The organism is Proteiniphilum sp. X52, from assembly GCF_003712195.1.
Lineage (GTDB): Bacteria > Bacteroidota > Bacteroidia > Bacteroidales > Dysgonomonadaceae > Proteiniphilum.
Window position 1 is genome coordinate 288,358 of the sequence record NZ_RDSD01000001.1, and the last position, 57,671, is coordinate 346,028.

The window sequence follows — 57,671 nt, forward strand, 5'->3', positions numbered from 1 at the left end:
TAAACGTGGTGAGAAATAAAATGATCATATGATGAAGAAGTTAAGTTTAATAGTATTATTTGCCGTGTTGGTCAGCGGCATTGGTTTTGCACAGCAGAAACCGGATATGGATTTTAAGAGAACAGAACATAATTTCGGGACTATCAAAGAAGAGATGGGCTCGGTTTCCACGCAGTTTGAGTTTACCAACACAGGCAAAAGTCCTCTTATTATACAGCGGGTGTCGACATCGTGCGGGTGTACCACTCCCAGTTATACAAAAGAGCCGGTGTTGCCGGGTAAAAAGGGAACCATTTCCGCCACTTATTCCACTGTACGTCGTCCTGGGACATTTAACAAAACGATCAGGGTGTATACGAATGTTCCCGATACGGTATACTTACTCACTATCAAAGGGAACGTAACGCCCAAACAATAAATATCGTTTCGATTGATAATACAAACCGAATGACCTATCTTTGCAGGAGTTCATTCGGTTTTTAATTTGCTTGCACTATGATGGAACATCCCGAGAATGATCCGAGATATAAAGGACTGATTGTCAATAAAGGTGTGGCTCGCCCACCCAGTGTGAATCCTTATTTACAGAAAAGGACAAAAGAGCATGAGCGTTCTGTGGCGGAATATGCGGAGGGTATCTTGTCGGGCAACAGGGTGGTGCTTAGTCAGGCTGTGACACTGGTGGAGAGTTCGCGACCCGAACATCAGGAGAAAGCGCAGGCTATTATTGAACAGTGTCTCCCCTATGCCGGTAATTCAATCCGTGTGGGTATTACGGGCGTTCCCGGAGCCGGGAAAAGCACCTCTATCGATGCGTTCGGGATGCATCTTTTGCGGGAAGGCCACAAATTAGCGGTATTGGCGATCGACCCTTCGAGTGAGCGGTCGAAAGGGAGTATCCTTGGAGATAAGACGCGGATGGAGAAACTCTCTGTAGAGCAGGATGCTTTTATCCGTCCTTCTCCTTCCGCGGGATCCCTGGGAGGTGTGGCGCGCAAGACACGCGAGACCATTGTCCTCTGTGAAGCGGCCGGATTCGATTACGTCTTTGTGGAAACCGTAGGGGTAGGGCAGTCGGAGACGGCAGTCCATTCCATGGTCGATTTTTTTTTACTGATCCAGCTTGCCGGTACAGGTGACGAGTTGCAGGGGATCAAACGCGGGATCATGGAGATGGCCGACGGCATTGTGATTAATAAAGCTGACGGGGATAACATCGAAAAGGCGAAGATGGCCCAGCGTCATTTCAGCAATGCGCTGCACCTTTTCCCGCTTCCGGACTCGGGCTGGCTGCCTAAAGTGTTGACCTATTCCGGATATTATAAGCTCGGCATCACTGAGGTATGGGAGATGGTGCACAACTATATCGATTTTGTGAAGGAAAACGGTTATTTCGACCGTAAACGGCAACAACAGGCCAAATACTGGATGTACGAGACCATTAACGAGCAGTTACGCAACAGCTTCTACCGTGACCCTGAAATTACCGCCTTATTGCGAAGACTGGAGGGCGATGTCCTCAGTAATCGTAAAAGTTCTTTTATTGCCGCCCGGGAAGCACTCGACAAATATTTTTCGCGAAAATAAAATCCAGCCCAATGAATAACGTATAAATTTTTTTCTTATTTTTGTGTCATTGTCTACACGGCGCACTCTTCTAACGGTTAGGAAAATTGTTTCTCAGGCAATGAATAGCGGTTCGATTCCGCTGTGCGCTACTTCACTAACCTCAATTTCCATTCCTAGGTCAATCACCGGAGAACACAACGAAAAATAATCCCTCCTGAAAGAATGATGAGTCATTCCAATTTTTTTACGCTTGCCCTATCATGAAATATCCCTATAAAAGGGGATGCTCTGTGTGAATAATGATTACTTATGGGGATTGTGTGTGTGGATTGACGTTATTAATTTTGCAGACCTGATAAAATAATTACTCGTAAAATTCAAAACAGTTTCTTAGCTTAACGGAAACAATCATTCCCTTCGGGCGTTTAATGATTATTTTAAACATTTCGGTTTCATATTGTTAGTAAGAGCTTGATGAAAATGGAAAATTTAATTAAATTTGCGAAGTTTCTGTCATTTTGTTGTTTGGGTGAATGGTTGGAAAAGAGATAGTGTCTTTTTTGGGGATACATCTTCTTGAACCGAGTATAATTATATTGTCGCGTCGATATTCCTTTACGCTTTTTGTTAAAACAGCAAGCAAGGGGTTGGGTTATCATTTTTGTCTATTTTTATCTGGTTTGTTCAGTATTTTCTATTGAAAAGGGATTGCTCTTTTAGGTTAAATTATATCAAATGAAAATTCGTTTTACTTTAATTGTTTTATTGCTTTTCACTTTCTCCGGAATATGCGTATTTGCGGGAAAAAAAGCAGGAAGTTTTGCTATTGTCGTGGATAAAGAGGTGATGGAAAATTGTGAGCCTTCCATCCACAAATATGCCGCTTCTGTGGAGGCTGATGGTCTCAGGACACATGTTATTGTGGACTGCTGGAATATCCCCGATTCCATCAGGGAAGAGTTGTATAGGTTGTATCGGTCCGATAATCTTGAAGGTGCGGTATTTATAGGAAACATACCGGTACCCATGATTAGGAATGGTCAACATCTTACCACAGCATTCAAAATGGATCAACGCAGGCCATGGGATCAATCTTCGGTTCCGTCCGACAGATTTTATGATGATTTTGATTTGAAGTTCGATTATCTTAAGAAGGATAGTGTCAACGAGCTGTATCATTACTATAATCTGTCTGCCGAGGGGGCACAGTCGGTATACAGCGAGATCTACAGCGCGAGGATTAAACCCCCCGTGTACGATGGTCAAACCCGATTTGAGTTGATTGACAACTATCTGGAAAAGGTTGTGCGGGAGAAGCAAGCTGCCAGGAAAATATCCAATATCACCTATTTTACCGGTCACGGCTATAATTCCAATTGCATGGTTTCCAGAGCGGATGAGAGGATAGCGCTCACATCTCAGTTTGTCGACCTGGCAAATGGGAAGGGGGCACTGAACTATATTGACCATAGTTATGACGATTATGTGAAACACCGACTGATGGCCGAGATGGGGAGGGAGGATCTTGATTTGGCTATGCTGCATCATCATGGCGCGGACGATGCGCAACTCCTGAATGGCAGTCCTGTTAGCAGCACGGCCAGCGCGTGGTTGGAAATGTCCAGGAAGTTTTTCAGGGGGAAAATTCGAAGTGCCAAAGACTCCCTGGCCGCGAAGCAGTATTATATAGATAATTATAATATCCCGGAATCATGGATAGACGATGTGTTTCACCCCGAGGTTGTAACGCGCGATAGTCTGATGGACGCTTCACTGGACATACATATTGAAGACTTGAAAGATTATAAGTCAGGCGCCCGTTTTGTGATGCTGGACGCATGCTTTAACGGTTCATTCCATCTGGATGACTATATCAGCGGGCATTATATCTTTAACCCCGGACACACCGTCGTGGTGAAAGCCAATTCCGTCAATTCTCTTCAGGATATATGGCCCTATCAGCTTATAGGACTTCTGGATCTTGGTGTGAGTGTGGGCAACTGGGCAAAGGAACTCTTTACCCTGGAGTCACATCTTATCGGTGACCCTACCTACCGGTATGTGAGCCATAGGAGTGACCTGAATGGATTGAATGAAGCCATGGCACATAGAAGGAATGATGTCAAATTCTGGAAGGGGCTTTTGAAAGATAATAATCCTGAGGTGGAAGCATTGGCCATAAAGATGCTCTTTCATAATGGGAGAATTTCATATGAGGAGCTCTACCGGATTCAGACGGACAATCTCAAACCTACCGTGCGGTTAATGGCTTATTTCCTGATCCATAAAAAATACAACGAGATGATTGTTCCATCCATCAAAGCCGGATTGTATGACAGCTATGAGTTGATACGCCGGTTTGCTGCCAGGGACGCGGCGGACAACCAGTCACCCCTTCTCTTAGAGGACATTATTAAACTGCGCTTGTCGCCGGGGATAAGCAAAAGGGTTGACTTTCAGATCAAGGGCGCGACGGATGTCTATCCCCGGGAGGCAGTCCTTGCCGCGTATGATGCCGAATTGAAAGGAAAAGAAGGGATATGGTACGAACGGAAAGCCCAAGAGAGAGAAAAGCTGGAGAGTTCACTCTCCGGCACTCAAGCTGATTTTGAAAAACTGCTTGATCCGGCGGTTGAATCCCGTAACAAACGTTTTACGATCACCGCGCTCAGAAACTCCAATAATGTAACCTGCCTCGATCATTTGTTCCGTTTTATGAAAGAATCCGAGGATAATGATCTGAAATTTCTTCTGGCGGAGGCATTGGGGTGGTTTACCCATTCTTGGAAAAGGGATGATATTGTGGCTTTTTGTAAAGCGCAGGCTGCCACCGAGAGCGATGAAGCGGTGAAGAATGAGTTGTTGCGGACCATAAGGAGATTGACAGATTGAATGTTTTAGCTAATTTTATTTTAGAAGTTGTTTTGAATTTTTTCATCCATTGTTTTTTAGCTGTTTTTTGATGGATTTGGATTTTCATTGATTGAAATGTGGCGGGCCACTTAAATGAAATGAAAGTTCAAAGTCGCGAAAAAGGGCAAAAAACAATAGGAAAGAGTGGAAAAACAAGCGTGAAATAATTACTCGTAAAATTCAAAACAGTTTCTTAATATAGTTATAAATTATGGATAGACACGGAATAGTGAATCCGGGACTCCCACCCGGGAAATTATTGTCGCGGGTATTAATTTTGATAATAGCGCTGACGTTGGGATCGGTTAAGGGATATGGCCAATCCGCTTCCACCACGTTGAGAGGTAAAGTGGTGGAGACCGGGAATGGATATGCGCCGATTGAATTTGCGACCGTGCAACTCTTGCCAACGGGACTGGCGACAGTCACTGATAGCAGGGGTGAGTTTCAGTTCGACCAATTGTCCCCGGGGCGTATCAATGTGAAGGTCGATTTCCTGGGTATGGAAACAATCGACACTACCTTCACGATCGCATCGGGAGTTACTGAAATGACTTTCAAGATGAAAGAAAGGACCTTCAGGCTTGCCGAGGTCACGATAGTAGCCCGGGAGAGCAAAGCGGGAAAAGCCACTTCTTCCTCCATCTCAAGGCAGGCGATGGATCACCTTCAGGTCACTTCCCTGAGAGATATTATGCAACTCCTGCCGGGAGGGGTCGTCTCTCCTGAAAGCGGACTTGCCACAGCCAAGACATTTACCATCAGAAGTCTGGGTGCGGATCGTTTGAACGCGAATATCCCCATACCTACTGACGCGGCCAATATGAATAGCATGGGAACTGCGATCGTGATTGATGGAGCTCCTTTGTCGAACAACGCGAACCTGCAAACCCTGTCTCCCTCTATTAGCGGTGGTGGAGGTTCGGTCGGCGGAGGATCTTCACCCAACTCAGGGTTGGATGTGCGTTCACTCTCCACGGATAATATCGAATCGATCGAAGTGATCCGGGGTATTCCCTCGGTAGAGCATGGCGACCTCACCTCGGGAGCGGTTATCATAAGATCCAAGGCGGGGCGTGAACCGCTGACGATACGGCTCAAAACAGATCCCAAGATTTACCAGGCTTCGGTAAGCAAAGGGATAAGTCTGGGTGAAGGAAAAGGAAATTTGAATCTGAGCGGTGATTATGCGTATGGCATTTCGGATGCTACCCAGGCCTACGCCTATTATCAACGCGCCACCGCGCGGGCAATGTATTCCAACCGGTTCGGGAGACAACTTTTCAGCAACACTTCTTTTGATTTTTCCTTAGGCAAGGATACCCGGGAGATGAATCCCGACGACCAGCGGAACCAATTGGAAACCGGGGCCAGGGATGTGGGGGTAAGGTTCAATACCAATGGAACATGGAACCTCAATAAAGCTTGGCTGAGAAACGTGAAATATGCCCTTTCGGGTAGTTACCGGGATAAACATTCTTTTAGCAAAGAACTTCTCGGCAATGCCTTTTCCGCCTATTCAATGTCCAATACCGATGGGGCCGTGCTGAGCAACAGGCCCGGTCAGAAGGTGTACGATGCCGATGGAAAAGAATTGACCCATATCCCATCGAACGAGAGCGGGCTGATTGCCACCTATCTTCCCAACGAATATATGAGCAGGTATGATATCTACGGCAAGGAGGTCAATTTGTTTGCCAATATCAATGCTTCTTTCTCAAAGAGAGTAGGGAAGGTCACCAATAGGATATTGACAGGGGTGAACTTTAAAACCGATGGAAACCTCGGTGATGGAAAGGTATATGACTTGAACAATCCCCCTTATAGAAATCTGAGTTCGAAAACAAACTCTTCTCCCAGACCCCGGAAGTATTCCTCCATACCTTTCGTGAATCAGTTCTCGCTATATGCTGAAGACAACCTCTTGTGGAGAGTGGCCACGCGGGAGTTGAGCGTGCAGGCGGGGCTGAGGTATGATAATATAAACGCCAAAAGTGTTTTTTCACCCCGTACCAACTTTGCCTTTGAGGTGCTGCCCGATAAATTGTGGCTGAGAGGAGGAATCGGGGTAACAGCCAAAGCGCCGACTGTGTTATATCTCTATCCTGAGGAGACTTATTTTGACTTTGTCCATTTTAACACATTGAATTCTTCTTCTGTGCCCGAAAATGAACAACTTCTTTTGGCATCCACAAGGGTGTTTAATACGCGGAACAAAGATCTCAAGATAGCAACCAATCATAAGAAGGAGGTGGGATTTGATGTAAGGATCAATAAAATGCGTTTTTCCGTAACGGCATACGATGAGCAGTTAAAGAACGGGTACAGGTTGGGAAGGACTATCGACTCCTACCGATGGCTGGAGTATACCGAATACGAAGAGGCGGTCCACAACCCGGGAGCAATCCCGACGTTACGTGAGAAGGAGAATGGAAAACATAATATCTTCGTTTCCTTTGCAACCCCTTTAAATGATGCCAGATCGCATAACAGGGGGGTGGAGTTCGATTTCGATTTCGGCCGCATCAACGCCATACGCACCTCTTTTGTGCTGAACGGAGCCTATATGCGTTCTACCGACTGGAATGACGGGCATAGCTTCAGTAACCAGAAGAATCGTAATGAACTGGAGAGGAATATAGGTATCTATGAAAAAGGAGTGGAGAGGCTGGAAAGGGAACGTCTGACCACTACGCTGAGAGCCACTCATAATATTCCTTCTATCGGATTTGTGCTGACCACCACTGCCCAGGTCAGTTGGTTAAACAAGTACTGGAATGAGTATGGCAATGACACCACTTTCGTTGCTTATATCTCAAGGTTGGACGGTAAGGTGAAACCTTTCAATGACGACGTCCTGCAAGCAAATCCGGATGAGTTTTCCTATTTGTTTGAAACCCGGAGTTCCACCCGGCATGTGATGGAGTCCTATTTTCCTGTAGTCCTGCTTAACTTCCATCTGACAAAAGAGATAGGGGAGAACCTGAAGGCTTCGTTTTATGTGAATAATATGTTTAACCGCAGGCCGTTATATGAAACCAAGCGTTCGCCCGGTTCATTTATCAGGCTCAATATTCCCATGTATTTCGGCTTTGAGCTTGCCATGAAATTAAAATAAGTATCCCTGCTGTTTGGGACAGGGTGGTTTAAAAAAATAATCATATGAAGAACTTAAGATATATATATGCGATGCTTCTCCTGTGCATCTTTGTGGCTGTCTCCTGTGAGCAGTTTCGAGATGTTTCGGGGGTGAAGCGGGTGGAGTTGTTGAGCGCGACGATTGATATTTCGTATGACCTTCAGGGAGCGCCTATGCCGGACATTGTGAGGGTAAGGCTGACGAATTTTGCGGAAAGATATGAACTTGTCACTGCTGTATCCCCCGAAGGGGATATTAGGATAGACGAAATTATTCCCGGTATCTATACCGTTACTGTAAGTGCCGAGAAGAATGAGGATGGTTTTACCTATAATTATAACGGTAATGTTGTGAATGTGGATATTGTGACCGACAAGAAGCGGATAAATGTGAATGTGGGCGCATCCCGTTCAGGAGCGCTTGTCTTCAAAGAGGTCTATTACTGCGGATCACGCACGCCATCCGGTGGATCTTATTTCCGGGACCAGTTCTATGAGATCTACAATAACAGTGAGACCGGGCAAAATGTAAGAGGACTTGCCATAGCGCTCCTGAACCCTCTGACAGCCACGGCAAATCTGCCGGTATGGCCCGGCCCGGATGCGGATAAATATGTATATGCCCTGCAGATATGGCAGGTGCCAGACGATAAGGATTATCCGTTACAACCCGGGGAGTCGATCATTATCGCGCAGATGGCAGATAACCATAAAAAAGATAATTTGAATCCCGGCTCACCGGTGAATCTGTTGAGCGCCGAGTTTGAGACATTTGTCAAGACCACTTCGCTGATACAAGACAATCCGGCCATTAATATGACCATGGCTTTTTGGCCTTCGCCTACGGCTCAATGGTTGACTACCGTCTTCGGAGGGGCATTTGTTATTTTCTTTCCTCCTAACCCCATCGATCCTAACAGCCCTACCGAAACCGTGAGTCCTGAAGGCTCTACCGCCAAAAGTTACCGGATACCCATCGATGTGGTGGTGGATGCGTTAGAGAATGTAGGTAATCCCAACCAGATGCAACTCAAACGTGTGCCGGCTGTGCTTGATGCCGGAGCTGCGACGGTGGATGGAACTTATCTGGGTAAAAGTGTGGCCAGAAAAGTGAAGGAAACTTTGCCCGACGGAAGGGTTGTTCTGCAGGACACCAATAACAGCACCGACGATTTTGAAGTGATGGATCCGCCGGTTATCAGGAGATACGATGCGAAAGCACCATCCTGGAATACATGGAAATAGAGCTTAACAGGAGATAATTATGAATAGAGGAAATAATAGATATATGAAAGGAGGTTTGGCAATTGTCTTAGCCTTTCAACTCACACAGTATGCTCCGGCACAGGAGCAGGGAACGCTTGCTTCTCCGGCTTCCATCGAATTGCGGAAAGCCAGGGCGACATGGTTGAATACCGGCAACGGTGCCGGTGTGGCGCTGGACCATTTAGGCGACTTCGGCTCGCTTGGAGCGGCATATCAGATGGTGAACGGAGATTTTAAAAGAGTGCAGGAGGGAGCCAAAGAGAGTACGCTGATGGTGGATACCGAAGGTGGACGGCGACTAGGTAAAGCTTATGCCTGGGGCCGGTTCTCCTACCATAACACTACTACCCGCGACTCGAAATTCAACACGGCCATGCTTGATCCCTACAGGGGGATACCATTCTTTCCGGTTGATCCCAATAGCAGTGATTGGAAAAAACAGGATTACAATCTGGAGATGAAGGTGTCGTCGAAACCGTTTTTCGACAGGTATCTTCTCGGTATGCAAGCGGCATACAACACCCATACGGGCGCCAAACAGGTCGACCCCCGGTCGGAGATCTACTATTACACCATCAATGTGAAGCCTGGGATAGTGGCTCTTTTGCACAATCAGGAAGTGGGTTTGAACTTCGAGTATGAGAACATGATCCAGGAAACCAGGCATACCAATAGCAACAGCCAGATGCACCAGGACGTGTTCGTGATGAAGGGCCTGGGGAATCATTATACGGCAGTGATCGGAGGTTTGCAGTCATTGGGAGGGTTTATGTATCATGCCAACAAAGTGGGGGGTGAACTGCAGTACACCTACCATTTTCCGGCACTTCGTCTTTTCGCTTATGGTGGATACACCTACCGCGTGGAAGACGTGATAAGGGATATCACCAAACCGAGAAAAGAGGGTGCCATCAAAGAGAAGACCCTTTACGCTAACGTTGCTTTGGTACATGAAGGAATGAATCTGAACCGCATCGACCTGTCTGTCAGGAGTAACCGGATGGATGCCATAGAATTCGTGCAAGTCCTGGATAACAGTTTTGAGGTGCAGCAATGGGTGGATGTCTATAGCAGCATCCGCTCTACTTACAACCAGGATGATATCCGGCTCTCTTATGATTTCTATAAAGGAACCGGCCATGAATATAAATGGAAGACCGGTTTGTTTGCCAGCTATCGCGCCAACGATGACCTCTATATTATGCCTGAGTCACGGAGGATCATCAAGAATCTTTATATGGGTGTGAACGGCAAAGTAAATATGGAAGCCGGCCGTTCGGGTACCTGGACGCTGGGTGCCGATTTTGCCTATAAGAACCATCTCGAGGGGGATTACCGGTATGGGGGTGTGGATCCGCAATCAATGGTGATCACCCAATTGATGACACCCGATTTTGAATACCTGAAACAGAATTTTTATAAGTTCGGTGGATTTGTCAGTTATTTTACGGGCATTGACAATCAGAAATCAACGGGGGTTTTCGTGAAATTGGCTGCCAATTACTATAAACCGTCAGAAGGTGAGGGTGACAGGTTGATAGCTGATCTGGGAGTGGGTCTTACATTCTAAATGCTATTGAATGAGCGTAAGTAAAAAGATATTTTTAATTATAGCCGGTGCGTTTTTTCTTCCTCTCTCCCTGTTTGCCGCAGGGAAGGGATTTGCAATCGTGGTCGATCAGCAGACATATAATGCCTGTAAACCAGAGATAGACCAATACAAATCCATGCTGGAAAGGGAGGGATTCTCCTCGTATATCGTTTGTCGGGAATGGCGGAATCCTGAGGAGGTGAAAAATATCCTGTACGGGATGTACCGGAACCAGTCGCTTGAAGGCGCTCTTTTCATCGGTGATATCCCGATCCCGATGATACGGGATGCCCAACATCTTACTTCTGCCTTTAAGATGGACCAGGAACGGTTTCCTTTTAGAGAATCTTCGGTGCCGTCCGACAGGTTTTATGATGATTTCGACTTGCAATTCGATTATCTTGGGCAGAAAGAGGATGATCCGCTATTTCATTACTATTCTCTGAATGCCGGTTCACCGCAGTTTATCAAAAGCGATATCTATACCGGCAGGCTGAAACCAACCCTCCAGGGAGAGGAAGGTTACCGGCAGATCAGGGCTTATTTCACGAAGCTGCGGGTAGAGAGAAAGAAGGAGAATGTGTTAGATGTCATTACCTCCTACACCGGTGAGGGGTCTTTTTCAAACAGTATGACCGCTTGGAGAGACCAGGGATTTCTGATGAAAGAGCAGTTTCCCCAGGCATTCAGGGATAAGAATTCCGCGAAATTCCTCTTTTTCGCGATGTATCCCTTTATGAAAGAGTTGGTGGTGGAAGAGTTAAGGCGTGAGGAGATGGATCTCATGTTTTTCCATGAGCATGGCACCCCTGACAGGCAGTATCTCACAGCGACGCCTCACAGTAAAGGAACGGAAGAGTACCGGGATGCGGCTAGACGTGTTTTCCGTCAGTCGCTCAAAAGAATAAAAAGTCCTGAAGAGAGGACCAAGGCCATGGAAGAGTGGATGTACCACTATCGGATAGACTCGGTATGGTTTGCGGATGCTTTTTCCATCGAGAAAATAGAGGAGGATTCCCTGATGGATCTTCGTACCGGTATCGTTCTGGATGATATTCCCTTGATTGCACCCAATGCCAGGATGGTGATCTTCGATGCTTGTTATAACGGAGACTTCCGTGAGGATCGTTATATCGCGGGAGAGTATATTTTTGGCGGAGGAAAGACCCTGGTGACTTTCGGAAACAGTGTCAATGTATTGCAGGACAAAAGTTCATCCGATCTGATGGGGATGCTCGGGCTGGGTTTCCGTGTGGGAGAGTGGGCCAGGGAGATCAATATCCTGGAGTCACATATTATCGGGGATCCTACTTTCCGCTTTTCCGGAGAGAAAGCTTCACAAATCGATCTCCACTGTGCCGATACCGCATATTGGCTGTCGGTGTATGAAAGAGAGGATCATCCTGACCTGAAAGGGCTGGCGTTGCGTAAGTTGTTCCATTTGGAATATGGGGAAATGCCGGAGCTGCTGGTTTCCACCTATCGTCAATCTCCATGGCATGCTGTCAGATGGCAGGTATATGATTTGCTGCAACATTATAGCGGGAATGATTTTGCCGAACTGATAGAAAGTTCCATCCACGACCCTTACGAGTTCATTCGCCGCAAGTCTGTTTTCTCGATGGGTAGAATCGGTTCCGATCGTTTTATCCCCTCTCTGGCATCGGTTTATCTTAATGATTATCTGGATGAGAGGGTTCATTTCAATTCCATCTTCACGTTCGATCTGGTGGATATGGACAAACTGGAAGCGGAAGTGAAAAGACAACTGGAAGAGAATACCTCCTATTCCGACAAGGAACGTGTCTGGAAAGAGTTCAAGGGCAGGATCGATTCCCGGAAGAGGATTGCCGTGATGGCGGATGATGCGGTCAACAAGGAGAAGCCGTTGAAAACAAGACTCTCCGCTGTGAAAATGTTACGAAACTATACCTATCATAACCGGGTAGAGGATTATCTTAAGGTTATTGCCGACGACAACGAAGAGGTCTCTCTGAGGATGGCTCTTGCCGAGGCATTGGGATGGTTCTCTCTCTCTTATAAACGCGATTACATAGTTGAAGTTCTCAAGGCCGTGGCTGCCATGCCGCAGACTCCGGAAGCGCTGAAAGGCGAATTGCTCAAAAGCATAGCCAGGATTGAGGTCTATATGCGATAAAACCCGTGAGATGAAAAAAATTGCTATTTTTTTATGTTGTATACTGCAATGCAGTCTCTTTTTGCTCCCGGCGGCAGAGCGCGTCATCCCCGCGGGTGGAAAGTTCGATACCAGATTCCTCATAGTGATCGACTCCAAGAGTTTTGAGCAGGCTTCTGCTGAGGTAATGGCATATAAAAATGTGCTGGAAGAACAGGGGCTTGGAGTGGTAGTCATGGTGGGTGACTGGAAATCTCCTGATGATCTAAGGCGTGAAATTGAGAAGGTATACAGGAAAAAACCGGTGATGGAGGGAGCCGTCTTTATCGGCGATATTCCGGTGGTACGTGTCAGGAATTTCCAACACGCTACTACCGCCTTTAAGATGAATGAAGAAACCTTTCCTATTGAGGAGTCTTCTGTTACCAGCGACCGTTTTTATGATGACCTCGACCTGAGGTTCGAGTTTCTCAGTGTGGACGAAAAAAATCCCCGCCACTTCTATTATCGGCTTAGGGAAGACTCCCCCCAGGTGATAGAAAGTGATTTTTATTCGGCCAGGATGTTACCCCCTTCAGATATGGGAACGGATGTGTACGAGTTGCTCAGAAAATACCTTCGTAAAGTGGTAGAAGCCCATAAAGAGGTGAATTATGCCGATAATATCAAATTTTTTAACGGGCACGGATATAATTCGGACTGTTTGACCGTATGGCACAATCAGCAATTTGTTCTTAAAGAGCAGTTTCCCGAAGCGTTTCGCTCCTCCCGCGGAAATGCGTTCTATAACTTCCGGCAGGATCCCTTCATGAAATACAACCTTTTTGAAAGGTTGCAAATGCCCGGTACTGACCTGTTTGTTTTCCATGAACATGGTGCATTTGACATCCAGTATATAAACGGGGATTATCCGGCTCCCAATGCCATTGGCATGCGCAAGGAGGGAATTTACGGTCCCATGGAAGTTCTTTCCATATCCCTGCGAAACAGATACCGGAGATATACCGGTGAGCGCGGAGAGTCTTTTGCGGAAACCACTATCAGGGAATATAATCTCTCTCCCGATTTTTATAGTGGGAAGTTGATTGACAGCACCAGAGTGAATGATTCGATTTTCTCTGCCGATATCAATATTGCGCTTTCCGATTTACGGAATCTTAAACCCCAGCCGCGGATCACTATTTTCGATGCATGTTATAACGGTTCTTTCCATCAACCCGGTTATGTGGCAGGTTACCATATTTTTTCGGATGGTAACACAGTGGTTGCCCAGGGTAATACGGTCAACGTGTTGCAGGACAAATGGTCAATGGAACTGATAGGTATGATCGCGGAAGGAGCGAGGATCGGATTTTGGCAAAAAGAGTTCCAGTTCCTGGAATCTCATCTTATCGGTGATCCCACCTTCCGGCTTACCCCGGGATCAGCTGCCGGAGATCGTAGCCGGGAAGCGGCTGTCCTGAACAGAAACCTGGCACTGAATAAGGGGAATAACAAAATTTGGTTGGAATACCTGAAGAGCGGCAATCCCAACTGTCAGGCCATCGCATTGAAGCAGCTCTCCACAAACAAGCCTGGGAATTATGATGATATTTTATTGCGCTATTTGAAGGAGAGTCCTTTTTACAGTGTGAGGATGCAGGCTTTACAGCGGATCATTTACTCTTCCGGCAGGAACCTGACGCAAGCCCTTCTCCTTGCCCTGGATGATCCGTATGAGTTGATACGAAGGAATGGGGCGAGATTCGCCGGTTATTCGGGTGATGAGGAACTGATCGGGCCGTTGGTGCAAACACTCCTCTTTTCAAATGAAAGCCAACGGGTACAGTATGCAGCCCGGAATTCCCTTCCGATGTTCGATCTGGAGAAGATCAGCAGTGAGATAACCCGCCAGGCTGCCGCTTCCCATCTGCAAAACCCTTCGGACGCGGCTGCGCAGGCTATATCTTACTTTTCGGCACAAAAAGCCAGAAACGACAAGTTGTTGACAGTGATCCAGGACAAAACCGCGGAGCAATCGGACAGAATTTCCGCCATCCGTTTTCTGAGAAACCATAATAACCATTTGCAGGTCACCCAATTATTAGAGATTTTAAAAGACGACAGCGACGATACGGAGGTAAGGGTTGTCCTTGCGGAAGCATTGGGATGGTTCCGTTGGAGTGTGAAACGAGAGCAGATAGTGGAGGCGCTGAAAACTATCCGAAAAGACAAACAGACTCCCAAAAAACTGCGGGATAAGATAGGTCAGAGTATTCTCAGGTTGAAGTAGTACCCGGGTGGAATTTTAATGAAACTATTTTAACTGGAAATCTTCCCTCAGAAATCATCCTCTCGATCTCGATTATCTCCGTTCCCTTGTGAAGGATCATAACACTCATTCCCCTTCCGCCATATTATGGAAGACGTTTTGAACGTCTTCGTCCTCTTCAAATTTTTCCAGCAGTTTTTCGATCTGGGCGCGTTGCTCCTCGTTGAGTTTTTTGATGTCGCGCGGAATACGCTCAAACTCGGCTGAATGGATCTCAAAACCATTCTCTTCCAGATAGCTCTGGATATCGGAATAGGATTTGAAATCGCCATAGAGCAGGATATCATCTTCTTCCACTTCTACTTCATCCACTCCGTAATCGATCAGTTCCAGTTCCAGTTCTTCCAACGAAATACCCTCTTTGGGTGCAATTTTGAACACACACTTATGGTCGAATAAAAATTCCAAGCTGCCGGAAGTACCCAATGAACCCCCATGTTTGTTGAAATAGCTGCGGACGTTCGCTACGGTACGGGTGGGGTTGTCGGTCGCTGTTTCCACTACGATGGCGATGCCGTAGGGTCCGTACCCCTCATAGACCACTTCCTTATAATCGGAGTGATCTTTGTCGGTCGCCTTTTTGATGGCGCGCTCCACGTTGTCTTTCGGCATATTCTCTTTCTTCGCCTGCTGTATCAACACACGTAAGCGGGGGTTGGTATCGGCATCAGGCCCTCCTTCACGGGCGGCAATAGTAATCTGTTTCCCTAATTTCGTGAATACCCGGGCCATATTACCCCAGCGTTTCAGCTTGGTCGCTTTTCTATACTCAAATGCTCTTCCCATACTGTTTATATCCTTTATCTAATAGTATTAATCAGCCATCTATAATTCTAATTGCCAATTATCAATTGCCAATTTACCAGAAATTTTCACTTTTCATTCTTCCCTCTTCATTCTTCATTCTTCCCTCTTCATTCTTCCCTCTTCATTCTTCATTCTTCATTCTTCATTCTTCATTCTTCATTCTATTCCCCCGTCCTATCTCAACTGAGCCCCCAATTCCTCTTCCAGGCTCTTTTGGATGCTTTGCATTACGTGGTCGATCTGTTTATCGTTGAGCGTTTTTTCTTCGTCCTGTAAAAGGAAGTTGACCGCGTAGGATTTTTTGCCTTCAGGCAGGTTTTTTCCTTCATAGACATCAAAGAGAGATACCTGTTTCAGCAGTTTCTTTTCCGACTTGAGGGCGATCTTGCGGATCTGGGCAAAGGTGACCTCTTTGTCGATGAGCAATGCCAGGTCTCTGCTTACGGCGGGGAATCTGGCTATCTCGGAAAATCGTACCGATTGTTTTTCGGATTCTTTCATCAGCATGTCCCAATTGATCTCGGCGAAGAACACCTCCGTGTCGATATCGAACTTTTTGCATATTGCCGGAGAAACAATGCCAAAGAAACCAATGATACGTTTATGCGTTTTGACACTCATGGCGGCGGAAAGGAGCTCGTTTCGAGTTGTTTCAAAGAACACCTGATTTCCACCGATTCCCATTCTTTTCAGGATATTTTCCAGATGCGCTTTCAACTCGAAGACGGAACTTTGTTCAACGGCTGCCGCCCAGTTTTTATGGATGCGTTTGCCGCATATCCACAGTGCGATATGAAATTCTTCGGAATATGGGGCAAGAACATTTTCTTCGCTCTTTTTGGCGGCATCAAAGAAATAGCAGTTGCCGAATTCGTAGAACCGCAGGTCGCCATGTTTGCGGTTGCGGTTGTAAGCAATGCTTTCCAATCCCCCGAAAAGTAATGTCTGTCGCATCACGTTGAGGTCGTTGCTTAGCGGATTTAGCAGCGGTACGCAGTGTGAGGCGGGATAAGTTTCGAAGCTCTCATAATAATTTCTTTTAGTAAGCGAGTTATTCAATATCTCGTTAAATCCGTTTGCCGTAAGTTGTTCAGAGATCAATGTCTGCAATTTCTGCTTGCGGTCGGCAGGCATTTGAATGGAAAGATTCGCCTTTAATGAGTCGCTGGTCTCCACATTGTTGTATCCATAGATGCGGAGGATATCTTCAACCACATCCACATCGCGCGTCACATCCACGCGGTAACTGGGGATACGTAGGGTGAGTTGGTCATCTGTCTCATCTTCTATCTCAATTTCAAGACTGTTCAAAATGCGCTTGACCGTCTCTTTCGGTATTTCTTTGCCTATCAGCTTCTTTGTTTTGTCATAAGAGAGGTATGCCACTGCTCTTTCGACAGGTACTGGATAAATATCACGAATGTCGCCCTCTATTGTGCCGCCCGCCAGTTCCTTTACCAGCATGGCTGCCCTTTTCAGGACATATACCGTATTGTCGGGGTCGGCACCCCGTTCGAAGCGGAATGAAGAGTCGGTGTTCAGCCCATGCCGGCGCGCCGTTTTCCGTACCCATGTGGGATTGAAATAGGCCGATTCCAGGAATATGTCGGTCGTCTTTTCGGTTACGCCCGACTTCAGCCCTCCGAAGACGCCGGCAATACACATTCCCTCTTCCGAATTGCAGATCATCAGGTCGTTCCCGCTCAGTTCCCGTTCTTCTTCATCCAATGTGATGAATTTGGTCTTTTCGGGCAGGGTGCGTATCACCACTTCGTTTCCGGTGATATGTGCGGCATCGAATGCGTGCATCGGATGCCCGGTCTCGTGGAGTACGAAATTGGTGATATCCACGATATTGTTGATGGGACGAAGTCCGATCAACAATAATTTATTCTTCAGCCAGTCGGGGCTATCTTTCACTGTCACATCACGGATAGTCAGTCCCGAATAGCGTGGACAGGCTTCCCTGTTTTCCACGATCACCTCGATACCTCCCTGTTGGGTATCCACGGCAAATCCCTCTACCGACGGTTTGGTTAGCTTATAAGGTTTGCCTGCCTGCTCCAGCCATGCCGCCAGATCGCGCGCCACGCCGTAATGCGACGCGGCATCCACGCGGTTGGGGGTAATATCCACTTCCAGCACATACTCGCTCTTTATGTTGTAGTACTCTTTGGCCGGAGTCCCTACTTTCGCATCGTCGGGCAGTACAATGATGCCGTCGTGCGAAGTCCCGATCCCGATCTCATCCTCGGCGCAAATCATGCCGAACGACTCTTCGCCACGGATCTTGGAACGCTTTATCGTGAACACATCATCACCCGAATACAATTTCGTGCCGATGGTGGCCACCACCACTTTCTGGCCGGCAGCCACGTTGGGGGCTCCGCAGACGATTTTCAATGGCTCTTCACCGCGGCCGATATCTACGGTTGTCAGGCGCAGATGGTCCGAGTTGGGGTGCGATACGCATGTCAGCACTTCACCGATCACGAGGCCTTCCAAACCCCCTTTGACGGTTTGTATTTCTTCCACGCTGCCTGTTTCCAGTCCTATGGAGGTGAGCGCGTCGGCTGTCTCTTGTGGCGACAGATCGAATTGAAGGTACTCTTTGAGCCAGTTGTACGAAATGTTCATTCTATATAATATTGCATAAGATTGTCACAGATTCAATCAGATAGATACGGATTGATAATAGGTTGTTTTTCAGCCTATTCCAAGTCAATACCAACCTGTTAAAATCCGGAATCCTGATTCTTTTTGAAATAAAGCTCAAAATTACAAAAAAAAGCGATAACCATTGCCAAATATCTGTGATATTCAGGATTTGGGATGCCATACCACCATACATTGGAGTCCTTTCCCTGCGAAGCGGTCGGATGCACCCATTAATGAACAATTGGCAGATTTACTGATATCGACATATCGAGATATGAACGGTAACGGGCAATGGATCATTTTATTGTTTTATTGACAACGACAAAGATGTCAATGGGTGATTTGACGAAGAAATAGTGTTTTTGTAGGTATAAATTGAATAACATCTCATATTGACTGTCTTGAAATTTGGGAGAATCCTGTATTTAACCTATTTTTTGTTTGTTGTTACTTTATATCGCATTAAGATAGAGCGATTTAATCTTTAAAGAGAATGGACAACAATCAATTAGCATTTGACTTTGCGCTTCAGACCAATCGGAATTTGTTTATTACCGGAAAAGCGGGAACAGGAAAAACTACATTCCTGCATCGCCTGAAAGAGATTTCCGGTAAGCAGATGGCGGTGGTTGCACCTACCGGTGTGGCAGCCATCAATGCCGGTGGTGCTACGATCCATTCTTTTTTTCAATTACCGCTTACGCCTTTCCTTCCTACCCCCGAGGGAAGGAAACAACTGATCAGTCAGACAAGAATGCGGGGACATCGGCGGAGGGTATTACAAGAACTGGAGTTGCTGGTGATCGATGAGATAAGTATGGTGCGTGCCGATCTGCTGGACGCGATTGACACCTCTCTGCGTCATTTCCGATACAGGGGAGACCAGCTTTTCGGTGGTGTGCAGGTCGTTTTTATTGGTGATATGTTCCAGCTCTCTCCGGTAGCGAAAGAAGAGGAATGGCGCTTGCTATCGGGATATTATCAAAGTCCCTATTTCTTCCATAGCCGGGTGATTATGCAGGATTCGCCTGTCTATATCGAATTTGAGAAAATTTATCGTCAGACAAACAACGATTTTATACGGGTGTTGAACGAGATCCGGAACGATTGTCTTTCTCCCGAGAGTTTCCGGATGCTCGAAAACCGATATGATCCGCAGTTTACACCCAAGTATGAGGATGATTATATTGTCCTCACCACCCATAATTACAAAGCGGATCAGATCAACAGTCGGGAGTTGAATAAATTAGAGGGTAAGACTCGCAGGTTCACAGCCAAAATCGAGGGAGAGTATTCCGAGAGGAACTATCCTGCTGAGCCGGTACTGGAGTTGAAACCCGGCGCAAAGGTGATGTTCCTTAGAAATGATACCGAGGCGGCACGTTTCTATAATGGAAAAACGGGTATTGTCGATAAAATTGAGGGAGACAGTATTATTGTGTGTTGTGATGGAGATGAATACATCGAAGTGGAGCGCGCTATGTGGGAAAATATCGGTTACTCTGCCAATCCGGATACAAAACAGATAGAAGAAAACATACTGGGGCGTTTTATACAGTACCCCTTACGCCTGGCATGGGCTATCACTATTCATAAAAGCCAGGGGCTTACTTTTGACAAAGTGGTGATCGATGCCGGACAAGCTTTTGCATCGGGACAGGTATATGTGGCATTGAGCCGGTGCCGTTCGTTGGAAGGTATCGTACTTTTGAGCAAGATACACCCGGATAGTATTCGCAATGACCGTCAGATTATAGACTATGAAAGGAATAAGCTGAGCAGTGATGTGCTTGAAAACCAGTTGGAAGAGTCGCGCAAAGCATATCGTTGCCACCTTCTGTTGTCTGTTTACGATTTTGAGGGTATCTTGTCGCAAATCACACGATTGTTGTCGAAGATTAAGGAGTGGGGAGAGTCGTTCAATGAGGAGACATTACCTTATTTACAAAATATCCGGCAACAACTGGAGGAGATGGAGCGGGTGGCAGCGAAATTTCAGATGCAATTGAACTCGATCTTTGGTCAGTATCCTGTAAACGAAGACTATTTAAGAAGCCGGTTAAACGCTGCCGGTGATTTCTTTGTGGAAAAGATGGATCTGTTGATAGACGATCTGCGACAATCGCCTGCTACGACCGATAGCCGGGCACACGCTGCCGAGTATAACGAGGCGATCCAGGATATTTTCTCCGATCTGGCCTTGAAGCAGGATCTGGTAGGTGAACTAAAATCCGATGCAAGTATTGAGGCCTACTTTGAGGTGAAAAATAGTTTTATGCTTCCTTCCTTTAGTGTAAATGCTTATGCTACATCGGCCTCCGCAAAGTCCGACCTGTCACATCCCGCCCTATATCGTCTGCTGATAGAGGAACGGAATAAGATATGTGGTCCGCGGGACTTACCGATTTATTTGGTGGCCGGAAGTAAGACGCTCTATGAGATGGCGGAATATTTGCCACAAAATGAAAAAGAGTTGCTTCAAATCACCGGATTCGGACCGGCCAAAGTCGAAAAATACGGACCAATTTTCTTATCGGTCATCAGAGATTACTGTGAGAGGCGCGGGCTGGAGTCCTGTCTGCCGGAGAAGGAAGTATCCAAAAGAAAAAGGAAAGAAAGGAAAGAGAAGAAAGAGAAGAAACGAAAAGGGGATAGCCGGCGTTTGAGTTTGGAAATGTTCCGGTCGGGAAAAACGATCGAAGAGATAGCCGAAGAGCGGAATCTGGCAGTTTCGACTATCAGTACGCATCTGGCAAAATATGTGGAGACGGGCGAACTGATCGTTACCGATTTTATTCCACTGGAGCGGCTTCGTCTGGCGGAAGAGAAACTTAGGGCTGGTTCACCCGACGATCCCGTATATTACACCTTGCATCCTGATTTTTCGAATACTGAGATTATGATGATCCTTGCACATAAGCGGGGTCATGCCTCCGAAAGTTCTTCATTCCTGTAGAGGAATTATTAAACCCATAAAAGGGATTATGCTTCCCATAAAAGGAAATGCGAACAGTGTAAACGGAATTATAGAATCTCATAAAGGGATTTTAAACAACAAAGGGTGGAAACTCCTGTGTGTGAGAGTTCCGCCCTTATTATCTTTATGTGAACAGAGAAGATCAATATCCCCTTATCGCCTTGATTCCCGGAAGCACTTTGCCTTCGATCATTTCAAGCAACGCGCCGCCGCCGGTAGAAACATACGATACTTCATCTGCCTGTTCGAATTTATTGACACAAGCTACAGAGTCGCCCCCTCCCACCAGCGAGAACGCTCCCTTTTTGGTGGCATCCACAATGGCATCGGCAACAGCGCGTGAGCCTTTGTCGAAATTGTCGAATTCGAATACTCCCACCGGTCCGTTCCACAAGATCGTTTTGGAGTTTTTAATCACTTCGGCGAAAGCTTTTTCCGATTCGGGGCCGATGTCAAGGCCTTCCCACCCGTCGGGAATCTCTTTTACGGATGCAAAACCGGTCTTCGCGTCATTGCTGAAACTGTCCGCGATTTTTGCGTCGGTTGCCAACACCAGGTTGACGCCTTTTTCTTTTGCCAATTCCACGAGCTCCTTTGCCAAATCCAACTTATCGTTCTCCACGATGGAGCCGCCGATCTTACCGCCGAATGCTTTGGCAAAAGTATAGGTCATTCCGCCGGCAAGGATCAGGTTGTCTACCTTATCCAGCAGGTTTTTGATAATCTCTATTTTGGTAGATACTTTGGAACCGCCCATAATGGCTGTGAAAGGACGTTGGGTTTCATTCATCACTTTTTCGACGGCAGTGATTTCGTTTTGTAACAGGTATCCGAATAACTTATGATCCGCGTCGAAATGGTCGGCGATCAGCGCTGTGGAGGCATGGGCCCGGTGAGCGGTCCCGAAAGCGTCATTCACATACACATCGGCATAAGAAGCCAATTTTTTGGTGAATTCTTTTTGTGACTCTTTCACCTCTTTTTTTGCTTTGGCAGTTTCTTCTTCGGTGGCATCCGCAGCCAGACGCGGTTTGCCTTCTTCCTCCGCATAAAAACGAAGGTTTTCGAGCAGTAATGCTTCTCCGGGGCGTAAAGCGGCGGCTTTGGCTTCAGTTTCTTCACCTATGCAGTCGTTGGCGAATTGCACATCCACCCCTAACAGTTCCGACACACGGGGAAGGATATGTTTGAGGGAAAATTTATCGGTCGGGCCTTTCGGTCTGCCCAGGTGTGATCCTATGATTACGCTGCCACCATCTTTCAGGATTTTTTTCAACGTGGGGATAGCGGCGCGGATACGTGTGTCGTCGGTGATATTGAATTTCTCATCGAGAGGAACATTGAAGTCCACACGCACGAATGCCTTTTTACCGGCAAAATTAAAAGTGTCCATTGTTTGCATAGTTCAGTATATTTTATAAAAAGTTTTGCGAAATAACCCACTTACGGCAATGCCGAATAAAACACAAAGTTACAAAAAATGTGGAATTTTTTCCATAATAGCTGTAGGGAAAATTCAGGAGTGCCTCAACACCACTTCGCGGAGGGTTGCAGGTACCGCTTTTTCATGCACGGCCAACACGCCGCAATAGTTGTCGAACGAGAGTTTGCATGCCGTTCCGACATTATCCGGCCGTCCAAGTCAGACAAATTGTATTCCCTTTTGGTTGGGTAAACGAAAAAGTAAATTTTTGAAGGGTGTGTGATCCGTTATTACCGTTAAATTTCTGTCAAAACGACAATCATTCAATTACAAATTGCTATTTTTGTATAAAAATGATACCGATATGATCGATAGAAATGCGAATGTACTCCTTATTTATACAGGAGGCACTATTGGAATGGTGGAGAATGCGGAATCAGGCGCATTAGAACCATTTAATTTCAGTCATCTTCGCTCTAACATGCCGGAGATAAAACGATTGAATTTCAACGTGGAAACTTACCTGTTTGATCCTCCTATCGATTCGTCAGACATGTCTCCGTTTATTTGGCAACAGATAACTCATGTCATTGAAGATCATTATGATAGATATGACGGTTTCGTCATCCTTCATGGAACTGATACTATGGCCTATACTGCCTCAGCACTTGGATTAATGCTGGATAACCTTACCAAACCGGTGATCCTGACCGGTTCGCAGCTTCCTATCGGCAAACTCCGGACGGACGGGAAAGAAAATCTGATTACCGCGCTTGAAATCGCAGCTGATAAAGATGCCGCGGGTCGTCCTATCGTTCCTGAACTGTGTATTTATATGCAAAACCTCCTGATGCGGGGAAACCGTACTACGAAGGTCAATGCCGATCACTTCAGTGCTTTCAACAGTCCCAACTATCCTTATCTGGCCGAGGCGGGCCTGGATATCCGGTACAATGAACAATTCATCCTCAAGCCCGATTACGAAAAGCCGGTATACTTCAATTATGCCATGGATTCCCATGTGGTGATCCTGAAACTATTTCCCGGCATTTCCCGGGAGTCGGTGCGGGCACATCTCGGAATTCCCGGCCTGAAAGGGGTTGTATTGGAAACCTATGGTACAGGGAATTCTCCCATTTATCCATGGTTTACGGACTTGTTGCATGATGCGATAGGTCGGGGTATTGTGATTTTGAATGTCACCCAATGCCTTTACGGTGGAGTGGAAATGCACCGCTATGAGAATGGCCAACGTCTTGAGAAACTGGGTGCGGTGAGCGGATATGATATAACCACCGAGGCCGCTCTTGCCAAACTGATGATATTGTTCGGAGAAGGCAAAACCCCCGAAGAAGTGAACCGCCTCATGGCGGTCTCCCTCCGTGGTGAATTGACGGTGAGAAGATAGGAGGTCAACAGGCGAAGTTACACCTTATCCAGGGAATGAACCATATCCTGAAAGAGGCGGAAATTGACAGGCAGAAGAACCTCCAAACTTATTCAATGCCCGATTTACCATTGAAAGCGGGCTTAATAGATATAATCGCCGGATTTATTGATCAATGACCTTCCCTTTCTGAGTTGGAATACCTATCTTTGTCCGTATCTATATGAATGTGTACAGGAAAAGTGTAACATGCGATTTCGTCGGGCAAGCGGCATGCAGTGAATTTCCGGTTGTGCCGATGCGCGGAATCGACAAAAATGATTAGGATGAAGAATTTGGATTACGGAATAATCGGGAACTGCCGTACCGCGGCATTGGTGTCGAAAACAGGGAGTATCGACTGGTTCTGTCTCCCCGATTTCGACTCGCCTTCTGTCTTTGCTAAACTGCTGGATGAGGAAAAGGGAGGTAGTTTTCATTTTGAGGTGTCGGATGAATATACCATTACCCAGAGTTATCACGGCCATACCAATATGCTGTTGACAAGATTTGATTCGCCTGAAAACGGGTTTATCGTGTTCGATTATATGCCCCGTTACGAGACCGAGGCGAACCGCTATTACATGCCGCCGGAAATTCACCGCTACATACGCGTCACCAGAGGACGTCCCGTAGTGAGGATAATATATGATCCGAAGATCAATTATGCCCGTGAAGAGGTGCGTCATGAAATAGTGGGAGGTTATATCAAAACACACTCGGCAGAGGACTCGGAGGATAAAATCTATCTCTATAGCAGCTTCGATCCGGAAATAGTGATTGGTCGCCGGGAGATTGAGCTCACCGGCCATCATTTCTTTCTTTTGTCCTATAACCAGAAATTAATGACTGTGGATATCAACCGTATCCTGCTCGAATACGAACGGACAAAGGTATACTGGCTCAATTTTGTAAACCGATCCAGGGATTATCTGCAATATAACGACATGATCAAACGCAGCCTGCTTGTGCTTAGACTGTTGTCATACCAGGAATCGGGAGCCATGCTGGCAGCGGTGACTACCAGCTTGCCCGAAAGTATCGGGGAGAATAGGAACTGGGATTACCGCTTCTGTTGGCTGCGTGATGCCTCCATGTCGATAGATACCCTGCTGTTCATGAAGCAGCGGGCCACCGCAGAGCGTTTTATCGGTTTTGTGAAACGCATCCTGAAATCATCGCGCAACGAGACCATCCAGATCATGTATGGCATCCGCGGTGAACGTGAACTGACGGAAGAGGAGCTGGCCCATTTGAGCGGTTACGAAGGGTCACGCCCCGTAAGAATCGGGAATGCAGCCTATTACCAGGAGCAGAATGACTCTATCGGTTATCTCCTGGATGTCATCTATAAGTACTATCTCTATTTCCCGGGAACGCTGGATGAAGTGGAGGAGATATGGGAGATCATCAAGAATCTGGTGCGCGCGGTCTTGGCTTCCTGGAGCAAGCCGGACAGGAGTATCTGGGAATTCCGTACCAGGAAGATGCATTTTGTCTTTTCCAAGGTAATGAGTTGGGTGGCAGTGGACAGGGCGTCGTTGATTGCTGAACTCCTGCAAAAAGAGTATTACGCCGAGAAATGGCGCCGGGAAGCGGATATGATCAAGGCGGAAGTGCATGAGAAGGGATGGAGCGAAGAGTTGCAATGCTTCACGCAGGCCTACGGTAATACGGATTACGACTCCTCGTTGTTGCTTATGCAGTTCTATGACTTTATCGAACCCGACGATGAACGGTATGTGAAAACGGTAAAGGCCATCAAAGAGCACCTTTATCATGAAGGACTGATGTACCGTTATAAGGCAGAGGATGATTTCGGTGTGCCTGCCTCCTCATTCACTATCTGTACATTCTGGCTGATCGAGGCGCTTTATAAGATCGGCGAAACAGAGGAGGCGCGTGAAATATTTGAGAAGATGATTTCCTATTCCAATCACCTGGGGCTCTACAGCGAAGATCTCGATTTTAAGACCAAACGCCAGTTGGGCAACTTCCCGCAGGCTTATTCACACCTTGCATTTATCAACACAGCGGTGCTGTTCTCGGAGGAGAAGCAGCTCTCCAAATTTATTCGTCCATAACGGGCAGAGTCCCTTTTTCTCCCGTAACGGCCGAGTTGATTTTCGCGAACGATCCGGGATAGTGCCGATTGATGAAATCGATCAGTTTTTCGCGGACAGCTACCCGGAGATCCCAGTTGCTGGATGAGTTGTTACTGCTGACCAATACCCTGATCTCTTTGTACCACTGCTTGCTGTCGGTGACTTGGATGTTATGGACACGTCCGTCCCAATTGGGGTCATTTCCCACTATGCGAGCCAGTTCTTCACGCAATGGTTCCAGGGGCAGGTCGTAAGAGACATAGAGGAATACTGTCCCCAATATATCGGAAGTGGTTCTTGTCCAGTTTTGTATAGGGTTGTTCAAGAAATAATCGATGGGTACGATCAACCGTCGCTCATCCCAGATCTTTACCACCGCGTAGGTGATATTGATCTCTTCGATCCGTCCCCATTCTCCCTCGATGACTACCACATCATCCAGTCTGATCGGTTGGGTAAAAGCAATCTGGATGCCGGAGAATATCTGTCCGAAACTACGTTGGGCCGCGAATCCGATAATAATCCCCGCCACACCGGCCGAAGCCAGCAGGCTGACACCCAGTTGCCTGACCGAATCGACCGTCATCAGCGCTATCGAAAAGAAGACAAAGGCTGTGAGTATGATTGCGATCCTCTCGATCATGCTCATCTGTGTAAGCCTCTTCCTGGCTTCAAGGTTGTTGGGATTATGGATGTCGAGCTTGTTCTGCCAATAATGAAAGGCACCCCTGATAACCTGTACCATTATCCATCCGAGTGTGAGAATCAGCAATATCCGGCTTATTTTCTGCAAGATGGCAAATGTACGGGCATCCTCCTGTAACAGCGCGCTGAATATATTCAATAATATCGAGAAAATAATCCATATCCCGGGAACTCTGAAAAGGCGGACAATAAAATCATCAATGTGGCTTTTGCTTTTACGTGTCCGAATCCTCCATTTCCTGATGATAAAATTAAAAGCAAGAGCCAGTATGATGAATAATCCAACGAATAGCAATGCAATCAATGGGTATCGTAGTGAACTGCCGGGGATAAGATGGTCGATAAAATCCATAGTGAGATTGTCATTGAATTAAGTTGGATAAAAACGGAATTACGGATGATTGCAGCGGAATACGGTATTTCGCCGCAGCAGAGAAATTACCCACCTTGATGCTGATACCGTCCGGAGGAAGCACCCTGAACATATCCTCATCGGTGGTGTCATCGCCGATAGCCAGTACAAAATCGTACGATCCCTTTTCCAGCCTGCGCGACACTTCGCTGCCCTTGTTGAAATCGGGAGGTTTGACCTCCACGATCTTATTTCCCGGAACGATCTGCAAGTTCAACCGGGAGCAGGGCCCTATGAGGGCATTGATCAGTTGCTGTGCCCGCAGTTCGGCAAGCCAGACGTCCACTTTGCGATAGTGCCATACCAGTGATGCGTCCTTTTGTTCGAGATAAGAGCGGGGAGTTTTGTCGATTGTATGCTGGATGATTTGAATGATCTCCTCGTCCCATTCCACTTTCTCCTGCATATTTTTGTGCCATTGCCCGTTTTCTTTGTAAAACATACCATGTTCGGCGGCAAAATCAAGCTCCAATCCATGAAACCACCGGTCAAGGATTTGACGGTTCCTTCCACTATTGATCACCACCTTGTTTCTTTTATCTCCGGACATCTTTTGTAAAAGCTCCATTAATCTGGGAGATGGAACAGCATCTTCCGGTTTTTTGACAAAGGGTGCAAGGGTACCGTCATAGTCGAGCAGGATCAGGCGGGAGGTGGCATCGTCATAAGCCTTCTTGATCTGGTTGAGCTGTCTTTTCCCTACGATCTTCTGGAGTATCTCCTTGTTCTGGACTTTGATGGCCTGTAGTTCTTCCACGAAATCGTTTGCCCATTTCTTCACCGACTGTTTGGATATCCGTTTCTGCATATTTTCCAGCCTTTCTCTCTTTTCCGGTTCGGGCATACGCAGCGCCTCCAATATGGCTCTTTCAATCTCGTCGCTGTCGTTTGGGTTGATGATGATGGCATCCTGTAATTCGATAGCGGCACCGGCCATTTCGCTGAGGATAAGAACGCCGCTGTGGCTGTTTTGGGTTGCCAGATATTCTTTGGCCACCAGATTCATTCCGTCGCGCAGAGGGGTTACCAGGGCAATCCCGGCGATATCATACATCGCGATCAGTTCTTCGAATGAGAAACTACGGTAAAAATAATAGATGGGAGTCCATCCCAATCTGGAATATTGGCCGTTGATCTCCCCGATAGCCTGGTCGATTTTTGTTTTCAGGTCGGCATACATATCCACACTGTCGCGTGAAGGCACCACTATCATGGTCAGCGATACCTTCTCATGATACTCGGGATGATTATCCAGAAACTGTTTAAAACCTTGCAGGCGGTGAAGGATACCTTTGCTGTAATCGAGGCGGTCTACGGAAAGTATTACGGTAGTGTCGCCAAGCTCTTTGCGGAGCATCTCCGACTTTTCTCTCACCGCCGGCAACCCGGGTGCCTCATGGTATTGCTCATAATTGATGCCCATCGGGAAAGCATCGACATGAACGATCCGGTCCCGGAGATTGATCTCGTCGAGGCTGCAGTTCAGATCCAGTACGCGATAGATGGCACTGATGAAATGCCGCATGTAATCATGCGTGTGAAAGCCGATAAGATCCGCGCCGAGAAGGCCTTCCAATACTGCCTCCCTTTCCGGCAACACCCTGAAAAGTTCGTAAGAAGGAAAAGGAATATGATGGAAATAGCCGATATTCGTGTCCGGTTTTTCGGTGCGGAGCATTTTTGGCAATAACATCAATTGATAGTCCTGGACCCATATCATGTCATCCTTTTCTATAAAAGGAATTGACTCCTGACAAAACAGCCGATTCACTTCCTGGTATGCCTGCCAGTATTCCCTCTTGTATTCGATATAGGAAAAAAAGTAATGGCACAACGGCCAGATGGTACTGTTGCTGTAACCTTCGTAATAGTATTCAATCTGATTGGCGGAAAGAAAAACAGGATGAAAATTCATTTCATGTAATTTCTCCGTGATCTCCTTCTTTTCCTCTTCATCCTCAGTATGAATACCGGGCCAACCGACCCAGTAGATTTCGGATTCTGTCTCCAGGGACCCGAGGCCTGTGGCAAGCCCCCCTTCACTTCTGACGATACAAAACCCTTTCTCTTCCCGTTCAATTTTGACAGGTAATCTATTGGCAATTATTATTATCTTCATATTTTATTCAACACTTTTTAAAGCAAGGGCCATGACTGTTTAAATTAAAATGAAAAGCGAAAAACACTTCCCACATTGTCACATGATTAAATTGGCACATTGATTTATTGACCCATTAGTATATTAATTATAACGTTATACTTTGATGAAAGATTAAAATTTAACTTATTTTTTTCTGTTTGGATTCTTTTTTTATCAAATGGTCCGCGAACAAAAAAAACAGTATGGTTTGTCGCTTCCACTTTTTTATAGTAATTTCGTTGCTCAGATTACAACGTTTTCGATAAGCAATAGGGGCGAAAGTCAACCTCGCTTGAATGTTTTCGATAAGTGAGTAGAGCGGAAAAACTTGTTTATACTATGTCGAGCATAGAGCTATTTCGTTCAGCGAGAGCAGAGTGAATTTATTTACTTTGCCGTTGCGAGAATTGGAAATCGAGGAGCAAGGCGACTCAGAGTGCCTGATGTAATTGAACTGTTGTGAAGTATCTAAACGGAGGATTGCAATTTTATAGTAACATCATCATATAATTATGGCAAAACAAAAAACTTACTTAACCTGCGACGGTAATCAGGCCGCCGCTCACATCGCGTATATGTTTAGCGAGGTGGCCGCGATCTACCCGATAACCCCTTCTTCCACTATGGCCGAATATGTGGATGAATGGGCGGCTGCCGGAAGAAAAAATATTTTCGGACAGCCGGTGCTGGTGCAGGAGATGCAGTCGGAGGCCGGGGCTGCCGGAGCGGTGCACGGCTCTTTGCAGGCGGGAGCACTTACATCCACTTTTACCGCCTCCCAGGGACTGTTGTTGATGCTCCCCAACATGTACAAGATAGCGGGAGAGTTGCTTCCCGGCGTATTTCACGTTTCGGCACGCGCATTGGCTTCACACGCCCTTTCTATTTTCGGCGACCACCAGGATGTAATGGCTGCAAGGCCTACCGGTTTCGCGCTTTTTGCCACCGGATCGGTACAGGAAGTGATGGACCTGGCGGCCGTAGCCCACTTGGCAGCGATAGAAAGCCGTGTTCCTTTTCTCCATTTCTTCGACGGATTCCGCACATCACACGAAATCCAGAAGATAGAGGCTTTATCGAACGACGACCTGGCACCCCTTATTAACCGGGAGGCTTTACAAGCATTTCGTGACCGGGCATTGAATCCGGATAATCCTGTTACAAGAGGCACGGCTCAAAATGATGATATTTATTTTCAGGCGCGCGAAGCTTCCAACCCGTTTTACGATGCGGTACCTGGCGTGGTGGAAAAATACCTCGAAAAACTGGCAGCGGTGACCGGCCGTAAATACGGCCTGTTCGATTATTACGGTGATCCGCAAGCCGGGAGGGTAGTGATCGCCATGGGTTCGGTAACGGAAACTATTCGCGAGGCAGTGGATTACCTTAACGAGAGAGGGGAGAAAGTGGGAATGGTGGCCGTTCATCTTTATCGTCCCTTTAAGGCCGAAGCGCTTTTGTCGGCAATTCCGGAAACGGCGAAACGTGTCGCCGTCCTTGATCGGACCAAAGAACCGGGTGCTGCCGGACAGCCGCTCTATCTTGATGTGAAGGATTCCTTCTATGGAAAAGAAGGTGCGCCTGAAATTGTGGGAGGAATTTACGGGCTTTCCTCCAAAGACACCACTCCGGCACAGATCGTATCGGTCTTTGAAAACCTCTCCATGAATATACCGAAAAACGATTTCACTATCGGTATTGTAGATGATGTGACATTCAAATCGCTTCCTTTGAAAGAAGAGATCACTATAGATGAGACCGCCTACGAAGCCAAATTCTACGGTTTGGGATCGGACGGTACCGTAGGAGCTAATAAAAACTCTATCAAGATCATCGGTGATAATACCGATAAATACGTACAGGCTTACTTCGCTTACGACTCCAAGAAATCGGGCGGATTTACTTGTTCTCACCTTCGTTTTGGCGATAATCCCATTCGTTCGACTTATTTGGTGAACACGCCCAATTTTGTGGCATGCCATGTGCCGGCCTACCTCCATCTGTATGATGTGACCAAAGGATTAAAAAAGAACGGAACATTTCTTCTCAATTCGCTATGGACTAAAGAAGAAGTGGGCAATCATCTGCCTGACCCGATAAAGAAATATTTTGCTGAAAACAATATCAGGTTCTATATCATCAATGCTACCAAAATTGCCGAAGAGATCGGATTGGGTAATCGTACCAATACCATCCTGCAATCGGCATTTTTTAAAATATCCAACGTTATTCCTTATGAACTTGCCGTGGAGCAGATGAAGAAATTCATTGTGAAATCATATGGAAGAAAAGGGGAAGAGGTGGTGAGAATGAACTACGCGGCGGTCGACCGTGGAGGTGACGTCGAAGAAGTGGAAGTGCCTATGGAATGGGCTGCTATCGAGACGGTTGCCGACACCTCCGGCGATGCGCCTGAATTTATCCGGAAGGTGGTACGCCCGGTAAACGCGCAGCGAGGTTACGGCCTGCCTGTATCTGCTTTCAGCGGCCGTGAAGACGGTACCTGGGAAATGGGTACAACCGCTTACGAGAAACGCGGGGTGGCGGTGAGCGTGCCGGTATGGAAGCCCGAGACATGTATCCAGTGTAATCAGTGTGCTTATGTATGTCCCCACGCCACCATCCGCCCCTTTGTCCTCGATGAGGAAGAACAGAAAGGTGTGGGAGAAGATGTGGAAATCCTCAAAGCACAGGGCAAGCAGTTTGCCGATATGGGTTTCCGTGTTCAGGTGGATGTGCTCGATTGCCTCGGTTGTGGCAATTGTGTGGATGTGTGCCCGGGCAAGAAAGGAGAAAAGGCGCTCGAAATGGTGCCCATCGCCACACAGTACGACAACCAGAAAAACTGGGATTATATGGTGGATAATGTGACCAGTAAAGCGCATTTGGTGGATGTGAAACTGAATGTGAAGAATTCCCAGTTTGCCACGCCGTTGTTTGAATTCTCCGGTGCCTGCTCAGGTTGCGGAGAAACACCCTACGTGAAGCTGGTCACACAACTCTATGGCGAAAGGATGATGATCGCCAACGCCACCGGTTGCTCCTCTATCTACGGCGCTTCTGCCCCGGCCACACCTTATACCAAAAATGAAGAAGGTAAAGGGCCGGCGTGGGCCAACTCGCTCTTTGAAGACAATGCCGAATACGGATATGGTTTTGCCATTGCCCATATGAGTATGCGTAACCGTATCCGGGACTTAATGCAAAAAGGGCTCGCCTCGGGAGAATTCACCGAAGAACAGAAAGAACTGTTCCGCCAATGGATCGATAACGGAGAGGATGCCGAAGTCTCGAAAGAGTTGGCTCCCAAGATCATCGCGTCTCTCACCGGGGTGAGGAACCAGATCGCGGCGGAGATCCTGTCGCTTGAGAAATATTTGTCCAAGAAATCAATCTGGGTATTCGGAGGTGATGGCTGGGCTTATGACATAGGCTTTGGCGGTCTCGACCATGTGTTGGCAAGTGGACAGAATATCAACATATTGGTCCTTGACACGGAGGTCTATTCCAATACGGGAGGACAATCATCCAAGTCGACGCCGATCGCCGCGGTTGCCAAGTTTGCCGCCGCGGGAAAGCGGATACGTAAAAAAGATCTTGGCATGATTGCCGCTACCTACGGATATGTATATGTGGCACAGGTAGCCATGGGTGCCAACCAGGCACAGACACTGAAGGCGATTAAGGAGGCCGAGTCTTACAACGGCCCTTCCATTGTGATTGCCTATTCTCCCTGTATCAGTCACGGCTTAAGAAAAGGAATGGGACACGCCCAGTCTGAACAGAAAGCCGCGGTGGAATGCGGATACTGGCACCTGTGGCGCTATGACCCGCGTCTGGAGGAAGAAGGAAAGAATCCGTTCCAGCTCGACAGTAAAGAGCCGGACTGGAGTAAATTTAAAGACTTCCTTCTCGGAGAAGTCCGTTACACCCAGTTGATGAAGTCATTCCCGCGGGAAGCCGACGAGCTTTTTGCCGCCGCGAAAGAGAATGCGCAATGGCGTTACCGCTCTTACCGGCGGATGGCTGAAGCGTCGTTTGCCGTGCCGGTAACAGACACAGCGGATGAGGCGAAGTAAATGACCATATAGTAGCTGCCATACTCCCGGGGGTGTCACTTATGGTGATACCCCCGTTGTTTGAAAATAATGATGTATCTTTGCGGTCTAAGAAGATGAACAGTTATGAAAATTCAAATCATCAACGGCCCGAATCTCAACTTGCTGGGTGTCAGGGAGCCGGAAGTATATGGTGGTCAGCCATTCGGCGACTATCTGGAACGGTTGCGGGCCGATAATCCCGGTATTGGGATCGACTATTTCCAATCGAATGTGGAGGGCGAAATCATTAACAAGATACAGGAAGCCGGATTTGAAACGGATGGCATTATCCTCAACGCTGGAGGTTATACCCATACCTCCGTAGCCATCCGTGATGCTATCAAGGCGGTCCCTGCTCCGGTGGTAGAGGTGCATGTCTCCAATGTGTACGCGCGGGAAGAGTTCCGCCACCACTCAATGCTGTCGGCTGTCTGCCTCGGAGTCATTGCCGGTTTCGGCACCGATTCCTATCGTTTGGCGTTGAGTGCTTTGGTTCTCAACCCATCATCACATCAATGAATTTACAAATCAACATATATGTATAAACATACGAAAATTATTGCCACTATTTCCGATAAACGTTGCGATGTGCCCTTTTTAGAACAATTATTCGATGCCGGAATGAATGTGGTAAGGCTTAATTCCGCCCATCTTGATGAAGAAGGGTTTCTCAATATCATTCACAATGTACGGATAGTTTCCGATCAGATCGCGATATTGGTGGATACCAAAGGACCGGAGATTCGCACCACGGTGTTGGAAAGTCCTATTGAATTGAAAAGTGGAGACAAGATAAGAATTGTGGGAAATCCGCAGGGCATCTCCTCAAGAGATACGGTATATATCACCTACCGGAATATCACCCAAGAGATGCATGTGGGGGATGATATCCTGATTGATGACGGAGAAGTGGATTTGGAAGTGATCGAGGTTGCGAGCGATTATCTGCTTTGCTGCGCCAAAAATGACGGGGTGATCGGTAGCCGCAAGAGCGTGAATATTCCCGGTGTGCGTATCAACCTTCCTGCAATTACTGATCGAGACAAGAAATTTCTCGAATTATCCGCAAAACACGATGTGGATTTTGTGGCGCATTCGTTCGTGAGAAACAGGGAGGATGTGGAAGCTGTGCAGGAAATACTGGACGCGCTGCGCAGTCCGATCAAAATTATTGCCAAGATAGAGAACCAGGAGGGAGTGGATAATGCCGACGAGATACTGGAAGCGGCTTATGGCATTATGATCGCCCGTGGAGACCTGGGAATAGAAGTAGCTCAAGAAAAAATACCCGGTATACAGCGTGTGCTGATAAGAAAAGCCATTCATCATAAGAAACCGGTTATTGTGGCTACTCAAATGCTGCACTCCATGATCAATAATCCACGTCCCACGCGGGCGGAGATTACCGATATCGCCAATGCGATCTATTATCGTACCGATGCGGTAATGCTTAGCGGTGAGACAGCCTATGGCAAGTATCCGGTAGAGGCGGTGCGTACCATGGCAAAGACAGCCTATGAGGCGGAACTGACCAAACTGTCGGAGAACGATATCCGGGTACCCTATGATCCTGATGATAATCGTGGGGTTACCGAATTTCTCGCCAAGCAGGCGGTGAAATCGTGTGCCATCCTGAATGTAAAGGCGATTGTGACTGACAGTCACACCGGCAGGACTGCCCGGGTCTTGGCTGCATTCCGGGGAAAGAGTCCCGTTTACGCTATTACCACCACCAAACGGCTGGCACGTGAGCTGGCACTCTCATACGGTATCTGGGCGGAATTTCAGCAAGGAAAAGGGGATGGTAACACCAAGGAGAGCCGGCGCGCCTATTTCACGGAAGCGATCAATCAAATGCTCGAAAAGAAGACGATCCGGTCTCAGGATAGAGTAGCTTACCTGGGAGGAAGTTTCGGTGAAACCGGAGGAACGACCTATCTGGAAATCATAGATGTCTGGAGAATTCTCGAAGCCAAAGAGAAATACAATCTACCCGATTATACAATGTAGCCATTGAATGTGCCAATGTGACTAATGTGTCAATGTGACTAATGTGCTAATGTGCCAATATAATAAGATGATGAGGCTCGCATGATAAATTAGTAATTGGTAATTGGTAATTGGTAATTGGTAATTCTAAAAGTAGTATCAATGAGCAAAATAGAAGAATACATACTCTCCCATATAGATGCGGAGCCAGAGGTGCTGAAAAAGATCGATCGGGACGCGCATGTGAAACTGTTGCAGGGAAACATGACTTCCGGGCATCTGCAGGGACGCTTCCTGAAAATGATCACCCAAATGATCCGTCCCAAGAGGGTATTGGAAATCGGTACTTTTGTCGGATATTCTGCTCTCTGTTTCGCAGAGGGCCTCGCGGAAGGAGGCGAACTTCACACCATTGAGATTGATGATGAATTAGAAGACCGGATACGCGATAATTTTGCGCAATCTGAGCACGGACACAAGATTATCCTTCATCTGGGTGATGCGTTGGATATCCTCTCCCGTTTTCCGGATGAAAGTTTCGATCTCGCTTTCCTTGATGCCGATAAGGAAGATTATGCTCTTCATTACGAGGGTACCCTGCCGAAAATCAGGAAAGGGGGGTTCATCCTGGTCGACAACACCCTTTGGTACGGAAAAGTGATAGAAGAGGTGAGAAGTAACGACTGGGCAACCCAAGCGATATTGGATTTTAACAGGAAACTGGCCGATGACGACCGGGTGGAGAAGGTGATCCTGCCTCTCCGCGACGGATTGACATTGATAAGAAAAAAATAACAATAGCATGGATACGAACAGACAACAAAAAGTAAACCGGTTGATACAGAAAGAACTCAGCGAGATTTTTCTGCTGGATGCCAAAAAGATGCAGGGCGTGTTGATTTCGGTAACCCACGTGCGGGTATCGCCCGACCTGGGTGTCGCCCATGCCTACCTGAGTGTGTTCCCCTCGGAAAAAGCAGAAGAGTTGGTTAGGAACATCAATGAAAATGTGAAGACCGTCCGTTACGACCTGGGCAAACGGTTAAGAAACCAATTGCGGGTGATCCCTGAACTGACCTTTCATGTGGATGACTCGCTCGATTATATCGAAAATATCGACAGGTTATTGAAAGACCAGTAAAATCCCGAGCGGTGAACGTCTCCTTTTTCATAGCGCGCAGATATCTCTTCTCAAAGAAATCACACAATGTCGTCAATGTGATTTCCGCCATATCGGTGTGCGGTATCGCTGTCGCTACTGCGGCCATAATATGCGTGCTTTCTATCTTTAATGGTTTCGGAGGTATCATGGAGGGCACATTCAATGCTTTCGATCCCGATCTGAAGATTACGGTGAAAGAGAGAAAAGTGTTTGATTATCATACGCCGGAATTTGAGAAGGCCTTGCAGGTGAATGGCATACAGATCATTTCCGAATCACTGGAAGAGAATGCCCTTTTTATGTTCGGCGAAAGTCAGGTTCCGGTGCTGATGAAAGGAGTATCGGAGGAGTTTAAGTGGATGACCGACATGGAGAAGTTATTACTGGAGGGATCATTCAACCTGCGCGAAGACGTGGTGGACTATACTACGCTGGGTTCCGGATTGGCAATGACCCTGGGCGCGCGTCCCGGGTTTATCAATCCCATTGAAATATATGCACCCAAACGTGATGTAAGGGTGAACCTGGCTAACCCGGCTGCAGCATTCACCAGGGCATACATCCAGGTGGGTGGGGTTTTCAGCCTCAATTCCCCGGAATATGACGAACAAATGGCTATCATTCCTATTCAACTGGCGCGGGATCTTTTTGGGTATGAAAACCAGGTGACGTCGCTGGATATCAAATTGGACCCCAACGTCTCGGTGAACAGAGTGAAGCGTGAAATAGAACGTGTCCTGGGAGATGATTTTCTTGTGGAAGACCGGTATCAACAACAAAAAGAATCTTACCGGATGATGCAAATTGAGAAATGGGTGACCTTCCTGATCATGGTATTCGTGTTGTTGATTGCTGTTTTTAATCTGGTGGGTTCGCTTTCCATGCTGATCGTGGAGAAACGGGACGATATCAAAAGCTTGCAGAATATGGGAGCATCCGAACAATTGATATCGCGTGTCTTTTTGTACGAAGGATGGCTGATTTCGTTTATCGGTATCCTCTCCGGCATAATTATCGGGTTGTCATTGTGTTTATTGCAGCAACATTTCGGATTGCTTCGGCTGAGCGATACCCCCGGTGCTTATATCATTGACGCCTATCCGGTGATCGTCAAAATGACGGATGTGGTGATCGCTTTTGCGGTGGTGAGCTTGATAAGCCTGTTGACAGTGCTTTATCCCGTCAATAACTTGAGAAAGAAACTCCAACAGTAAGGCGGGAAAGTGGAAAGGCGGAAAAGTAAAAGTGGAAAAGTGGTAATGTGGGAAGGTGGGAAAATGGGAAGGTGGGAAAATGGGAAGGTGGGAAAATGGGAAGGTGGGAAAGTGGTAAGGTGAGAAGGTGGAAAAGTGAGAAGGTGGTAAGGTGAGGGAATTGATTGAAAGTCTTTACTCTTTATTCTATTGAAAAATGAAAATAGCAATTGTAGGAACAGGTTATGTAGGTTTGGTCTCGGGAGCCTGCTTTTCTGAGATGGGTGTCGATGTGACCTGTGTGGATATCGACAGTGAAAAGATAGAGAGACTGAAGAAGGGAATTATTCCCATCTACGAACCGGGATTAAAGAATATTGTGGCGCGCAACTATGAAGCGGATCGGCTTCATTTCTCGACCGATTTGCCGGCTATACTCAATGATATGGAAATTGTGTTCATCGCAGTGGGCACTCCCTCCAACCAAGACGGGACAGCCGATCTTTCTTATGTGATGACAGTGGCAAATACTATTGCCGAGCACATGTCCAAACCCTTGATGGTTGTCACCAAGAGCACTGTTCCCGTGGGGACTTCATATCGTATCAGGGATCTGGTGAGAAAACGGCTCGATGAACGGGGATTGACCGATCTGCAATTTGATGTGGCCTCCAATCCCGAATTTCTGAAGGAAGGTGCCGCCGTGAACGACTTTATGAGTCCCGACCGGGTGATCGTGGGAGTGGAAACGGAAAGGGCAAAAGAACGGATGACTCGGCTCTACCGTCCGTTCCTGTTGAATAATTTCCGGGTGATTTTTATGGATATCCTTTCCTCGGAGATGACCAAATATGCTTCCAATGCCATGCTGGCGACCCGTATCAGTTTCATGAATGATATCGCCAACCTGTGTGAGCGGGTCGGAGCCGACGTGAATATGGTGCGCCGTGGAATGGGCAGCGATTCCCGGATCGGCAGGAGTTTCCTCTATCCCGGTTGCGGTTACGGGGGAAGTTGCTTTCCCAAGGATATCCGCGCGTTGATCAAGGTGGCGCAGGAGGCCGGATATGAGATGAGTGTCCTGAAGGCAGTGGAAGAGGTGAATAACCGTCAGAAAGATATCCTGTTTCAAAAATTCAAACATCATTTTAAGGGCGGGATGGAAGGGAAGACCGCAGCTGTATGGGGGTTGTCGTTTAAGCCCGAAACCGACGATATGCGTGAAGCACCGTCACTCACCCTGATCAAAAGCCTGCGGGAGGCAGGTGTGTCTGTGCGGGCTTATGATCCCGCGGCAATGCGGGAAGCCCGTCATTACCTGAACGATTCCATCTATTATGCTACCGATATTTATGATGCCGCCAGTGGCGCTGACGCGCTGATAGTGCCTACTGAATGGAAAGAATTCCGGCTGCCCAACTGGAGTATCCTGAAGAAGATCATGCGCGACCATGTCGTGATAGACGGAAGAAATATCTACAATATGGAGGAACTTGCCTCCTACGGATTTGCTTATAGCGGTATCGGGCAATAGTGGTATCTCTCACCTTTCACCCAAGGTACAGGAAAGACCGGCTTTTCTCCCGATGAATACTAATACCTCCTGTCCCGCATGGAGATGGATGCCGTGCCGGATGAAGTTGCCGGGGATCTTCTTTTGCCCCGAGGGTTTACTTTCTGGCGTTGAGGGACAACAGGGTGGCTTTCCTGCTTCCAGAGATTCTTTTCGAAATCGATCAGTTCCTGTTCTATTCTTGCCTGTTCAGCCTTCATTTCTTCGGGAGTGGAGGTGTACTGCGAGAGGGCAAGGTTCCGCGGATTCTGTGCTTTGTAGATCTCCCCGTCATACTTTCTCATACGGAAAAAATCATCAATGCTACCGTTCATACTGTTATTAAACGACGAGCCCATGAGCGGTACTCGTCGCGCGTAAGGGGCTATTTCATCGTAAGAGATCCAGAATAAAGGATAGCGTGTGGCGGCACCATAATCGTCCCGGCGCTGCAAGACAGGGCAAATGGCGAGCGGTCTCACCCTGAAAGCGGAATTGCCCGTGTCGAAATAATAGGCCTCTTTCACGAAATAACCTTCTACCTCATTGCCGGGAATATCGACGTCATTGACCATGATCTTCCCCTCGGCGGTTTCATAATAGATTCCGAACCGGTCCAGCAATTCCTGAAAATCTATCCGGTACTCATCGGTAAACTCTTCCCGTCCGTCCAGATATTCATAAGCCACAACGGCATCTTCCCGCAATAGATTGAATAGCATGGTAAACAGGCTCATCTTCCCATCTACAGGGGTGACCGGGTAATAGAGCGGGGCATTGGCCTCTGTGGTAAGGTCGAGATAACGGTAGATGATACGCGACCATTTGGCGTTTTTTATCTGTTCGTCGCTGTGACGATCCGGTTGCCCCATGCGGATACTCGTGCCGGTAGCCTTTTGTTGCACAGCGCTTTGCCGACGTCGTTCTATTCTTTCCCTCGCTGTCTCTTGGGCAGAAAGGGTAGCAACCCCTACCGTCAACAGAATGAATATGAGTAATCGTTTTGTTTGCATATTTCTTTATTTGGAATCAAGATTCAAGAACCAAGACTATAAGATTTGACAATGTCGATTTGCAATTCAATGCTGATTTCACAATTTCAACATTTCACAATTCCTGATTCAATACTTCATTTTCAACGTTCAATTTTTCATTGGACTCTTACCTCCATCACCGCGATCTCCCGCTCAATACCATCAGGGCCGACCGCGCGTACGCCCGAAATATAGAAATAACTGCCTCGCGCAAGACGTCTGATCTGCTCTTTCTGCCTATCAGAGAAACGGTTCCCATCGGAAACTTCGGGAATGGCATTTCCCATGGAGTCGAAGAAGACGGTACGGAAACTGATCACCCGGAACGGAATGGACAGGATGCCGTCGTCGATGGCTGCCTTGATCCCGCCGGCATTCATTAAAGCCGCTTTCTGGAATCCGCCTCCCCTGAACATCACCGGATTTCCGTTCGCGTCATTGTATTCAATGTATGGAGTGGGATCGGGGAGTGCGCGTACCCTGAACTCTTTGACAGCCACCCGCCGAACCTCTCCACCGGCGGTACGGGCCGATACCGATATGGTGACATCCTGTCCTATGGCCGAGGGACGGGCAATCCACATATTCCCCCGACGGCTGAGGGTGCCGTGGGTGATAGTCGCACTGACATCCTGCGGAGCGATACCGGGTACGGAAATGCCGATCTCGTTGTCGATGCCGGCATACAATACATTCATCAGGGTGGGGGCGACGGTGGCGATCGGTTCAATCACGGTGTAGCTGGCCGCAAACGGGCGACGGGTCACGCTACCCTCACTGCCGGCCATTTCCAAATACCCTTCTACAGGGAATGTTCCAGTACGGTCGGCCCGCACAGAAAAGGATCCGTTTTCTTTTCTATCGAGAATCTCGCCGTTGACCATGATAAGCGGTTGCCGGGTAGAGTCTTCTGCCGAGAGTACAATACGGGCATTATAGGAACCGCCTTGGATGACGATATCGGACTCGGGGATGATATAAGCATTCAGCCGGTTTACACGAAAATCGCCAATATCCACATTGTGCAGAATATTGGAGAGTGCTTCCCCTTCCGATGAGCGGATATCATTCTCTATCTTGGTAAGCATGGTGATAGCTGCGGACAGCGGCATTTGTTCAAAAAGAGAGGCTTCCCAGCTTTTGTTGGCCGATCGTGGTTGTGTGCTGAGATTTTTTTCGATGATTGCCCGGCGGGCGGGATCTGTCACGAGTCGCGTTACTGAGTCGCGGTAGGTATCGATTGCGTTCCTGAATTTTCTTCCTTCACCATTTACGGGGGAGAGCATGACCACCGAGGCGGCTTCCAGATCGTCTTTGTGTTTGATGTGATTGATATCTGCTTTTCTTCCGTCGGCTTCACGCGCCATACGCAGTTTCAGTTCTCCAATATATCTTGTCAGCGAATCGCTCATGGCGCGCACCTGCACCCCTTTCCGGAACCACTCACCGGCCTTTTCCGGGTTCTGCGCATGGTAGGCCGTTAATTCGTCCATGATCAGCCTGTTGCGTTCCAGCATCGTGCCGGATGAATCTCCCAGGCTATTATCCACCATTTCGAACCCGTCGAGCACTTCGACCGATACGTTCAACGCCAGCATTGCAATGAATACCAGGTACATCAGGTTGATCATTTTCTGACGGGGCGAATTGGGACTGTTGACTGCCATGGATGGGATTATATGTTGGGGTTACCGGAATTGTTCTGTTTGCTCACTGTCATAGCCTTCAGCATGCGCCCATAGACTTCGTTCAGTTCCCTGAGCTGATCCGCCATTTTCTCTGTTTCCGCTTTAATAACTGATCCGTCGGGAAGTGTGTCGCCATACATGGTTCTGAGGCGGGCCAGCCCCTGATTGATCTGCTCGATAGCGCCGATCTGGCTGCTGACACTTTTGAGCTGTATCTCGTAGATGGAGTTGAGTCCTGACAATGTGCGATTAAGGTTTTCCATCTGTTTGCCGTACTCTTCGGTGTGTGCCGAGAGGTTGTGAGGGATTTCATACCCCGGTTCGCCGGCAGAGGTCGATAAGTTTGTATGTGAGGCTGCGGTTGCTCCGGATGGGGTTGACATAGCATTTTGCGCGACGGGACCGGAAATGATTTCGCGTGACATTACAGTTGTCTGTTGAGGCATCCCGGTATTAAGTTGGGGGCTATCTCCGTTTTCGGAATTGCCGGAAAGAGCAGGGAATACCTGTTCCCAGTTATAATCCCGTATCGGCGTGTCGAATGCAGAAACGATAAAGACAATGCATTCGGTGACCATCCCGATAAAGAGCATCTCATTGCCGAAGGGAAAATGAAGCAGTTTGAACATCGCACCGAGGATCACTATGGCCGCCCCGAAACTATAAGCAAAGTTGATGAACCGTTTTCCCCGCTCGGTCTGCAGGAAGCGTTCGAGACTATTTTTATATTTTTTGTAAGCGTTCATTCTTTTTCTTTTAGAAGTTTGAAGTTTAGAAGTTTGAAGTTTGGAATTTGGAATTTGGAACTTAGAACTTAGAACTTGGAACTTGGAACTTAGAACTTAGAACTTAGAACTTGGAACTTAGAACTTGGAAAGTTCTTAATTTTTCACTCTTTGTTCATATAATTTATTTTCCCGCACTGACCTGCGTCCTTACGCAACGGAATCCGATATAGGAACGTCCGCGGTTCTGGTGTTCGCTGTCGCGCATATCCGACCGGATAAAGGTGGAGATATCTTTCCATGAGCCTCCTTTCACTACTTTTCGTTTCAATGCATAAGGGTCTTCGGTAGTGGCATTATAGCTGTATTCCGGGTTCAGGTCACCCATCAGTTCATTCCCCGACTCGGTGTAGGCGGTAGAAGTCCATTCCGCCACATTCCCGGCCATATCATACAAGCCTGAGTTGTTGGGTTTGAAACTCCTCACTTTGGCGGGGATAAGGTGGTTATCGGCTCCATAGGCTCCGTCGCCCGGCTTGAAATTGGCCTGGAAACAGCCGCTTTCACTTGTTGTGGCGTCGGAATCCCACGGGTATCGGTTGTCGGAATTGGCATTTCGTGCCGCCATTTCCCATTCCGCTTCGGTGGGGAGACGGTATTTTTCTATCGTCACCCCTTGTCTGTTAATACTCCTGCGCAGAAAGAGGGTGCGCCACTCGCAGAAGGCGGTCGCCTGTTCCCATGAGACACCTACTACCGGATGGTGCGCATAGGCGGGATGGGAAAAGTAATGGCGTAAATAGCGCTCGTTGTCGGCGTTCGGAAAATCGTTCACCCAGCAGGTGGTATCGGGGTATATATTGACGATCCGCGTGTGCACGAAATCGTATAGGCTGCTAAGCGGGCGGGTGACGGTCTCGTTGACAATCCGCCCGTCGGAAGCAATATATGCGGTATCTTTCGATATCATGATCACTTCGTTGGGATCGATGGCCATGTCGCTATTGAATGTCCTCTCTGCGGGGTTCAGCCGGTGCTGTCGTCTGGCCGCTTCCGCGGCATCAAACCACTCGTAACGAAAATTCATCTGGCGGGCATCCAGCATTTTTTCTCCTGTGATGGGATGTGTGGTATACACACTGTTGATAGCAGCCTCTTCCTCTTCGGTATTTCTTGTCCAGGGGATGGGAATCCTCCAGTTCAGGCGGGGGGTGACAGGATCACCGTATTCATCCTCGGTGATCTTGTAAAAGTCATCGCCGGCGTAGGCCGGGTCTGCCAGCCGTTCTCGGATGATGGAATCCCGTACCCAGTAAACAAACTGTTTGTATTGGGAGTTCGTGATCTCCGTCTCATCCATCCAGAAATTGTCTACCGACACGCCGCGGGTAGGTATCGAGAATCCCCAAAGCGAATCGATCTCTCCCGGCCCCATGATATAAGTTCCCCGTGACACCAGTACCATATTGTATGGTGTGGGTTCCACCCACACTTTGCCCACGGGGATGCCGGTCAGTTCACCGCCGATACTGCTCCCGATCCCCCGTCTGCCACAAGAGACGATCACTATCAGTAACAGCCCAAGTAAGATATATCTCCTCATAATTACCAATTAAAAATTGAGCCTGCTCCGAAAACCCCAAAACACCATTTTTTTAGTTTGCAAATTGCTGAAAATCAAGAGTTTTTTGGTATTTTCACCAAAAAAGACGTTTCGGGTGGGAACTCAAAATCAAAAGTGAAAAATTAAAAATTAGCGCCAATCGTCTCCCTCTTCCCTCTTACTTCTTCCCTTTTCATTCTTCATTTTTCCCTTTTCATTCTTCCCTCTTCCCTTTTCATTTTTCCCTCTTCATTCTTCATTCTTCATTTTTCACTCTTCATTCTTCATTTTTCACTTTTCATTCTTCCCTCTTCCCTCTTCCCTTTTCATTCTTCCCTTTTCATTCTTCATTCTTCATTCTTCATTCTTCCCTCTTCCCTCTTCCCTCTTCCCTCTTCCCTCTTCCCTCTTCATTCTTCACTATAAAAGCCGGATGCTCTTATGCGGTTGCCGCTTGGGTTTGAAATGATCGAGCGGGAAATTATATCGGAGGTAGAGCTCATGACTCCCCCTGCTATTTTGTCCGATTCCCTTGGTATGCGATCCGTAGGCATATCCCAACTCTACTTCACGGATGGTAGTTCCGGCAAAAAGCAGATATCCGTCGTTCATCCTCCATGATATACCGCCTGATAATTTTTTATTGTATTCGAGGCGAAGGGTAGCCTGCACTTGTAACCTGCTGAGGTCGGTCTGAACCCACAACATCGGTTGTATTTCTAACGTATGAAAGAGAGTAATATTGTATCCGGCCATCAAATTACAGGAAAGGGGAATAGCCGACAACGTAGAGTCGGTTTGAAGATCAGCTCCCAGAGAGTCATTATGGACATAAAACCGGGGTTGATTGAGATGTATTGCCGACAGACCTATGAAAACAGATTTCCCTGTCCAGGAGATGCCGGCGCTCAGGTCGATCACCTGTTTGTCGGCGGGGGCCACTTTCAGCGTCCCCCGCCCATGTTGTAATGAATCTTGAAAAATATATTTGCTTCCCGCGTCGAAATTCAAGTCATGCACCCCGGCTTGTAGCCCCATATTCAGACAGCCTTTACCGAACTCTTTTTTGAAACTGTATTGTACTGCCAGCAATGAGTTACTCAGTTGGCCTACGGTTTCATTATTCATCACCAGTCCGACGCCGTGGCGTCTGCCGAAAAATTCAAAGGGCATATCGGCGGTAAGGATAACTTGTTGAGGTGCATTTGCTATGCCTCTCCATCCATAACGGTAAAAGGCGGTGGTGCTGATCGCCTCTGTATCACCCGCAAACGAGGAATTGAGATAACTCTTCACGGCCCAGTATTGACCGGGCGGGTCATCCCACTGTGCCTGCAGATGTGACAGGCTGCACAGCGACAGGAGTATGGTTAATAATAAGCACCGTTTTTCCATTATGTGTATAACTGAAAAACGACGAAAAAATTGTGTCCGGGAGGAATTTCCTATTATATCTTGGAGGATTTTACCCGCATAAGCCGGAGCATCCCGAGCATCCACCTCGGAAGCGGTTTTTCGGGATCCCTGTTTTTCAGGTTTAGGCTTAGGCCCAATTTTTTTGCGATTGGTATTTTGTGTGTTTCCACAAATTCGATCAACGTGCCGTCCGGATCTTCAATATATGCAAATTGTCCTGCGGCGTCACCCATGTCGAAGGAGCTGCCTTCCTTGATATTTTGTGTGGTATCTACCGTAAAGGGATGCCCCGACTCAGCGCACTTTTTGCGTAATGCATCCATATTCCGGATATCGAAGCAAACCTGAATAAAGCCGGGGTCACCCCAGAAACGCCCTTGGTAAAGTTTTCTCGGGGTGTGTTCCAGTGCCTGTACCAGTTCTATATAGGATGGACCGAACAGTTCACTAAGGCTTCCTTTTCTGGGTTGTGAGTGTGTCAGCAAACGGCGACGGAATTTTTGTGTGCCTGCAGGCAATCCTTCGAAATCGGGAAAAACGCCTGTCTCGTCTGCGATAATCTTATCGTAACCCAGAATATCACAATATACTGTCATCGCTTTATCGATATCAGTCACGCCGATAGTTACGCCAACCGCACCGCCTGTCGACTTCCCTTCGTCTTTAAAAATGTAATTGTCCTCTACGATTTGAAACAGATTTTCATATGGGTCTTTCACATAAAAAGTCTGATTTCCGTCGATATTTTTGTTGAGTCCGCCGAGGAAATAAGCTTTCGGATTTTTGGAAAATTCTTCGAACGTGCGGCTCACGTCCCTGCTTTTGACTTTGCAGACCAAAACACCCAGATCGCCCATATTCAATGTGAAGTCAAGCGGTTTTGGTTTCCTTTGTGAGTATTGCCACACTTCAAAACCGCCGCCACCCTGCATATTAACAGCAATCAGCGCATGGCGCTGTTGTGGATTTCCACCCGTGTAGGGTAGCATCAGTTCGGCAACTTTATCGTCCTCAAGGATACGAATATCCATATTGAACAGGTCAATATAGTATTTCCATGCTTCATACAGTTTTTCTACTCCGATACCTACCTGTTGGATCCCTGCAATGATATAGTTCTCTTTCATATAGTTATGTGGCTTTGATCTTTCTGACCATTTTTCTTGCCAGTCCGGGAAAAAAACGCTTGACATATACCATCAGTAACTCTTTCCCTCCGACGAACACCTCAGGTTCCTGTTTATCAATGGCCTTCACGATTTTCTTTGCTGCTTTCTCCGCGGAGATGCCGTTGTTCTGCCCGTGATCCATTTGTCCGTGTTTGCTGCCATCGGCTTCTAACGCATTGAAGGAGATGCTTGTCTTTATCCTTCCGGGACAGACCATCACTACCCGGATATTCCGGTGGTAGTACTCCGCGTGAAGGGTTTCGAAAAAACCATAGAGGGCAAATTTGGATGAAGCATAGGCTGATCGCAGAGGAAAGCCGAATTTCCCTGAGATGCTGGTGGTGACAGCGATGGTTCCTCCGCCTTTTTTAATCATGTCAGGTAATAGCCGTTTACTGATCTTTACCGGTGCAAAGAAGTTCACAGCCATGATCTTTTCATCTACCTTGCCGTCTGTTTCTAGTATTTTGGAGCGTTGACTGATACCGGCATTCAGAAATGCGATGTCGATCCCCCCGAAAGTCATTATGGCTTTATCGGTCAACTCGTCGATATGTGCCAGATCGGACAGGTCATATGGTAATATTACGCATTGTGCACCAAGCCGGATGCACTCTGCCCGCACCTCCGCCAACCTGCCGGCCCGTGTAGCCGTAAGGATCAGGTTGACTCCCTGCCGCGCGTAGAGATAAGTACATGCTTCACCGATACCCGACGAAGCACCTGTAATCCATATGGTTTTGTTATTAATTACCAATTACTAATTATTAATTACCTGTTATTAATTGCGATTTTTGTTTTTTTCTTTCCTATAATCAGTGCATTAACTAATCAGCGCATCAGCAAATCATCGCCACATCAGCCTGATCACCATTCCACCTTTTCTTCAATCAGTCGCGCATCACCTCATTCCAGAGTTGTGATCGGTAATCGTCTATGGAGTGGGGGGCACATTCATCCACATTATATACATTATGGGAGGTATAGATCATCTGCTCCAGGAAATAGGGGGCGCGATTGGGGCCTTCTCCTATATTGAGCAGCACTGTCTCTCCGTTTTTGATGAGGTTTTTCCTGAGTGCGACGAAGAATCCGGCGATAGAAACGGCAGATGCCGGTCCAGGGATTACTTTCTGCTCATAGGCGGTCAGTTTACCTACGGACACCAGTTTTTTTTCACGCATCCGCAGGAAGCTGCCCCCTGACTCTTTTACCAATCTTGCTACGATAGGGTAGGTCGCAGGATTTCCTGTTGCCAGGGTAGGAACTTCTGTCTGAGGATTGTCAATAATAGGATATTTCTTCTCAAAACCTACGGGAAATCCGACGGCTTCAGCCTCTTCCCACGCCTGCACCATCGGGTCGCACCCGTCTGTCTGTACCAGAAGGAAGCGGGGATTTTTCAATTCAGGATAGACCTGTTTAATCTCGCGGATACCTTTGTCTATAGCGATGGGGCCTGTGCCGCCACTGACTGCCTGGATATACACATCAGGAAACTTGTCCATCTGGCGAAGCCATTCGAAGACCATTGTCTTCTTTGCTTCCACACGGATAGGATCGATGTTGCCGGTCGATATCGGAATATTGTGCAGTCTGGCATATCCCGCTGCAATTTCCTTTGCTTTGGCATAGTCGCCCATCACACGGAAAACCTGTTGCCCGTAAGAACTGATAGTGGCTTCTGATGTTTTGATAGCGTCTTCCGGCATGAATACGGAACAATTTACCTTTGCCAGGGAAAGATATTTGGCATAAGCCGTGGCCGAATTACCGGTGGAAGCAATACAATACTGATGGATGCCGATCTCGTTGAACAGGCTGGCTGCCAACGAAGCAGCAATATCCTTAAATGTCCCTGTACCTCCGTTCAGGTCATTCCTGTAGACATGAACATTGAGATCGAGCCCGTACTTCTCCTTCGCAAACTCTTCGAGGAATGTCCACTGTTCTACGGGAATGGCGCCTTCACCTTTCGAGATGATATGCCTTTTGCGTAATAGCGGGAGAAAAGGGAAATAATGCCAGAAACTGTTAGGGTTGCGGCGTCCGATAAGTCGCGGTAACCGCTGATAAGGTCGGTTGTACCACACTTCGGAATGTTTGCTTCCGCACTTCGGGCATTGTTGATCCTGTTCGAACCATGTCCAGAAGTTGGGAGTGACATGCCCACAGCCGGTACAGGCTAAATGGTACTTATGCTGAATTTTTATGCGAAGCATTTTCCTTTTTATGTGGTGGACATCGATTTCATCTCGTCAGCCATATATTTTCCCGCTTCGAGATTAACCTTTATCTTTTTGAATACCTCAATGGTCTCATCCACATCCTTCTGTGTATGAGAGGCCGTGGGGATCAGTCTGAGCATTAATACTCCTTTAGGTACCACCGGATATACCACGATGGAGCAGAAAACATTATGATTCTCACGCAGATCGATTACAATATTGGTGCCTTCGGGGACGGAGCCGCTGAAATAGACGGGGGTCACCGGTGATTGCGTATTGCCGATATTGAATCCTTCGGCCACCAGTCCTTCTTGCAACGACTTGGCGATTTTCCACAGCTTTTCTTTATATTGGGGCTGTGTCTGTAATATTTCGAGGCGTTTTAATGCGCCGATCACCATGGGCATAGGAAGTGATTTGGCAAAGATCTGGGAGCGCATATTGTATTTCAATGAATGGACGATCGCTTTTTCAGAAGCGACAAAAGCCCCTATACCGGCCATTGATTTGGCGAAGGTGCCAAAATAGATGTCCACTTCGTCCATCAATCCGAAATGTTCGCTTGTACCCGCTCCGGAGTCCCCCATGGTGCCAAATCCGTGTGCATCATCGATCATCAGGCGGAAATTATATTTTTCTCTGAATTTAACGATTTCGGGAAGATTGCCCAAATCGCCCGACATACCGAATACTCCTTCGGTAATCACCAGGATACCACCGCCTGTCTCTTCTGCTTTTCTGGTAGCGAAACCAAGCATCTTGTCACATCTCTCCATATCGTTGTGGGGAAATACAAAACTCTTTCCACCCTTGGCTTTATGCAGAAAAATACCATCCATGATACAAGCATGGGATTCGGAATCGTAAACGATAACATCATTCCTTGAGACCAGAGAATCAATGATAGAAACCATTCCCTGATAACCGTAATTCAGCAGATAGGCAGCCTCCTTTTTCTCGTAGGCAGCGAGTTTTTCCTCCAGCTCTTTGTGATATTTTGTTTGTCCCGACATCATACGCGCACCCATAGGATATGCCATACCCCAGTCGGCCGCGGCTTTCGCGTCCGATTCACGCACTTCAGGGTGGTTGGCCAATCCCAGATAATTGTTCAGACTCCAGGTGATCACCTCTTTACCGAGAAACCTCATTCTGGGACCTATCTCACCTTCCAGTTCGGGAAAGATAAAATATCCTTCCGCTTTCTTGCGATACTGTTCAAGCGGACCTTCGGCACTTTTCAGCCGGTCGAAAATATCTGTCACGATTGTATATGATTGGTTTGATTTTCCTTGATAAAAAGGAACCGATTCCCTTTTAGGTGCAAAAATAGTTATTCTCTCGTTAACAATGAAATATCCCCGCAGCTAAATCACATACCTTTGATTTGTCGGTATTATTGAAATAGGGAGGAACCCATCAACACTTCACGCTACTTCTGTCAGTGGGCCGGATTTGATGATGGAAATGAGCAAGTATCAGGTATTCTACTGCTGTTTATGTATCTCTACGAAATCTGCGTCCTCGATTTCGCTCGACTCGAATTTCTTTTTCTGATACTCAATGATCCGATCTTGTTGGTTCTCAGGTTGTCTGGCCTGTTGTGCCCGTGGCTGCCGGGAGTTTGAAGTCTGTGTGCCACGCTTTCCCAAGAGAAAGGCTGCGACTGTTTTCAGCAGAAAATAGACAACCATAAAACCCAGAAAAAATTTAATCAGGAATCCCATATATTGTGCGATAAATTGATTCAGGAATAAAGATACAATGATTCAGGCAATGCTGGTTGATCTGTTTGTATTATTTAACGATTCGGCGATTCCAAGACCCTTCCCATTCGCGGTTTTACAGGGTTGACTAGTGCCGTTGCCCGTTTGTCATGGGTCGGTTGTTTGTTCCGGATCAGCGACGTGGCACTGAAACGGAAAGAATGACATAGGCCACGATCCCCCAGGCCATGCCGCTGATGCCCAGCAGTACCACCAGCAGTACCATCAGGATGAGCAGGATAACCTGCCTCTCATTTCCTTTGAACGCCAATTTTTTGATTTTCAATGAGAACATCGGTATTTCGGAGACCATCAATAACGACATGAGGACGATCAATCCGGCGGTTAGATAGAAGGAGTTTTCATTTTGGGTTGCTATTTCAGTCATTCCGGAGCAGTAGCTAATCCAGAATAGTCCGTTGGCGGGAGTGGGCAGGCCTATAAATGAGGTGGTTTGTCGTTCGTCGACATTGAATTTGGCCAGCCGGTATGCGGAAAAAACAGGGATAAGGAATGCCAGATATGGGATCCAGATGTGCAGTGATTCCAGATAACCTGGCAGTAAGGCGTAATCCCGAAGTAGTATGAAAACTGCCGCTGCGGGAGCAGTGCCGAAACTGACCACATCTGCCAAGGAATCCAGCTCTTTGCCCAAAGGGGAATAAGCATTTAGGCGCCGTGCCGCCATGCCATCCAGGAAATCGAACAGGGCGGCGATTGCAACCCCTATCACTACCGCTTTAAAGTTGCCCTGAAACGCCATGACAATGGCTATGCATCCGGAGAAGAGATTCAACAAAGTCAGGATATTGGGTATCTGTTTGCGCATAGTCCGTTATCCTTCCTTTTGGGGGAGCCTTGCCAAAAAGGTGACATTGGCATGCACTTCTTCTCCCAGGTCGACCAATATTTCACTGTCCGGCGGCAGGAAAATATCCATTCGGGAACCCAGTTTGATGAAACCCAATGGCGCCCCAATATGTACTTCATCACCCTCTTTCACATAGGTGATCACTCTTCTTGCCATTGCCCCGGCGATTTGTTTGGTGAGTATTGTGCCATGGTCGGGCGTCTCTATCAAAATATTGGTATGTTCATTTTCATGGCTCGCTTTGGGCAGGTATGCGGCATGAAAATTTCCCTCTATATGGGAGAAATGGGTGATTTTGCCGGTGACCGGTATCCAATTGGAGTGAGCATTAAAGAATGACATGAAGATAGAAATCTGAATACGTTCGTCATGAAAGAACTCTTTTTCGAATACTTTTTCTATGGTTACAATTTTACCGTCTGTAGGTGCGTTTACCAATCCGTGCAGATCGCCTTTATAGGCGCGATCAGGGTGTCTGTAAAAGTTGATCGCCATGGCATATAACAAAAATGACAAAAGGGCCAGGAAGAAGGTGAATATTGTACCGGGAAGCAGGATCAGGAAAACTGCATTGAGAAGGATAAGTACAACTCCTATTTTTATCAAAGCCGATTTACCTTCTTTATGTATTCGTAATTGTTTCATATTTTAAAGAATAAAGACTTTTAGCGCTAAAAGCCAAGAGTTTATAAGTAAAAATTAAATTTCATTATCCCATTATCCCATTATCCCATTATCCCCATTATTCACATTGGCACATTGGCACATTCACTCAGGGATACCTTCCCCCTTTTCCACTTAAATATTGAAGTGGAGTTGTGGGTATGCCGAGTCAATGGGTTCGCTCTTTTTTTCTATTTCCTCACGATATTTTTCGGGAATAATTTCCTCCCATAGTTGAGGTTGAAGATAAGGAACGATAGCGGGAATTACCGCTTCCACCCGGTTGAAGAAAAATGATTCTTCTTTCGTTTTTTTATTGATGAGCTGTCCGTTATGGTCGAGCATCAACGCCAGATTGAGGATGATGCTCAGGAACACCATCATTGTGCCGGTTGCAATTACTGCTCCCAGCAGACGATTGATGAGACTGAGAAAGATTATACCGATAAAGCGCTGTAGTATTCGTCCGACCAGTGAGAGAGCGATAGCGATGGCCGCAAACGCGAGGATGAAAGACAATACCCTTGCCGCTTGCGGCGAGAGGTCTATCAGCCTGTTTATTTCGGGTAGGATGGTACCGGCCAGTCTTCCCCCAAAGATGGCTGCCAGGACGAGAGTTGCCAGTCCCACAACCTGCATGATTAATCCTTTACGGTATCCGTGGATAAAGGCGATAAGCAGCAGTATGCCCACGGTGAGATCAAACCAGTTCATAGCTTTTATTCAAGATTGGTTTGCAAGGCATCAACCTGTTCATTCAGGAAAATGGATGCCTGTTGTCCGAATTTTTCCGGTGAGTCGGTGGTAAAGTATTGTATGTTACCTTTTTTTGTGCAATTTCGATCCATTTCAGGATGCCTTTGCAGGTAGTTCCTGAGGCTTTCGGCCACATACTTTCCCTGGGAAATTACTTTCACATTCTGGGGAAGGTATCGGGTTATCTTGTTCATGAGGAGTGGATAATGGGTGCATCCCAGGATAATTGTGTCGATAAGAGGATCTTTCTCAAAGAGTCTCTCCAGATGTTGTCGCACAAAATAATCGGCTCCCGGTGTGTGGTACTCCCTGTTTTCCACAAGGGGAACCCACATGGGACATGCTTCGCCCGTTACGGTTATATCCGGGTAGAGTTTGCCGATCTCCAACTCATACGATCCCGATCGAATGGTTCCTTCTGTCCCCAAAATGCCTATATGGCCGTTTTCCGAGAGAGTTGCTATCGACTCTGCTGTGGGGCGGATCACACCCAATACCCTTTTCGAGGGATCAAGCTCCGGCAGGTTGATTTGCTGGATGGTGCGTAATGCTTTTGCGGAGGCGGTGTTACATGCCAGGATTACCAGATGGCACCCCTGCCTGAAAAACCACCTCACCGCTTCAAGCGTGAACTGGTATACCCGCTCATAGGAACGGCTTCCATACGGAGCACGGGCATTGTCGCCCAAATAGACATAGTCATACTCCGGCATCAGCGCTCTTATTTCGGAGAGTACCGTAAGTCCGCCATATCCGGAGTCGAAGATGCCGATTGGCCCTGTTTTCCGGCTATCCAGTCCTGTTTGTTCTTCCACGTCTGCCGCAGATCGCTTAGCGGATGCCCAGTTTTGATTTCACGTAAGGATTGGCATTGACCGCGTCGGGCGATACAAAGGCGATCCCCGGATTGGCCAGATCATAAATTACAGTATATCCCTGTTCAATGCCGACATGATGAATGGCATTGTTTATTTTTTGTTTCAGGGGTTCCAGTAATTCTTTCTCCCGATTTTCAATGTCTTTCTGGGCCAATTCCATGAATTGAGTGATCCTGCTTTCCAGTTCGGTAAGTTCCTGCATCCTGCGCAGCTTGATATTTTCTGAGAGAGAGGCTTGATAGGTGATGTAGTCGGAATACTTTTTGTTGTATTCATTCTGCATCAGCTCCAGCTCTTTTTCGTAATTCTCACTTAATGTAAGCAGTTGCTGTGTGGCCTGTGCTTTTTCAGGCATTTGGTCCAGTAGTTGGGTTGTATTTACATAAGCAACGGAAACTTGTGGCAACACCTGTGAAAAAGCAGTTCCACCGACCAATGAAATAAGTAGGCTAAGCGTGAAAAAAACTCTTTTTGTCATTGTCAACTATTTTAAAAAGTGAATATTCAATTGATAAAACCCGGTTTCAATTGCAATTTCTTTTCCCATCTCCTGTGTGTTGTGGCCGCACCCGCTTGTGAAGAGCAAATGCGGCCGCTCTCAGGGTAGGAATTAAAATTACAATGTCAACTGGTTACATACATAAAGCCCTTGGATCTCCGTGTTGAACGGGATGATCCATAATTAGGGTTTTTTATAATTTTTTCTTTACTTCAGTCTCTTCGTAGGCTTCCACCACATCACCCACCTTTATATCATTAAAATTACGTATGGTGACGCCGCACTCATAGCCTGAAGTAACCTCTTTCACATCCTCTTTGAACCGTTTCAGCGATTCCAACTCGCCGGTGAAGATTACGATACCGTCGCGGATGAGACGGATACGACTTGCGCGTTTTATTTTGCCGTCGCGTACCATACATCCGGCTACGGTTCCCACTTTTGATATTTTGAATACTTCCAGCACTTCAACGTTACCGGTAATCTCTTCCTTGATATCGGGAGAAAGCATACCTTCCATAGCCGCTTTGACCTCTTCTATGGCATCGTAGATGATAGAGTAGAGGCGGATATCCACCCCTTCTTTCTCTGCCTCTTTACGTGCCCCGAGCGAGGGACGTACCTGGAAGCCGATAATGATGGCATCCGACACTGCCGCCAGGCTAACGTCCGACTCCGAGATTTGGCCCGCGGCCTTATGAATCACATTGACCTGGATCTCTTCCGTGGAAAGACGTATCAATGAGTCGGAGAGTGCTTCTACCGATCCGTCCACGTCTCCTTTTACAATGATATTCAGCTGCTGGAAGCTGCCGATAGCGATACGGCGTCCGATATCGTCGAGTGTGAGCATTTTTTGTGTACGCAACGATTGTTCGCGCTGCAATTGTTCGCGACGGTTGGCAATTGAGCGTGCTTCCTGTTCGGTCTCCATTACATTGAAAGTGTCGCCAGCCTGAGGCGCTCCGTTTAAACCGAGTATCAGCGCCGGTTCAGATGGCCTGGCCTCTTCTATACGCTGATTACGCTCGTTGAACATGGCTTTCACTCGGCCGAAGTAGGAGCCTGCCAATACGATATCACCCTGCCTGAGCGTTCCATTTTCCACCAGCACGGTGGCCATATAACCTCTTCCCTTGTCGAGTGACGACTCAATGATGGATCCGGTTGCCCTCCGATTGGGGTTGGCTTTCAGTTCCAGCAGATCAGCTTCAAGCAACACCTTCTCCAGTAGTTCATTGATACCGATGCCACTCTTTGCCGATATATCCTGTGATTGGTATTTTCCTCCCCAATCCTCTACCAGGTAGTTCATTTCGGCCAGCCTTTCTTTTATTTTTTCGGGATTGGCGCCCGGTTTATCGATCTTGTTAATGGCAAACACAATGGGGACGCCTGCCGCGCCCGCGTGGTTGATGGCTTCTACCGTTTGGGGCATCACATTGTCGTCTGCCGCTACGATGATAATAGCCACGTCCGTCACCTTGGCGCCCCGCGCGCGCATGGCGGTAAATGCCTCATGGCCCGGCGTGTCGAGGAAGGTGATCTTACGCCCGTCGGATAACTGCACGTTGTAGGCTCCGATATGTTGCGTGATACCGCCGGCTTCACCCGCAATCACGTTAGTGCTGCGGATACTGTCGAGTAATGATGTTTTCCCGTGATCCACGTGTCCCATCACAGTGACAATGGGCGGACGCGGTATCAGGTCTTCGGGCGCGTCTTCCTGATCGGCGATTGCTTCAATGACATCGGCACTCACATATTGGGTTTTGAAGCCATATTCTTCGGCCACAATATTAATGGTCTCGGCGTCGAGACGCTGATTGATAGCCACCATTACCCCCAGGCTCATACAGGTGGAGATGACATTGGTCACAGGGACATTCATCATATTGGCCAGGTCGTTTGCCGTGACAAACTCGGTCAACTGTAATATGCGGCTTGCCTTTTCCTGCTGTTTGAGTTCCTCCTGTTGCCTCTGGGCGCTGGCTTCGCGCTTTTCACGACGATACTTCGCGCCCGCTTTCTTTCCTCTCTTTTCAGTGAGGCGCGCGAGGGTCTCTTTTATCTGTTTTTGTACATCTTCTTCACTGACCTCGGCTTTAAGTGGTTTCCTGAGCGACAATTTTTTGTTGTTGCTTTTGGAGCCCTGAGTGTAGGCGGTAGGTTTGTCGATGTTCACCTGTCCCGAACGTATGCGTTTTCTCTTTTTCTTTGCACTGTCATTATCTCTTTCAGAAGTGTCAGGTTGCTTTTTCTTTTCATCGATCGCCTCCTTTTTCAGTTGTTTCACCTTTTCTTCTTTCAGCTTTTTAGTGTCCAGCGCTTTCTGTTCGCGTTCAAGCCGTTCTTTCTTCCGTTGGGCTCTCGACTTTCTGGGGGGCCGGGTACGGTCATTGATCGAATCCAGATCGATAGATCCTTTAACCACAATATTGGATTCCAGTTTATTATTATGTAACCGGAATACTGAGTCGGGTTTTGTCTCATCGGTTTTTTCTTCCTCTTGAGAGTCATCTTTACGCGACGCTGTTTCGGCGGCTTCCGATACCGGTTCGGAGACCGGTTTTGTTACTGCTTCCTCCGGCTCTGGTTTTTTTATTTCTTCCGCTTCGGCTTTTTCCACTACCACCGGATGTGCGGTGTCTTCCTTTTTCTCTTCTCTTTGTTCCTCTGTTTTCTCTTTTACGCCCTCCTCCTTTTTCTCTTCTGCTTGTGCTCCCCCCTGAGGTGAAGTGATCTCTTCAGTGGGAGCTGTTTCAATAGAAATCTCTTCTGCCGGCGCCTGTTCAACAGGG

Annotated in this window: 39 protein-coding genes (1 of these 39 running past the window's edge); 18 read left to right on the top strand and 21 right to left on the bottom strand. The window is 47.3% G+C overall.

Annotated features, from left to right (window positions below; translation table 11 throughout):
• The first annotated feature begins 28 nt into the window (after positions 1–28).
• From D7D25_RS00935 to D7D25_RS00970, 8 genes are all read left to right on the top strand, one after another.
• Positions 29–418: a DUF1573 domain-containing protein gene (locus D7D25_RS00935; RefSeq protein ID WP_185140193.1), complete on the top strand. Its 390-nt coding sequence runs from the start codon at positions 29–31 to the stop codon at positions 416–418.
• 80 nt (positions 419–498) lie between these two features.
• Entirely contained in the window at positions 499–1,587 is a 1,089-nt protein-coding gene (meaB, locus tag D7D25_RS00940) for a methylmalonyl Co-A mutase-associated GTPase MeaB (protein WP_122967349.1), read from the top strand.
• A 717-nt stretch (positions 1,588–2,304) separates the two neighbouring features.
• Positions 2,305–4,461, top strand: coding sequence for a hypothetical protein (locus tag D7D25_RS00945; protein WP_122967094.1), 2,157 nt, complete (start codon positions 2,305–2,307; stop codon positions 4,459–4,461).
• A 232-nt stretch (positions 4,462–4,693) separates the two neighbouring features.
• The gene (locus D7D25_RS00950) at positions 4,694–7,600 is read left to right on the top strand and encodes a TonB-dependent receptor (protein ID WP_122967095.1); all 2,907 of its coding nucleotides are present in this window, start codon (positions 4,694–4,696) and stop codon (positions 7,598–7,600) included.
• 44 nt (positions 7,601–7,644) lie between these two features.
• Positions 7,645–8,865 carry a DUF4876 domain-containing protein gene (locus D7D25_RS00955; protein WP_122967096.1) on the top strand — a complete coding sequence of 407 codons (1,221 nt, stop codon included), beginning with the start codon at positions 7,645–7,647 and terminating at the stop codon, positions 8,863–8,865.
• A 19-nt stretch (positions 8,866–8,884) separates the two neighbouring features.
• Entirely contained in the window at positions 8,885–10,456 is a 1,572-nt protein-coding gene (locus D7D25_RS00960; RefSeq protein WP_148038818.1) for a DUF6850 family outer membrane beta-barrel protein, read from the top strand.
• Positions 10,457–10,466: 10 nt separating this feature from the next.
• Positions 10,467–12,635, top strand: coding sequence for a HEAT repeat domain-containing protein (locus D7D25_RS00965; RefSeq protein ID WP_122967098.1), 2,169 nt, complete (start codon positions 10,467–10,469; stop codon positions 12,633–12,635).
• Between the two features lie 10 nt (positions 12,636–12,645).
• Entirely contained in the window at positions 12,646–14,886 is a 2,241-nt protein-coding gene (locus D7D25_RS00970; protein ID WP_148038819.1) for a HEAT repeat domain-containing protein, read from the top strand.
• Between the two features lie 105 nt (positions 14,887–14,991).
• On the opposite strand, the gene D7D25_RS00975 is transcribed toward D7D25_RS00970, so the two are convergent.
• Together D7D25_RS00975 and pheT are read right to left on the bottom strand one after the other, a co-directional pair.
• Positions 14,992–15,711, bottom strand: a complete 720-nt coding sequence (locus D7D25_RS00975; protein WP_122967100.1) for a YebC/PmpR family DNA-binding transcriptional regulator — start codon at positions 15,709–15,711, stop codon at positions 14,992–14,994.
• A gap of 195 nt (positions 15,712–15,906) precedes the next feature.
• Positions 15,907–18,369 (bottom strand): phenylalanine--tRNA ligase subunit beta, encoded by a 2,463-nt coding sequence (gene pheT / locus D7D25_RS00985; RefSeq protein ID WP_122967102.1) that lies wholly within the window; start codon positions 18,367–18,369, stop codon positions 15,907–15,909.
• A gap of 514 nt (positions 18,370–18,883) precedes the next feature.
• Between pheT and D7D25_RS18665 the strand changes: the two genes are divergently transcribed.
• A complete protein-coding gene (locus D7D25_RS18665) occupies positions 18,884–21,346 on the top strand; it encodes an HRDC domain-containing protein (protein ID WP_122967104.1) in 2,463 nt (820 codons plus the stop codon).
• 163 nt (positions 21,347–21,509) lie between these two features.
• Here the strand turns inward: D7D25_RS18665 and pgk are convergent, their stop codons facing one another.
• Positions 21,510–22,769, bottom strand: coding sequence for a phosphoglycerate kinase (pgk, locus tag D7D25_RS01000; protein WP_122967105.1), 1,260 nt, complete (start codon positions 22,767–22,769; stop codon positions 21,510–21,512).
• Between the two features lie 385 nt (positions 22,770–23,154).
• On the opposite strand from pgk, the gene D7D25_RS01005 reads away from it, so the two are divergent.
• Complete coding sequence (locus D7D25_RS01005) at positions 23,155–24,198, top strand: asparaginase (RefSeq protein WP_122967350.1); 1,044 nt, start codon at positions 23,155–23,157, stop codon at positions 24,196–24,198.
• Between the two features lie 305 nt (positions 24,199–24,503).
• Complete coding sequence (locus D7D25_RS01015) at positions 24,504–26,300, top strand: glycoside hydrolase family 15 protein (protein WP_122967106.1); 1,797 nt, start codon at positions 24,504–24,506, stop codon at positions 26,298–26,300.
• On the opposite strand, the gene D7D25_RS01020 is transcribed toward D7D25_RS01015, so the two are convergent.
• Complete coding sequence (locus D7D25_RS01020; protein WP_122967107.1) at positions 26,287–27,378, bottom strand: mechanosensitive ion channel family protein; 1,092 nt, start codon at positions 27,376–27,378, stop codon at positions 26,287–26,289. The genes D7D25_RS01015 and D7D25_RS01020 overlap by 14 nt on opposite strands.
• Positions 27,379–27,388: 10 nt before the next feature.
• Positions 27,389–29,557: a bifunctional alpha,alpha-trehalose-phosphate synthase (UDP-forming)/trehalose-phosphatase gene (locus D7D25_RS01025; protein ID WP_122967108.1), complete on the bottom strand. Its 2,169-nt coding sequence runs from the start codon at positions 29,555–29,557 to the stop codon at positions 27,389–27,391.
• Between the two features lie 533 nt (positions 29,558–30,090).
• On the opposite strand from D7D25_RS01025, the gene nifJ reads away from it, so the two are divergent.
• The 7 genes from nifJ (at position 30,091) to D7D25_RS01060 (ending at position 39,556) form a co-directional block, all read left to right on the top strand.
• Positions 30,091–33,657 carry a pyruvate:ferredoxin (flavodoxin) oxidoreductase gene (gene nifJ, locus D7D25_RS01030; protein WP_122967109.1) on the top strand — a complete coding sequence of 1,189 codons (3,567 nt, stop codon included), beginning with the start codon at positions 30,091–30,093 and terminating at the stop codon, positions 33,655–33,657.
• Positions 33,658–33,762: 105 nt separating this feature from the next.
• Positions 33,763–34,197 carry a type II 3-dehydroquinate dehydratase gene (aroQ, locus tag D7D25_RS01035; RefSeq protein ID WP_122967110.1) on the top strand — a complete coding sequence of 145 codons (435 nt, stop codon included), beginning with the start codon at positions 33,763–33,765 and terminating at the stop codon, positions 34,195–34,197.
• Between the two features lie 18 nt (positions 34,198–34,215).
• Positions 34,216–35,688, top strand: a complete 1,473-nt coding sequence (gene pyk, locus D7D25_RS01040) for a pyruvate kinase (protein WP_122967111.1) — start codon at positions 34,216–34,218, stop codon at positions 35,686–35,688.
• Positions 35,689–35,829: 141 nt separating this feature from the next.
• The gene (locus D7D25_RS01045) at positions 35,830–36,462 is read left to right on the top strand and encodes an O-methyltransferase (RefSeq protein ID WP_122967112.1); all 633 of its coding nucleotides are present in this window, start codon (positions 35,830–35,832) and stop codon (positions 36,460–36,462) included.
• A gap of 7 nt (positions 36,463–36,469) precedes the next feature.
• Positions 36,470–36,808: a 30S ribosome-binding factor RbfA gene (gene rbfA, locus D7D25_RS01050; protein WP_122967113.1), complete on the top strand. Its 339-nt coding sequence runs from the start codon at positions 36,470–36,472 to the stop codon at positions 36,806–36,808.
• An 11-nt stretch (positions 36,809–36,819) separates the two neighbouring features.
• A complete protein-coding gene (locus D7D25_RS01055) occupies positions 36,820–38,043 on the top strand; it encodes an FtsX-like permease family protein (protein ID WP_255417125.1) in 1,224 nt (407 codons plus the stop codon).
• 196 nt (positions 38,044–38,239) lie between these two features.
• Positions 38,240–39,556: a UDP-glucose/GDP-mannose dehydrogenase family protein gene (locus D7D25_RS01060; protein WP_122967114.1), complete on the top strand. Its 1,317-nt coding sequence runs from the start codon at positions 38,240–38,242 to the stop codon at positions 39,554–39,556.
• Positions 39,557–39,615: 59 nt separating this feature from the next.
• Here D7D25_RS01060 and gldN read toward each other — a convergent pair whose 3' ends face one another.
• The 16 genes from gldN to infB all read right to left on the bottom strand — a co-directional run.
• Positions 39,616–40,587 (bottom strand): gliding motility protein GldN, encoded by a 972-nt coding sequence (gene gldN, locus D7D25_RS01065; protein WP_122967115.1) that lies wholly within the window; start codon positions 40,585–40,587, stop codon positions 39,616–39,618.
• Positions 40,588–40,724: 137 nt separating this feature from the next.
• Complete coding sequence (gene gldM, locus D7D25_RS01070; protein WP_122967116.1) at positions 40,725–42,275, bottom strand: gliding motility protein GldM; 1,551 nt, start codon at positions 42,273–42,275, stop codon at positions 40,725–40,727.
• An 8-nt stretch (positions 42,276–42,283) separates the two neighbouring features.
• Positions 42,284–43,042 carry a gliding motility protein GldL gene (gene gldL, locus D7D25_RS01075; protein WP_122967117.1) on the bottom strand — a complete coding sequence of 253 codons (759 nt, stop codon included), beginning with the start codon at positions 43,040–43,042 and terminating at the stop codon, positions 42,284–42,286.
• Between the two features lie 163 nt (positions 43,043–43,205).
• Complete coding sequence (locus D7D25_RS01080; protein WP_122967118.1) at positions 43,206–44,624, bottom strand: SUMF1/EgtB/PvdO family nonheme iron enzyme; 1,419 nt, start codon at positions 44,622–44,624, stop codon at positions 43,206–43,208.
• A gap of 420 nt (positions 44,625–45,044) precedes the next feature.
• Positions 45,045–46,019, bottom strand: coding sequence for a type IX secretion system membrane protein PorP/SprF (locus tag D7D25_RS01085; protein ID WP_122967119.1), 975 nt, complete (start codon positions 46,017–46,019; stop codon positions 45,045–45,047).
• A 53-nt stretch (positions 46,020–46,072) separates the two neighbouring features.
• Positions 46,073–47,167, bottom strand: a complete 1,095-nt coding sequence (locus tag D7D25_RS01090) for a VOC family protein (RefSeq protein WP_122967120.1) — start codon at positions 47,165–47,167, stop codon at positions 46,073–46,075.
• Positions 47,168–47,171: 4 nt separating this feature from the next.
• Positions 47,172–47,966, bottom strand: a complete 795-nt coding sequence (locus D7D25_RS01095; RefSeq protein WP_122967121.1) for an SDR family oxidoreductase — start codon at positions 47,964–47,966, stop codon at positions 47,172–47,174.
• A gap of 133 nt (positions 47,967–48,099) precedes the next feature.
• Positions 48,100–49,431, bottom strand: a complete 1,332-nt coding sequence (locus D7D25_RS01100; protein WP_122967122.1) for a pyridoxal-phosphate dependent enzyme — start codon at positions 49,429–49,431, stop codon at positions 48,100–48,102.
• 8 nt (positions 49,432–49,439) lie between these two features.
• The gene (locus tag D7D25_RS01105; protein WP_122967123.1) at positions 49,440–50,702 is read right to left on the bottom strand and encodes a pyridoxal phosphate-dependent aminotransferase family protein; all 1,263 of its coding nucleotides are present in this window, start codon (positions 50,700–50,702) and stop codon (positions 49,440–49,442) included.
• A 222-nt stretch (positions 50,703–50,924) separates the two neighbouring features.
• Positions 50,925–51,164, bottom strand: a complete 240-nt coding sequence (locus D7D25_RS01110) for a hypothetical protein (RefSeq protein ID WP_122967124.1) — start codon at positions 51,162–51,164, stop codon at positions 50,925–50,927.
• Positions 51,165–51,336: 172 nt separating this feature from the next.
• On the bottom strand, positions 51,337–52,032 hold the full coding sequence (pssA, locus tag D7D25_RS01115; protein WP_122967125.1) for a CDP-diacylglycerol--serine O-phosphatidyltransferase: 696 nt from the start codon (positions 52,030–52,032) through the stop codon (positions 51,337–51,339).
• A 6-nt stretch (positions 52,033–52,038) separates the two neighbouring features.
• A complete protein-coding gene (locus D7D25_RS01120; RefSeq protein ID WP_122967126.1) occupies positions 52,039–52,719 on the bottom strand; it encodes a phosphatidylserine decarboxylase family protein in 681 nt (226 codons plus the stop codon).
• 153 nt (positions 52,720–52,872) lie between these two features.
• Positions 52,873–53,451, bottom strand: coding sequence for a CvpA family protein (locus D7D25_RS01125; RefSeq protein WP_122967127.1), 579 nt, complete (start codon positions 53,449–53,451; stop codon positions 52,873–52,875).
• 5 nt (positions 53,452–53,456) lie between these two features.
• Positions 53,457–54,308 (bottom strand): glutamate racemase, encoded by an 852-nt coding sequence (murI, locus tag D7D25_RS01130; protein WP_255417126.1) that lies wholly within the window; start codon positions 54,306–54,308, stop codon positions 53,457–53,459.
• A 16-nt stretch (positions 54,309–54,324) separates the two neighbouring features.
• Entirely contained in the window at positions 54,325–54,849 is a 525-nt protein-coding gene (locus D7D25_RS01135) for an OmpH family outer membrane protein (protein WP_255417127.1), read from the bottom strand.
• 214 nt (positions 54,850–55,063) lie between these two features.
• Positions 55,064–57,671 carry the 3' portion of a translation initiation factor IF-2 gene (gene infB, locus D7D25_RS01140; protein WP_122967128.1) on the bottom strand. The gene runs 485 nt beyond the window's last position, so the window shows 2,608 of its 3,093 coding nt (coding positions 486–3,093); its start codon lies beyond the right edge, outside the window; its stop codon occupies positions 55,064–55,066.

What these genes read in the sequence shown, in the direction of transcription:
- D7D25_RS01005 (WP_122967350.1), top strand. Translation starts at nt 23,155, where the DNA reads ATGATCGATAGAAATGCGAATGTACTCCTTATTTATACAGGAGGCACT.
- D7D25_RS00945 (WP_122967094.1), top strand. Translation starts at nt 2,305, where the DNA reads ATGAAAATTCGTTTTACTTTAATTGTTTTATTGCTTTTCACTTTCTCC.
- pssA (WP_122967125.1), bottom strand. Translation starts at nt 52,032, where the DNA reads ATGCGCAAACAGATACCCAATATCCTGACTTTGTTGAATCTCTTCTCC.
- D7D25_RS01080 (WP_122967118.1), bottom strand. Translation starts at nt 44,624, where the DNA reads ATGAGGAGATATATCTTACTTGGGCTGTTACTGATAGTGATCGTCTCT.
- meaB (WP_122967349.1), top strand. Translation starts at nt 499, where the DNA reads ATGGAACATCCCGAGAATGATCCGAGATATAAAGGACTGATTGTCAAT.
- rbfA (WP_122967113.1), top strand. Translation starts at nt 36,470, where the DNA reads ATGGATACGAACAGACAACAAAAAGTAAACCGGTTGATACAGAAAGAA.
- gldN (WP_122967115.1), bottom strand. Translation starts at nt 40,587, where the DNA reads ATGCAAACAAAACGATTACTCATATTCATTCTGTTGACGGTAGGGGTT.
- pheT (WP_122967102.1), bottom strand. Translation starts at nt 18,369, where the DNA reads ATGAACATTTCGTACAACTGGCTCAAAGAGTACCTTCAATTCGATCTG.
- pyk (WP_122967111.1), top strand. Translation starts at nt 34,216, where the DNA reads ATGTATAAACATACGAAAATTATTGCCACTATTTCCGATAAACGTTGC.
- D7D25_RS00975 (WP_122967100.1), bottom strand. Translation starts at nt 15,711, where the DNA reads ATGGGAAGAGCATTTGAGTATAGAAAAGCGACCAAGCTGAAACGCTGG.
- D7D25_RS00960 (WP_148038818.1), top strand. Translation starts at nt 8,885, where the DNA reads ATGAATAGAGGAAATAATAGATATATGAAAGGAGGTTTGGCAATTGTC.
- D7D25_RS01100 (WP_122967122.1), bottom strand. Translation starts at nt 49,431, where the DNA reads ATGCTTCGCATAAAAATTCAGCATAAGTACCATTTAGCCTGTACCGGC.
- D7D25_RS00970 (WP_148038819.1), top strand. Translation starts at nt 12,646, where the DNA reads ATGAAAAAAATTGCTATTTTTTTATGTTGTATACTGCAATGCAGTCTC.
- D7D25_RS01015 (WP_122967106.1), top strand. Translation starts at nt 24,504, where the DNA reads ATGAAGAATTTGGATTACGGAATAATCGGGAACTGCCGTACCGCGGCA.
- pgk (WP_122967105.1), bottom strand. Translation starts at nt 22,769, where the DNA reads ATGCAAACAATGGACACTTTTAATTTTGCCGGTAAAAAGGCATTCGTG.
- D7D25_RS01120 (WP_122967126.1), bottom strand. Translation starts at nt 52,719, where the DNA reads ATGAAACAATTACGAATACATAAAGAAGGTAAATCGGCTTTGATAAAA.
- D7D25_RS18665 (WP_122967104.1), top strand. Translation starts at nt 18,884, where the DNA reads ATGGACAACAATCAATTAGCATTTGACTTTGCGCTTCAGACCAATCGG.
- D7D25_RS01135 (WP_255417127.1), bottom strand. Translation starts at nt 54,849, where the DNA reads ATGACAAAAAGAGTTTTTTTCACGCTTAGCCTACTTATTTCATTGGTC.
- nifJ (WP_122967109.1), top strand. Translation starts at nt 30,091, where the DNA reads ATGGCAAAACAAAAAACTTACTTAACCTGCGACGGTAATCAGGCCGCC.
- D7D25_RS01085 (WP_122967119.1), bottom strand. Translation starts at nt 46,019, where the DNA reads ATGGAAAAACGGTGCTTATTATTAACCATACTCCTGTCGCTGTGCAGC.
- gldL (WP_122967117.1), bottom strand. Translation starts at nt 43,042, where the DNA reads ATGAACGCTTACAAAAAATATAAAAATAGTCTCGAACGCTTCCTGCAG.
- D7D25_RS01045 (WP_122967112.1), top strand. Translation starts at nt 35,830, where the DNA reads ATGAGCAAAATAGAAGAATACATACTCTCCCATATAGATGCGGAGCCA.
- D7D25_RS00955 (WP_122967096.1), top strand. Translation starts at nt 7,645, where the DNA reads ATGAAGAACTTAAGATATATATATGCGATGCTTCTCCTGTGCATCTTT.
- D7D25_RS01110 (WP_122967124.1), bottom strand. Translation starts at nt 51,164, where the DNA reads ATGGGATTCCTGATTAAATTTTTTCTGGGTTTTATGGTTGTCTATTTT.
- D7D25_RS00935 (WP_185140193.1), top strand. Translation starts at nt 29, where the DNA reads ATGATGAAGAAGTTAAGTTTAATAGTATTATTTGCCGTGTTGGTCAGC.
- aroQ (WP_122967110.1), top strand. Translation starts at nt 33,763, where the DNA reads ATGAAAATTCAAATCATCAACGGCCCGAATCTCAACTTGCTGGGTGTC.
- D7D25_RS01060 (WP_122967114.1), top strand. Translation starts at nt 38,240, where the DNA reads ATGAAAATAGCAATTGTAGGAACAGGTTATGTAGGTTTGGTCTCGGGA.
- D7D25_RS01125 (WP_122967127.1), bottom strand. Translation starts at nt 53,451, where the DNA reads ATGAACTGGTTTGATCTCACCGTGGGCATACTGCTGCTTATCGCCTTT.
- D7D25_RS01090 (WP_122967120.1), bottom strand. Translation starts at nt 47,167, where the DNA reads ATGAAAGAGAACTATATCATTGCAGGGATCCAACAGGTAGGTATCGGA.
- D7D25_RS01025 (WP_122967108.1), bottom strand. Translation starts at nt 29,557, where the DNA reads ATGAAGATAATAATAATTGCCAATAGATTACCTGTCAAAATTGAACGG.
- gldM (WP_122967116.1), bottom strand. Translation starts at nt 42,275, where the DNA reads ATGGCAGTCAACAGTCCCAATTCGCCCCGTCAGAAAATGATCAACCTG.
- D7D25_RS00950 (WP_122967095.1), top strand. Translation starts at nt 4,694, where the DNA reads ATGGATAGACACGGAATAGTGAATCCGGGACTCCCACCCGGGAAATTA.
- D7D25_RS01020 (WP_122967107.1), bottom strand. Translation starts at nt 27,378, where the DNA reads ATGGATTTTATCGACCATCTTATCCCCGGCAGTTCACTACGATACCCA.
- D7D25_RS00965 (WP_122967098.1), top strand. Translation starts at nt 10,467, where the DNA reads ATGAGCGTAAGTAAAAAGATATTTTTAATTATAGCCGGTGCGTTTTTT.